60 protein-coding genes (2 of these 60 only partly in view) are annotated in these 55,806 nt (G+C 60.1%); 38 read left to right on the top strand and 22 right to left on the bottom strand.

All coding sequences use genetic code 11. The annotated features are described in order from the left end of the window. Positions 1-1,247 carry the 5' portion of an alkaline phosphatase D family protein gene (locus LQ220_RS12290; protein WP_230188576.1) on the bottom strand. It extends 394 nt beyond the left edge of the window, so only the first 1,247 of its 1,641 coding nucleotides appear in the window; the start codon lies at positions 1,245-1,247; its stop codon lies beyond the left edge, outside the window. Between the two features lie 186 nt (positions 1,248-1,433). On the opposite strand from LQ220_RS12290, the gene LQ220_RS12285 reads away from it, so the two are divergent. The 14 genes from LQ220_RS12285 to LQ220_RS12220 all read left to right on the top strand — a co-directional run bounded on the left by LQ220_RS12285 (position 1,434) and on the right by LQ220_RS12220 (position 13,251). Next, entirely contained in the window at positions 1,434-1,820 is a 387-nt protein-coding gene (locus LQ220_RS12285) for a RidA family protein (RefSeq protein ID WP_230188575.1), read from the top strand. Positions 1,821-1,839: 19 nt separating this feature from the next. Further along, the gene (locus LQ220_RS12280; RefSeq protein ID WP_230188574.1) at positions 1,840-2,187 is read left to right on the top strand and encodes an ArsC family reductase; all 348 of its coding nucleotides are present in this window, start codon (positions 1,840-1,842) and stop codon (positions 2,185-2,187) included. A 79-nt stretch (positions 2,188-2,266) separates the two neighbouring features. Continuing rightward, on the top strand, positions 2,267-3,253 hold the full coding sequence (locus tag LQ220_RS12275; protein ID WP_230188629.1) for a glycerophosphodiester phosphodiesterase: 987 nt from the start codon (positions 2,267-2,269) through the stop codon (positions 3,251-3,253). A gap of 66 nt (positions 3,254-3,319) precedes the next feature. Continuing rightward, positions 3,320-3,742 (top strand): Rrf2 family transcriptional regulator, encoded by a 423-nt coding sequence (locus LQ220_RS12270; RefSeq protein WP_230188573.1) that lies wholly within the window; start codon positions 3,320-3,322, stop codon positions 3,740-3,742. A 116-nt stretch (positions 3,743-3,858) separates the two neighbouring features. Beyond that, entirely contained in the window at positions 3,859-4,554 is a 696-nt protein-coding gene (locus LQ220_RS12265; protein ID WP_230188572.1) for an alpha/beta hydrolase, read from the top strand. Between the two features lie 86 nt (positions 4,555-4,640). After that, positions 4,641-4,850: a YezD family protein gene (locus LQ220_RS12260; RefSeq protein WP_230188571.1), complete on the top strand. Its 210-nt coding sequence runs from the start codon at positions 4,641-4,643 to the stop codon at positions 4,848-4,850. Positions 4,851-4,952: 102 nt separating this feature from the next. Further along, positions 4,953-7,370 carry a TonB-dependent receptor gene (locus tag LQ220_RS12255; RefSeq protein ID WP_230188570.1) on the top strand — a complete coding sequence of 806 codons (2,418 nt, stop codon included), beginning with the start codon at positions 4,953-4,955 and terminating at the stop codon, positions 7,368-7,370. A gap of 87 nt (positions 7,371-7,457) precedes the next feature. Then, positions 7,458-7,982, top strand: coding sequence for a hypothetical protein (locus tag LQ220_RS12250; RefSeq protein ID WP_230188569.1), 525 nt, complete (start codon positions 7,458-7,460; stop codon positions 7,980-7,982). 47 nt (positions 7,983-8,029) lie between these two features. Further along, on the top strand, positions 8,030-8,902 hold the full coding sequence (gene panB / locus LQ220_RS12245; RefSeq protein ID WP_230188568.1) for a 3-methyl-2-oxobutanoate hydroxymethyltransferase: 873 nt from the start codon (positions 8,030-8,032) through the stop codon (positions 8,900-8,902). A 75-nt stretch (positions 8,903-8,977) separates the two neighbouring features. Next, entirely contained in the window at positions 8,978-9,688 is a 711-nt protein-coding gene (locus LQ220_RS12240; RefSeq protein ID WP_230188628.1) for a tetratricopeptide repeat protein, read from the top strand. Continuing rightward, on the top strand, positions 9,678-11,006 hold the full coding sequence (locus tag LQ220_RS12235) for a PQQ-binding-like beta-propeller repeat protein (RefSeq protein ID WP_230188567.1): 1,329 nt from the start codon (positions 9,678-9,680) through the stop codon (positions 11,004-11,006). Before LQ220_RS12240 ends, LQ220_RS12235 begins: the two co-directional genes overlap by 11 nt. A 107-nt stretch (positions 11,007-11,113) precedes the next feature. After that, complete coding sequence (der, locus tag LQ220_RS12230; protein ID WP_230188566.1) at positions 11,114-12,484, top strand: ribosome biogenesis GTPase Der; 1,371 nt, start codon at positions 11,114-11,116, stop codon at positions 12,482-12,484. Between the two features lie 11 nt (positions 12,485-12,495). Continuing rightward, a complete protein-coding gene (locus LQ220_RS12225) occupies positions 12,496-12,720 on the top strand; it encodes a sulfurtransferase TusA family protein (protein WP_290369038.1) in 225 nt (74 codons plus the stop codon). Positions 12,721-12,816: 96 nt separating this feature from the next. Beyond that, the gene (locus tag LQ220_RS12220; protein WP_230188565.1) at positions 12,817-13,251 is read left to right on the top strand and encodes an Hpt domain-containing protein; all 435 of its coding nucleotides are present in this window, start codon (positions 12,817-12,819) and stop codon (positions 13,249-13,251) included. Positions 13,252-13,262: 11 nt separating this feature from the next. Here the strand turns inward: LQ220_RS12220 and bfr are convergent, their stop codons facing one another. The 4 genes from bfr to LQ220_RS12200 all read right to left on the bottom strand — a co-directional run bounded on the left by bfr (position 13,263) and on the right by LQ220_RS12200 (position 15,795). Next, the gene (gene bfr / locus LQ220_RS12215; RefSeq protein ID WP_230188564.1) at positions 13,263-13,742 is read right to left on the bottom strand and encodes a bacterioferritin; all 480 of its coding nucleotides are present in this window, start codon (positions 13,740-13,742) and stop codon (positions 13,263-13,265) included. Positions 13,743-13,845: 103 nt separating this feature from the next. After that, positions 13,846-14,016 (bottom strand): (2Fe-2S)-binding protein, encoded by a 171-nt coding sequence (locus LQ220_RS12210; protein ID WP_230188563.1) that lies wholly within the window; start codon positions 14,014-14,016, stop codon positions 13,846-13,848. 61 nt (positions 14,017-14,077) lie between these two features. After that, positions 14,078-15,319, bottom strand: a complete 1,242-nt coding sequence (locus tag LQ220_RS12205) for a DUF418 domain-containing protein (protein WP_230188562.1) — start codon at positions 15,317-15,319, stop codon at positions 14,078-14,080. A 65-nt stretch (positions 15,320-15,384) separates the two neighbouring features. Continuing rightward, positions 15,385-15,795, bottom strand: coding sequence for a hypothetical protein (locus tag LQ220_RS12200; protein WP_230188561.1), 411 nt, complete (start codon positions 15,793-15,795; stop codon positions 15,385-15,387). A gap of 88 nt (positions 15,796-15,883) precedes the next feature. Here LQ220_RS12200 and LQ220_RS12195 point away from each other — a divergent pair, with 88 nt between their 5' ends. Together LQ220_RS12195 and LQ220_RS12190 are read left to right on the top strand one after the other, a co-directional pair. Next, positions 15,884-16,648: a methyltransferase domain-containing protein gene (locus tag LQ220_RS12195; protein WP_230188560.1), complete on the top strand. Its 765-nt coding sequence runs from the start codon at positions 15,884-15,886 to the stop codon at positions 16,646-16,648. Positions 16,649-17,087: 439 nt separating this feature from the next. After that, positions 17,088-17,624: a hypothetical protein gene (locus LQ220_RS12190; RefSeq protein WP_230188559.1), complete on the top strand. Its 537-nt coding sequence runs from the start codon at positions 17,088-17,090 to the stop codon at positions 17,622-17,624. A gap of 9 nt (positions 17,625-17,633) precedes the next feature. Here LQ220_RS12190 and purL read toward each other — a convergent pair whose 3' ends face one another. Both purL and LQ220_RS12180 read right to left on the bottom strand, forming a co-directional pair. Continuing rightward, a complete protein-coding gene (gene purL, locus LQ220_RS12185; protein ID WP_230188558.1) occupies positions 17,634-19,826 on the bottom strand; it encodes a phosphoribosylformylglycinamidine synthase subunit PurL in 2,193 nt (730 codons plus the stop codon). Between the two features lie 126 nt (positions 19,827-19,952). Then, complete coding sequence (locus LQ220_RS12180) at positions 19,953-20,330, bottom strand: hypothetical protein (protein WP_230188557.1); 378 nt, start codon at positions 20,328-20,330, stop codon at positions 19,953-19,955. A 196-nt stretch (positions 20,331-20,526) separates the two neighbouring features. Here LQ220_RS12180 and LQ220_RS12175 point away from each other — a divergent pair, with 196 nt between their 5' ends. From LQ220_RS12175 to tgt, 7 genes are all read left to right on the top strand, one after another. Continuing rightward, positions 20,527-20,784 (top strand): exodeoxyribonuclease VII small subunit, encoded by a 258-nt coding sequence (locus tag LQ220_RS12175; RefSeq protein WP_230188556.1) that lies wholly within the window; start codon positions 20,527-20,529, stop codon positions 20,782-20,784. A 25-nt stretch (positions 20,785-20,809) separates the two neighbouring features. Further along, positions 20,810-21,718 (top strand): polyprenyl synthetase family protein, encoded by a 909-nt coding sequence (locus LQ220_RS12170; protein WP_230188555.1) that lies wholly within the window; start codon positions 20,810-20,812, stop codon positions 21,716-21,718. Then, positions 21,715-22,233 carry a pantetheine-phosphate adenylyltransferase gene (gene coaD / locus LQ220_RS12165; RefSeq protein ID WP_230188554.1) on the top strand — a complete coding sequence of 173 codons (519 nt, stop codon included), beginning with the start codon at positions 21,715-21,717 and terminating at the stop codon, positions 22,231-22,233. Before LQ220_RS12170 ends, coaD begins: the two co-directional genes overlap by 4 nt. 87 nt (positions 22,234-22,320) lie before the next feature. Further along, positions 22,321-23,073 (top strand): peptidylprolyl isomerase, encoded by a 753-nt coding sequence (locus tag LQ220_RS12160; RefSeq protein ID WP_230188553.1) that lies wholly within the window; start codon positions 22,321-22,323, stop codon positions 23,071-23,073. A 106-nt stretch (positions 23,074-23,179) separates the two neighbouring features. After that, positions 23,180-24,211 (top strand): tRNA preQ1(34) S-adenosylmethionine ribosyltransferase-isomerase QueA, encoded by a 1,032-nt coding sequence (gene queA, locus LQ220_RS12155; protein WP_230188552.1) that lies wholly within the window; start codon positions 23,180-23,182, stop codon positions 24,209-24,211. A gap of 215 nt (positions 24,212-24,426) precedes the next feature. After that, complete coding sequence (locus LQ220_RS12150) at positions 24,427-26,418, top strand: EAL domain-containing protein (protein ID WP_230188551.1); 1,992 nt, start codon at positions 24,427-24,429, stop codon at positions 26,416-26,418. Positions 26,419-26,450: 32 nt separating this feature from the next. After that, complete coding sequence (tgt, locus tag LQ220_RS12145; RefSeq protein ID WP_230188550.1) at positions 26,451-27,581, top strand: tRNA guanosine(34) transglycosylase Tgt; 1,131 nt, start codon at positions 26,451-26,453, stop codon at positions 27,579-27,581. A 4-nt stretch (positions 27,582-27,585) separates the two neighbouring features. On the opposite strand, the gene LQ220_RS12140 is transcribed toward tgt, so the two are convergent. Continuing rightward, entirely contained in the window at positions 27,586-28,731 is a 1,146-nt protein-coding gene (locus LQ220_RS12140; RefSeq protein WP_354957655.1) for a sensor histidine kinase, read from the bottom strand. A gap of 452 nt (positions 28,732-29,183) precedes the next feature. Continuing rightward, the gene (locus LQ220_RS12135; RefSeq protein WP_230188549.1) at positions 29,184-29,435 is read right to left on the bottom strand and encodes a NepR family anti-sigma factor; all 252 of its coding nucleotides are present in this window, start codon (positions 29,433-29,435) and stop codon (positions 29,184-29,186) included. A 354-nt stretch (positions 29,436-29,789) separates the two neighbouring features. On the opposite strand from LQ220_RS12135, the gene LQ220_RS12130 reads away from it, so the two are divergent. From LQ220_RS12130 to xth, 8 genes are all read left to right on the top strand, one after another. Then, entirely contained in the window at positions 29,790-30,584 is a 795-nt protein-coding gene (locus LQ220_RS12130) for a response regulator (protein WP_230188548.1), read from the top strand. A 95-nt stretch (positions 30,585-30,679) separates the two neighbouring features. Further along, a complete protein-coding gene (locus tag LQ220_RS24915; protein ID WP_290369041.1) occupies positions 30,680-30,808 on the top strand; it encodes a hypothetical protein in 129 nt (42 codons plus the stop codon). A gap of 107 nt (positions 30,809-30,915) precedes the next feature. Then, positions 30,916-31,578 carry a sigma-70 family RNA polymerase sigma factor gene (locus tag LQ220_RS12125; RefSeq protein WP_230188547.1) on the top strand — a complete coding sequence of 221 codons (663 nt, stop codon included), beginning with the start codon at positions 30,916-30,918 and terminating at the stop codon, positions 31,576-31,578. A gap of 315 nt (positions 31,579-31,893) precedes the next feature. Next, the gene (locus tag LQ220_RS12120) at positions 31,894-34,623 is read left to right on the top strand and encodes a bifunctional [glutamine synthetase] adenylyltransferase/[glutamine synthetase]-adenylyl-L-tyrosine phosphorylase (protein WP_230188546.1); all 2,730 of its coding nucleotides are present in this window, start codon (positions 31,894-31,896) and stop codon (positions 34,621-34,623) included. Continuing rightward, on the top strand, positions 34,623-35,081 hold the full coding sequence (gene bcp / locus LQ220_RS12115) for a thioredoxin-dependent thiol peroxidase (RefSeq protein ID WP_230188625.1): 459 nt from the start codon (positions 34,623-34,625) through the stop codon (positions 35,079-35,081). The genes LQ220_RS12120 and bcp overlap by 1 nt, the downstream gene beginning before the upstream one ends. A 394-nt stretch (positions 35,082-35,475) precedes the next feature. Further along, on the top strand, positions 35,476-36,135 hold the full coding sequence (locus tag LQ220_RS12110) for a M23 family metallopeptidase (protein ID WP_230188624.1): 660 nt from the start codon (positions 35,476-35,478) through the stop codon (positions 36,133-36,135). Positions 36,136-36,229: 94 nt separating this feature from the next. Next, the gene (gene erpA / locus LQ220_RS12105) at positions 36,230-36,556 is read left to right on the top strand and encodes an iron-sulfur cluster insertion protein ErpA (RefSeq protein ID WP_230188545.1); all 327 of its coding nucleotides are present in this window, start codon (positions 36,230-36,232) and stop codon (positions 36,554-36,556) included. Between the two features lie 36 nt (positions 36,557-36,592). Next, complete coding sequence (gene xth, locus LQ220_RS12100) at positions 36,593-37,363, top strand: exodeoxyribonuclease III (RefSeq protein WP_230188544.1); 771 nt, start codon at positions 36,593-36,595, stop codon at positions 37,361-37,363. Positions 37,364-37,532: 169 nt separating this feature from the next. Here xth and LQ220_RS12095 read toward each other — a convergent pair whose 3' ends face one another. Then, positions 37,533-38,690 (bottom strand): N-acetyltransferase, encoded by a 1,158-nt coding sequence (locus LQ220_RS12095; RefSeq protein WP_230188543.1) that lies wholly within the window; start codon positions 38,688-38,690, stop codon positions 37,533-37,535. Between the two features lie 175 nt (positions 38,691-38,865). On the opposite strand from LQ220_RS12095, the gene LQ220_RS12090 reads away from it, so the two are divergent. Further along, complete coding sequence (locus tag LQ220_RS12090; protein WP_230188542.1) at positions 38,866-39,945, top strand: fatty acid desaturase; 1,080 nt, start codon at positions 38,866-38,868, stop codon at positions 39,943-39,945. A gap of 3 nt (positions 39,946-39,948) precedes the next feature. Here the strand turns inward: LQ220_RS12090 and lptG are convergent, their stop codons facing one another. Together lptG and lptF are read right to left on the bottom strand one after the other, a co-directional pair. Further along, positions 39,949-41,049 carry an LPS export ABC transporter permease LptG gene (lptG, locus tag LQ220_RS12085; protein ID WP_230188541.1) on the bottom strand — a complete coding sequence of 367 codons (1,101 nt, stop codon included), beginning with the start codon at positions 41,047-41,049 and terminating at the stop codon, positions 39,949-39,951. Beyond that, positions 41,046-42,254 carry an LPS export ABC transporter permease LptF gene (lptF, locus tag LQ220_RS12080; protein ID WP_230188623.1) on the bottom strand — a complete coding sequence of 403 codons (1,209 nt, stop codon included), beginning with the start codon at positions 42,252-42,254 and terminating at the stop codon, positions 41,046-41,048. Before lptF ends, lptG begins: the two co-directional genes overlap by 4 nt. 134 nt (positions 42,255-42,388) lie before the next feature. Here lptF and LQ220_RS12075 point away from each other — a divergent pair, with 134 nt between their 5' ends. The 3 genes from LQ220_RS12075 to LQ220_RS12065 are packed head-to-tail and all read left to right on the top strand — an operon-like array spanning position 42,389 to position 44,865. After that, positions 42,389-42,934, top strand: coding sequence for a DUF2141 domain-containing protein (locus LQ220_RS12075; RefSeq protein ID WP_230188540.1), 546 nt, complete (start codon positions 42,389-42,391; stop codon positions 42,932-42,934). A gap of 19 nt (positions 42,935-42,953) precedes the next feature. After that, on the top strand, positions 42,954-43,922 hold the full coding sequence (locus LQ220_RS12070) for a diacylglycerol kinase family protein (protein ID WP_230188539.1): 969 nt from the start codon (positions 42,954-42,956) through the stop codon (positions 43,920-43,922). A gap of 46 nt (positions 43,923-43,968) precedes the next feature. Next, complete coding sequence (locus tag LQ220_RS12065; protein WP_230188538.1) at positions 43,969-44,865, top strand: hypothetical protein; 897 nt, start codon at positions 43,969-43,971, stop codon at positions 44,863-44,865. Here the strand turns inward: LQ220_RS12065 and LQ220_RS12060 are convergent. The 3 genes from LQ220_RS12060 to LQ220_RS12050 all read right to left on the bottom strand — a co-directional run bounded on the left by LQ220_RS12060 (position 44,822) and on the right by LQ220_RS12050 (position 48,485). Next, entirely contained in the window at positions 44,822-46,894 is a 2,073-nt protein-coding gene (locus tag LQ220_RS12060) for an ATP-binding protein (protein ID WP_230188537.1), read from the bottom strand. The two genes, LQ220_RS12065 and LQ220_RS12060, sit on opposite strands and share 44 nt — an antisense overlap. Positions 46,895-46,972: 78 nt before the next feature. Beyond that, positions 46,973-48,124, bottom strand: a complete 1,152-nt coding sequence (locus LQ220_RS12055; RefSeq protein WP_230188622.1) for an aminotransferase class I/II-fold pyridoxal phosphate-dependent enzyme — start codon at positions 48,122-48,124, stop codon at positions 46,973-46,975. 118 nt (positions 48,125-48,242) lie between these two features. After that, positions 48,243-48,485, bottom strand: coding sequence for an acyl carrier protein (locus tag LQ220_RS12050; protein WP_230188536.1), 243 nt, complete (start codon positions 48,483-48,485; stop codon positions 48,243-48,245). 156 nt (positions 48,486-48,641) lie between these two features. Here LQ220_RS12050 and LQ220_RS12045 point away from each other — a divergent pair, with 156 nt between their 5' ends. Continuing rightward, entirely contained in the window at positions 48,642-49,196 is a 555-nt protein-coding gene (locus LQ220_RS12045; RefSeq protein WP_230188535.1) for a Pycsar system effector family protein, read from the top strand. Here LQ220_RS12045 and LQ220_RS12040 read toward each other — a convergent pair. The 4 genes from LQ220_RS12040 to LQ220_RS12025 form a co-directional block, all read right to left on the bottom strand. Then, positions 49,193-50,110: an NAD(P)-dependent oxidoreductase gene (locus tag LQ220_RS12040; RefSeq protein WP_230188534.1), complete on the bottom strand. Its 918-nt coding sequence runs from the start codon at positions 50,108-50,110 to the stop codon at positions 49,193-49,195. The genes LQ220_RS12045 and LQ220_RS12040 overlap by 4 nt on opposite strands. After that, entirely contained in the window at positions 50,107-51,237 is a 1,131-nt protein-coding gene (gene proB, locus LQ220_RS12035) for a glutamate 5-kinase (protein WP_230188533.1), read from the bottom strand. The genes LQ220_RS12040 and proB overlap by 4 nt, the downstream gene beginning before the upstream one ends. A 41-nt stretch (positions 51,238-51,278) precedes the next feature. After that, the gene (gene obgE / locus LQ220_RS12030) at positions 51,279-52,349 is read right to left on the bottom strand and encodes a GTPase ObgE (RefSeq protein ID WP_230188532.1); all 1,071 of its coding nucleotides are present in this window, start codon (positions 52,347-52,349) and stop codon (positions 51,279-51,281) included. Between the two features lie 89 nt (positions 52,350-52,438). Next, positions 52,439-53,074: a TetR family transcriptional regulator gene (locus LQ220_RS12025; RefSeq protein ID WP_230188531.1), complete on the bottom strand. Its 636-nt coding sequence runs from the start codon at positions 53,072-53,074 to the stop codon at positions 52,439-52,441. A 58-nt stretch (positions 53,075-53,132) separates the two neighbouring features. Between LQ220_RS12025 and LQ220_RS12020 the strand changes: the two genes are divergently transcribed. Together LQ220_RS12020 and LQ220_RS12015 are read left to right on the top strand one after the other, a co-directional pair. Next, positions 53,133-54,014 carry a metal-dependent hydrolase gene (locus tag LQ220_RS12020; RefSeq protein WP_230188530.1) on the top strand — a complete coding sequence of 294 codons (882 nt, stop codon included), beginning with the start codon at positions 53,133-53,135 and terminating at the stop codon, positions 54,012-54,014. A 32-nt stretch (positions 54,015-54,046) separates the two neighbouring features. Further along, on the top strand, positions 54,047-54,577 hold the full coding sequence (locus LQ220_RS12015; RefSeq protein WP_230188529.1) for a GNAT family N-acetyltransferase: 531 nt from the start codon (positions 54,047-54,049) through the stop codon (positions 54,575-54,577). 27 nt (positions 54,578-54,604) lie between these two features. On the opposite strand, the gene LQ220_RS12010 is transcribed toward LQ220_RS12015, so the two are convergent. The 3 genes from LQ220_RS12010 to rplU form a co-directional block, all read right to left on the bottom strand. Continuing rightward, on the bottom strand, positions 54,605-55,186 hold the full coding sequence (locus LQ220_RS12010; RefSeq protein ID WP_230188528.1) for a GNAT family N-acetyltransferase: 582 nt from the start codon (positions 55,184-55,186) through the stop codon (positions 54,605-54,607). 302 nt (positions 55,187-55,488) lie between these two features. After that, entirely contained in the window at positions 55,489-55,758 is a 270-nt protein-coding gene (rpmA, locus tag LQ220_RS12005; protein WP_230188527.1) for a 50S ribosomal protein L27, read from the bottom strand. A gap of 30 nt (positions 55,759-55,788) precedes the next feature. Next, positions 55,789-55,806: the end of a 50S ribosomal protein L21 gene (rplU, locus tag LQ220_RS12000; protein ID WP_230188526.1), read on the bottom strand. It continues 348 nt past the right edge of the window; 18 of the gene's 366 nt are visible here — the last part of the coding sequence; the start codon falls outside the window, past its right edge; it ends in the stop codon at positions 55,789-55,791.

Raw genomic sequence — 55,806 nt, 5'->3', positions numbered from 1 at the left:
AGGCGCGTTCGGGCAGCGGGATAGCCGTCCCAGGCGTCGAGATTGAACGGCAGCCCGGCATGGGATGCAGCGACGCCCGCCATCGTTCTGGCACGTACATAATCGGGTGCCGTTGATGGAACCCAATTGGCCGCCTGCGCGGGGAAGCGACCGCTGCCCATTACAATTTGCTGCGCCAATATTTGCCAGCCGGTGCCTGCTTTAGTCGATGCGGCAAAGCCGTCGTACAGCCATTTTTCCTGACGCATGCCCATGACCGTGCGATCCTTGGCGCTCCACGGACCGTCACGGAATTCTGCAAGTGCCTTGGCGATGTCGCCACGCCCGGCAAGTGCCTCCGACAATTCAAGCTGCTTGTTTCGGCCAGTGATGCGCGTTTCCGGGCGGAACAGCGTTGCCAGCGTGCCGATCTGATAGGTGGAATAGGGCGCGTCCGACACGGGCATCCACTCGCGGTAAACGCGTTCTGCTATCGCCTTGCGGGTCGCCCAGTCACCTTCGCTTTCAGGCTGATGATTTTCCGCGCCATTTTCATACGCATCGTTGGCAAGTTCATGGTCGTCCCACTGCGCGATCATTGGGAACATTCGATGCAGGTCTTGCAGATCGGGATCGAGGCGATAGGAAGCATGGCGCAGGCGATAGTCAGCGAGCGTCACAATCTCATGGCTCGGCTGAATAAGACGGCCGGGCAAGGCTTCCTTGGCGGCAGGATAGGTCCCCACGGGATATTCGTAGATATAGTCGCCGCAATGCACCATCAGGTCCAGATCCTTGCGCTGCGCGGCATGGGCATAAGCGTTGAACCAGCCGAAGGGCAGGTTAGAGCATGAGAAAAGGCCGATGCCGAAGCGCGAGACATCGCCTTGCGGCAATGTCCGCGTGCGACCGATCTGGCTGATGCTGCCATCCGGTGCGATAAAGCGGTAAAAGTACCATTGCCCTGGTTGAAGGCCAGTCACCGTAAGCTTTGCGGTGTGATCGGCTTCCCCCTTGGCAATCACATCGCCGCCGCCCACGACTTTGGTAAAGCCGATGTCGCTCGCCACTTCGCAGCGTAGCTTGGTGTCATTGCCAGCCACGAATCGTGTCCACAACAGGACCGAATTGGCGGACGGTTCGCCGCTGGCGATGCCATGCGAAAAGCCCCGCGCCGCCAATATGGCCGCCGCCCCCGGAATGGAAAGCGCGCCCAGGCCAAGCACGCTGGCCTTGATAAGTAGACGGCGATCGATCGGAACTGTCATCTCGGAAATCCTCATGCATATGCTTTTCCGATGCACCGTCGCAATGACGCCCTCGCGACGCGCAGATTACGAAACGGAGACGAAATGAAGATCGCGCTGTCACACTGATCGGTGGACTGGACGGGGGTCGGAGTTGTCGGTTACGGCGCGGGGCTGTTCCATTTTTCTTTATGAAAGTGTCCTTCGATGACTCGCACACTGATTTCTTCCGGCTCTCCCTTTGAAGCGCAGGTCGGCTATTCACGCGCCGTGGTGCAGGGGGATTGGTGTTTCGTGGCCGGGACGACAGGTTACGATCCCGAAACGCGGGCGATGCCTGACGATGTTGCGGATCAGGCGCGCAATGCCTTGGCGGTCATCGGAAAAGCCCTGAGCGAAGGCGGCTTCAACTTCGGCGATGTCGTGCGCGCGACTTATTACATCAGCGACGCGGCGTATTGGGATGCGATTGGGCCAGTGCTGGGCGGCGTGTTCGGTTCTATCCGACCGGCAGCGACGTGCATCGTCTGCGGTCTGGTGAAACCGGAGATGAAGATCGAGATCCAAGTTACCGCGCTGCGCAACGCCGCTTAAGCGTGGTAGGAACAGAATCATGACGATCACGATGTATGGCATCAAGAATTGCGACACGATCAAGAAAGCCCGCACGTGGCTGGACAGCAACGGCATTGCCTTTGCGTTTCACGATTACAAGGCATCCGGGATCGACGCAGCGACCGTGCGCTGCTGGGTGGATGAGCATGGCTGGGAAGTAATCCTCAACCGGGCGGGTACGACGTATCGCGCTCTGCCCGATGCGGACAAGCAAGGCATCGATGCGGACAAGGCCGTGGCACTGATGGTCGCGAACCCCTCGATGATCAAACGCCCGGTGCTGGACCTGGGCGATCGGCGGCTCGTCGGGTTCAAGCCGGATGCTTATGCAGCGGCATTCGCATGACCGTCATGTCGACGTCATGCACATGCGATAAGCGCGCTTGATGTTGAAAACTCTGTTTGCCGCCGCGCTGCTGGCGGCTATGCCGATGGTCGCTATGGCCACCGATCCGATCATCATTGCCCACCGCGGCGCCAGTGGCGAGCGTCCCGAACACACGCTCGCAGGATATGAGCGTGCGATTGATCAGGGCGCTGACTTTATCGAGCCCGATCTGGTGCTGACCAAGGACGGCGTTCTGGTTGTGCGGCATGAGAATGAAATCGGCGGCACGACCGACGTTGCGTCCCATCCTGAATTTGCCGACCGCAAGGCGACTAAGACCATCGACGGCGAGCAGATTACGGGGTGGTTTACCGAGGACTTTACGCTCGCGGAGTTACGTACCTTGCGCGCGCGGGAACGGCTGCCGGAAGTGCGCACCGCGAACCGACGCTTTGACGGTCTGTATCAGGTGCCGACATTCGAGGAAGTGCTCAAGCTGATCGACGCGAAAAATGCCGAAACGCGGCGGCGCATCGGCGTGTATCCAGAGACCAAGCATCCCAGCTATTTCGCCTACATCGGTTTGCCGCATGAAGCGACGTTGCTCGCGCTGTTGGACCGCTACGGATATACTTCGCCCGACGATCCGGTATTCATCCAATCGTTCGAGGTGGACAACCTGAAAGCCTTGCGCGTGAAAACGCGCCTGCGTCTTGTTCAATTGGTCGATGCGCAAGGCAGTCCGGCCGACCATCCCGAAACATCCTATGCGGACATGCTGACCAGCGAAGGCATGAAGCAGATCGCGGGCTATGCCAATGCGATCGGTGCGAATGGCACGCTGATTGTTGCGCCTGACGGCCGCGATACTGGGTTCGTGGCGCGCGCGCATAATGCCGGAATTCAGGTGCATATGTGGACGTTGCGCGCAGAAAATATGTTCCTGCCGCCCGCGTTGCGACTCGGCGATGATCCTGCGGCACACGGAAATTTTGCGGCAGCGGTGCGGGCGCTGGTGGCAACAGGCGTGGATGGGTTTTTCACGGATTTTCCGGGGCTGGCCCGCGCATCTCTCGCACCCTAAAAACGAAGCTGACACTATCTCTTCCTGAACACTTGATATTCCCGGCATATCGGTGGAATGAGAGACATGCTGTCTCAAAAGACCCGTTATGCCATACGCGCTCTGCAACATCTGGCGGATCAATATGGGCAGGGACCAGTTCCGCTCACGGACATTGCCGAGACGCAGAAGATACCCGCCAAATTCCTGACGGTGATCCTGTCCGAACTGTCGCGTGAAGGGCTGGTCGATACGCAGCGCGGACGCGATGGCGGATATTGGCTGGCACTGTCGCCGATCGACATCAGCTATGGCGATATCGTTCGGTTGACGCGAGGATCGTTGGCACTGACCCCTTGTGCCAGCCGATTCGCGCACGAGACCTGCGCCAATTGCCTACCGGAATCGGAGTGCCGCTTGCATCGACTGATGTTGCGTGTCCGTGACGAGACGGCGCGCGTTCTGGATGGCATTAGCCTAGCAGAGCCTGTGCCGCTGGACGTGGAATAGCCCCACGCTACGATCCCGTTTCCGCCTGCCTAAAATTCGCCACATTTTGGCGCTGCTCTATTGTCTACTATAATAATAGAATTACCTGTTACGTGCAACAAGCAAGGAGCAGGACGATGGATCGATACGTGCGGTCGAGTTCACTGCAAGGTGGACGAACACAACAGCCCGTGGTGCTGACCGTCCCGGGCCTCAACAACAGTGGTCCGGGACATTGGCAAACCTTGTGGGAAGCGACGCGGGGTGACTGCCACCGGGTGGACCTTGGCAGTTGGGCGAGTCCCACCCGCAATAGCTGGGTAAACCGCCTGGACACGGCCATCCGGGAAACGGCACATGGATTTGGTGCGCCCATCATTCTTGCGGCACACAGTTTGGGTTGCCATGCGGTCGCTTGGTGGGGCGCGTTGCAAAGCCAGCCTTATGGGTGGCCGGTGGCAGGCGCTCTACTCGTCGCACCCCCTGATTGCGAGCGTATGGAAACGCCGGAAACCATCGGCGGATTTGCACCCGTTCCCCGCGCTGCCCTACCTTTCCCGTCAATCGTGGTGGCCAGTCGAAATGACCCCTATATTTTCTATGAGCGGGCGCACAGCATCGGCAAAAATTGGGGCAGTCAGATCGTCGACGCCGGACATAGCGGTCACATCAACGCAGAAAGCGGGTTGGGCGAATGGCGCTTTGGCCAGTCATTGCTCGACCATCTGATTGCGCTATCCGAAGATCAAAGCGCAGCATCACAATCTGCGCCGCCCAGGTTGTTCAGATCGGTATCTGGCGCAAACGGTTGCTCCCAAGGCATCCAGAGGTGAAAGGATAGTTTATCTTGCAATCCCCCGAGCATTGCTTTTTTGTCTATTGTGTAAGTTGAGATATGTATGACGGCAGGAGGTGAACGATGAGCAATGACGAGCCGGAACGCTTTATCCGACCTGCGCGCCCTGCGTCAGCGACTACGGGCGAAGCAGGCCGGATCAACATCGATGCAAGCATCGCGGCGATAAAAACGGCTTTGGAATCGTTGCGGTTCGGGTCGATCACTTTGACCGTGCATGATGCGCGTGTCGTGCAACTTGATGTGACGGAAAAGACGCGCTTTTCTGCCTGATAGAGACAGGCGCTTTTCCAAGCTCTGCTAAATACGGGCTTCGACCGGACCCCCGGAGACGCCGTTATGTCCAATCCGACAACGGAATGAAGAGGGGTTTCAATGAGCATTCGTTTTCTGTTGCTCGCCACGGCGGCGAGCGCACCAATAGCCGTGCCTGCAGCATATGCGCAGGAGGAAGCAGCGCCGGTCGATCAAGCCGCGACATCCGGCGATGCTAGCAACTCCGGGATCGTCGTTACGGCCCGTCGTCGTGTCGAAACGGCGCAGGAAGTGCCTTTGGCAATTTCGGTCATCAATGGAAACAGCATAGAGGCGACGGGCAATTTCAACATCCAGAAGCTTCAGCAACTTACGCCCACGCTACAAGTCTACTCGTCTAACCCGCGCAACACGGCCGTCAACATTCGTGGCCTCGGCGTGCCATTCGGCCTGACCAGCGACGGGTTTGAGCAGGGCGTCGGCATCTATGTCGATGACGTTTACAATGCGCGGGTCGCCGCTGCGGTGTTCGACTTCCTGGATGTGGCTCAGGTCGAAGTGTTGCGCGGTCCGCAAGGCACGCTCTACGGCAAGAATACCATGGCGGGTGCCATCAACATTACGACCAATCAGCCCACCTTCGATTTCGAAGGCAGAGCCGAAGTGACGTTCGGTAATCTGAATTTCAAACAAGCCAAAGCAGCCGTCTCTGGCCCGTTGTCGGACAAGGTGGCCGCCCGCATCGCTGCGTCGACCACCTCGCGCCGCGGCACTATCTACAACGTAACGTCGGATCGCTGGGTTAACGAGCAGGACAATCTGGGCGTGCGTGGCCAGTTGCTGTTCAAGCCGAACGAGGATTTGAGCATTACCCTTGCCGGCGATTACAGCAGGCAGGATCCTGAATGCTGCGGCACTGTGTTCGTGCGCGTCGGTCGGACACAGCGTGCGCTCGCACGACAGTATGATGCATTGGCGGCGGCAGAGAACTATACCGTGGTGAGCCGTAATCCGTTCGATCGCTTGACCGACGTCAATTCGCCGTTGAGCGCAGGAAACATAATCGGCGGTGCATCGCTGAAGGTCAAATGGGACGTTGGCCCCGGTACGCTGACATCGGTAACGGCGTGGCGGTTCTGGGACTGGAAGCCGGAAAATGACCGTGATTTCACAGGGCTAGATATCGTGTCTGCATCGAACAACCCATCGCAGCAGGATCAGTATTCCCAGGAGTTGCGGTACAATTATTCCGGGCAGAAGTTTGATTTCGTGCTGGGTGCGTTCGCGTTCAATCAGCGGATCGACACGCAAGGTTTCGAGCAGCAGGGATCGGCGTCCAGCAAATGGAACCTTACTGGAGCACTGGCCAACAACCCTGCCGTTCTGCAGGGCCTGACTGCACGCAATACACAAAACCTCAAGAGCACGAGCGTCGCTTTGTTCGGTCAGTTAAGCTGGAAACTTACCGACGCCTTGACGCTTCAGCCCGGTGTCCGTCTGAACTACGATAAGAAGTCGGGCTTCTATCAGCGCGTCGTTACAACCGGGGCGGGGGCCAACTCGACGTGCCCGCAACCGGCAGGGTCCATTGGCGCGGCTCAATGCGGCATTTTCTCTCCGCAGACCAGTGCACCATCAGATAGCGACTGGAACTTCACTTACGATTTTACTGCCAGCTACAAAGTTGCCTCCGACGTTCTGGCGTACGCGACATATGCCAAGAGCTTCAAAACCTTTGGTATCAATCAGAACGGGCTGCCGACCGACGCTGCCGGCAACCCGTTGCTGTCGGAAATCAAGCCGGAATCGGTCAATCATTTCGAGGCGGGTATCAAGACGCAGCTTTGGGATCGCAAAGCCACCTTCAACCTTGCGGCGTTCCGCACCGACATCAAAAATTATCAGGCAACTGTTACCAACGGCCAGCTTGGTGTTCTGCGCGGCTATCTGGCCAATGCGGGCAAGGTCCGGTCGCAAGGCATCGAGGCCGATTTCGCGATCCGTCCGAGCGAGCGTTTCACCGCCTATGTCAACGGTGCTTACACCGATGCGAAATATGTGAAGTTCGTAGATGCCCCTTGCCCGCCCGAGCTTTCGGGCGGAACGACAGTGGCGGCAGGGCAGACCGCCAGCGCGCCGGGTACTCCGGGTGGGCTAAGCCCAGCAAACTGCGACATTTCCGGTCAGCGCTTGCCCGGCGTTTCGAAGATATCGCTGTCCTATGGCGCGGAAGCCAATGTGCCCGTCACCTTGCTGGCCAGGGAAGGCCAGGTGTACCTTGGCGTAGATGGCAATTATCGTTCGCACTTCTCGTCCAACCCGTCACCGTCCGACTACACCTGGATCAAAGGCTACGCCGTGACCAATTTCCGGCTTGGCTTCCGTGGCGGCAATCTCGACGTGTTCGGTTGGGTGCGTAACGCATCCGACGTGAACTACTTCGAACTGCTTCAGACTGCGCCTGGCAATGTTGGCTTGGTGGCTGGTCAGCCCGGCGACCCGCGCACCTACGGTCTAACTATCAAAGGCAGTTTTTGATACCTTTTCGTAACGAAGCGGGAGCCGATTGGCGGCTCCCGCGTTTCCTTCCGCAGTCGATACGATAATCGTCAGTGGAGGTCCTACATGCAGCGTTACAAAGCTTTCTTTATCCTGTTGCCATTTGTCTTGGTAACGCCGGTCCATGCACAGAATCAAAGCAAGGTAGAGCGCGCCGTAACTCAACCGTTGCGCGATACGCGGATCAAGGATGACAAGATCCCGGAGATCTTGCAACTGGCCGCCAGTGCGCCTTATTCCACCCGAAATATGCGCACATGCAAACAGATCAGTGCGGAAGTATTGAAGCTGGGTACCGCACTTGGCCCCGACGCGGATGCGCCGGAGAAGAAAAAAGGTGAAGGATCGGCATTGGCTGCTACCGCTGCTGGCGAAGTCGTCAGGTCGATCTTGCCGGGACTCGGATTGGTGCGGGTCATTACTGGCGCAGACAAACAGCAGCGCCGCGTCGAAGCGGCAGTGTATGCCGGGTCTGTCCGCCGGGCATTTCTGAAAGGGATGGGCCTGAACAAAGGCTGTGCTTTCCCGGCAGCACCCAACAAGGCGGCTCAAGCGGAAGTTCCCGAACTCTTGCCTGACAAGGACGACTAATCCTTACTTGGTTTGCGCCTGCTTTGCGGCTGGGGTAGAGCGCAGCCATGTCCACGACTTTCACCATCGATACATCGACCAGCCGCGCCAACCCCACGCCTGCGCCAATGAAACGTCTCACCGTTCCGGCGATCCGTGCGCGAAAGGCGGATGGAGTGACCGCAGAGCCTATTGTGATGCTGACGGCGTACACCGCCCGCATGGCACAATTGCTTGATCCGCACTGCGATCTTCTGCTTGTTGGAGATTCGTTGGGTCAGGTAATCTACGGCTTGCCCTCGACGGTCCCGGTCAGCCTCGACATGATGTGCGCACACGGCGCCGCTGTTGTCCGTGGCAGCTATCACTCGGTCGTGATCGTCGATATGCCGTTTGGCAGTTACGAGGCGTCCCCGGTACAGGCGTTCGAAAGTGCCGCGCGAATCCTCAAAGAAACCGGCGCGGCTGGCGTAAAGCTGGAGGGCGGGGAAGCCATGGCGGAAACGATCGCCTTCTTGTTGGCGCGGGGCATTCCTGTGTGCGCGCATGTTGGCTTAACGCCTCAAGCGGTCAATGCGCTGGGCGGCTATGGCGCGCGGGGACGCAGCGACGCGGAAGCCGCCAAAATCCTGCGCGATGCCAAAGTGGTTGCGGAAGCGGGATGTTTCACCATGGTAGTCGAAGGCGTATTGGAAGATGTCGCCGATGCGATCACAGCCGCAGTGCCTTGTCCGGTCATCGGGATAGGCGCCTCAGCCAGGTGCGATGGGCAAGTTTTGGTGACCGAGGACATGCTTGGCATGTTCGACCGTGTACCGCGGTTTGTTAAACGCTATGAAGCAATGGGCGATATGATTGCTGGTGCGGCGACGCGCTACGCCAGCGATGTCCGCGACCGGAGCTTTCCCACTGACGAACAGGTGTATCGTCCGAAAAAGTAAGTTGCGCAAAGGCAACGGATCGCTAAGGTCCGCGGCCAATTCCCCCCTGTTTTGCTGTAGTACCGGAGAGCGATGTTGGCCATTACGCCACAACCCAATGAAGCCTTTATGCGCGAAGTCGATGACGCCGTCCGACAGGATCGGATGCTGCGCTTTTGGCAGAATTATGGCCGCTGGGTCGTTGGCGCGATCGTTGCGGGTTTGATCGCATTCGCCGGTTGGCTCTATTGGGAGCATCACAGCGCCCGCAAGTCCGGTGAGACCGCCGAGGAAATGGCGAAGGTGCTTGATGTGGTGGCTGCTGGCGGTGTGCCCGATGCGGCCAAGCTGGACGCTCTGAGCAAAGCGGACCAGTCGGGTTATCGCGCAGCCGCGCAATTGGCGAAGGCGGCAGTCGCTGCAGGTAAGGGCGATACTGGGGGCGCTTTGGCCATCTATAAGGCGATGGCAGCGGACACGAGCCTTGACCAGCCTTATCGCGATCTCGCGCTGGTGCGGCAGACGTCGATTGAGTTCGACAAGATGAAGCCTGCCGATATCGTCGCGCGGATGAAGCCATTGGCGGTCGCTGGCGATCCTTGGTTCGGCAGCGCAGGTGAAATGACGGCTATTGCCTACATGAAGATGAGCAAGCCCGATCTGGCAGGGCCTATTTTTGCAGCCATGGCCAAGGACAAAACTGTGCCGCAGACGATCCGTTCACGTGCGCGACAGATGGCGGGCTTATTGGGTATCGATGCAATCGAAGCGATTGAAAATGAGGATAGCGGCAACAATGCGCAGTAAATTGATCCGGAGCGGTGCTCTGCTGGCTGGCATCGCGTTGCTGGGCGGATGTGGCATAATCGGCGGAAAGAAGGGCGGGCCGAAGACGCCGGTCGTCGGTAAGCGCACCTCGATTCTGTCCACTGAGCAAGGCGTAGAGGTCGATCCCGCACTGGCCGAAGTTGCCATCACCCTTCCCGAAGCGGTGGCGAATGACGAGTGGTCCCAGCATGGCGGCAATCCGTCGAAGGCGATGGGGCATGTTGCTTTGGGTGCATCGCCTGCGCAAGCCTGGAGCGCGACAATCAGTGGTAGCACGCCACGCGCCCGACTGGGCGCATCGCCTGTGATATCCGGCGGCAAGCTGTTCGTGATGGATGCAGAAGCGCGGGTCATCGCTATGGACGCCGGGACCGGTGCCCGTCTCTGGCAGACCGCACTGCCTGCCGAGGGCAATGGCAGATCGCTGTTCGGTGGCGGCGTCAGCGTCGTGGGCGATCGCGTCTTCGCTTCCACCGGGGTAGGCGATGTCGTGGCTCTCAATGTTGCCGACGGTTCAATCGTCTGGAAAAAGCGTCCCGGCGGTCCATTGCGCGGCGCGCCGACGCTAGCCAACGGCCATGCTTATGTCATGAGCCAGGACAATCAGATTTTCGCTCTCAACCAGAGCGATGGCGAAACGCAATGGACTGAGTCCGCTACGCTGCAAGTGACCGCCGTGTTTGGCGTAGCCGCTCCGGCCGCGGCGCAAGGCACCGTGCTGGCCGGGTATAGCTCAGGCGAACTCAATGCCTACCGTTATGAAAATGGTCGGACGCTTTGGGGAGACGCATTGTCCCGGACCAGCATTTCGACGGCTGTTGCGACGCTGACCGATATCGACGCTGATCCAGTGATCGACCGCGGACGTGTCTTTGCCATCGGGCAGGGCGGACGCATGGCTTCCTACGAACTCACCAGCGGGCAGCGTTTGTGGGAAATCAACATTGCTGGCATTTCGACGCCATGGGTCGTCGGCGAATGGGTCTTCGTCGTCACCGATGACGCCAAGCTGCTTTGCGTGGCGCGCGCAACGGGCAACATTCGCTGGATCAGTCAGCTTGATCGTTGGCGCAAGGCCAAGAAGAAGACGGGCGCGATTCGGTGGACCGGCCCCGTGCTGGCGGGCAATCGATTGATCCTGGTATCTACGCAGGGCGACATGCTGTATGTCGATCCGACCACCGGCGCGGTCCAGAAGGCGGAAGACATGGATCACTCCATGTCATTGTCGCCCGTTGTCGCTAACAATACGCTGTATATTCTTGCGGATGACGGCAAGCTGACAGCATTGCGGTAACGCCCGCTCACGCCCTATAGTTGTGGCCGTTCGGTCAGCGCCCCATGGAAGATATTCCGGCAGGCGCCGACCGAGCGGCATTTGTTTTTTAAGGAATAGAAGCGGCCATGTTGCCCACAGTAGCCATTGTCGGGCGTCCCAATGTGGGCAAGTCCACCCTTTTCAACCGTCTCGTCGGCAAGCGACTGGCGCTGGTCGATGACCGTCCCGGCGTGACGCGCGACCGGCGTGAAGGGGATGCCACGCTGGTGGGTATGGATTTCCGCGTGGTCGACACCGCAGGCTATGAAGACGAAGATCCGCACACCCTTCCGGGCCGGATGCGCCAACAGACCGAGGCCGCGGTGGCAGAAGCCGACGTAGCACTGTTCATGTTCGATGCACGCGATGGCGTAAATCCGTTGGACGAGGAAATCGGACGCTGGCTGCGCGGCGGCAATACCCCGGTCGTGCTGGTCGCAAACAAGGCCGAAGGCAAAGCAGGCGATGTCGGCGTGATCGAAAGCTATGCGCTAGGCTTCGGTGCGCCCGTCGAACTGTCTGCCGAGCATGGCCAGGGTTTGGTGGAACTGTTCGAGGCGCTGCGTCCGCATTTGGAAAAAGACGAAACCAATACACCGGACAATCCTCCTGCATTCTACGAAGACGATGAGAGCGCGCCGCTCAAGCTGGCCATTGTGGGCCGTCCCAACGCAGGCAAGTCGACGCTGATCAACCGCATATTGGGTGAGGATCGGCTGATCACGGGACCGGAAGCGGGGATCACGCGCGACAGTATTGCGGTCGATTGGACATGGACGTCTCCGGAAGGCGAGGATCGGATCGTCCGCCTGATCGACACTGCCGGTATGCGCAAGCATGCAAAGGTGCAGGACAAACTGGAAAAGTTAGCGGTGGCCGATGGCATGAATGCTGTCAATTTTGCCGAAGTCGTTGTGCTGCTACTGGACGCCACTCTGGGTTTGGAATCCCAGGATCTAAGGATCGCCGATCGCGTTTTGCAAGAGGGTCGCGCCCTTGTCATCGCAATCAACAAATGGGACGTCGCCGAACATGGCTCGTCTTTATATCAGGGCATCAAGAAGGCGCTGGAGGACGGTCTGGCGCAGGTGCGCGGCGTACCGCTGATGACGGTGTCTGCTGTCACCGGCAAGGGCATTGACGATCTGATCAAGGTCGCATTCGAAACGCGCACGGCTTGGTCGCAGCGTGTGTCTACCGGCGCGCTCAACCGCTGGTTCGAAACGGCGCTGGAAAACAATCCACCGCCCGCGCCGGGCGGTAAGCGGATCAAGCTGCGGTATATTACGCAGATCAAGACGCGCCCACCAAGCTTCGTCATCTTCGGGACGCGACTCGAAATTCTGCCGGAAAGCTATCGTCGCTATCTGGTGAATGGTATCCGACGGGAACTGGGCTTCGGCGCGGTTCCTGTTCGCCTGACTCTGCGAAGCTCCAAGAACCCGTTCGATAACTGACGCCAGTTGTTGTGAGCGACGTGCCGATTATCGATGCGCGCGGCATGCGCTGTCCGTGGCCAGCACTTAGGGCGGCACGCGCCATGCGCGATGTCTCTGCGGTCATGGTTTTGGCGGACGATCCGATAGCGCCGACCGAACTGGCAGCGTTGGCAGAGCAACAAGGTTGGGAGATAGCGCGTATAGCCGATGATCGCGCTCCAGCTTTCAGGCTGGAGAGGCCAACACGCTCTTAAACGGCTCATTTATGGCGATTTAACGCTCCATTTACCCCTCTCATATTACACATCGATTCAAGTGGGCGCATGATTGCGCCTTTGGGAGCATCGAACGTGTCACATATGGACGCCAAGCTGATCGACTTTACGGACTTTGCACAAGCGCGCGCAGAGCTTGGTACCGATTTCGTTCGGATATTGGGATATTTCAAAGAAGACGGGACTAAATCGGTCGCCGCGATCGAGGAAGCTATGCGTGCGCGCAATGCCACTGCTTTGGTTCTGCCTGCTCATACGTTGAAGGGGGAATCGCGGCAGTTTGGCGCGGAACGTCTGGGCGACATGGCCGAAGAAATCGAAATGGTGGCGCGACGTTGCGTGGAATATCACGAAAGTCCCGAAGAACTGATCGAGATCGTCGTTGCGCTGCGTGGCTGTTTCGCGGAAACGATTGCTGCTCTTGAAGCCGATTCAAATCCACTTGTGACACGCCGCCCCGGCGGGTTCGGGCGTAGGCTCGAACCTACCCAGGGGCTGACGCGTCTCTAGGCTCACTCGCGTCAGTCTTCCGCAGCTTCCGACTGAAGCTGAATGTAGTTCTGAATTCCCATGCGTTCGATCATTTCGAACTGGGTTTCCAGCGTATCGATATGCTCTTCTTCGCTTTCAAGGATGTCGGCGAATAGATCGCGCGTCACATAATCCCGGATAGACTCGCAATAGGCGATACCGTCCTTGAGGGGCGGCAATGCTTCATATTCAAGTTCGAGATCGGACTTCAAAATCTCTTCGACATTTTCGCCGACTTTGAGCCGTCCGAGAAGCTGGAAATTGGGCAGGCCGTCCAGAAACAGGATGCGCTCAGCCAATTTGTCGGCGTGCTTCATCTCGTCGATCGATTCCTCATATTCAAACTTGGCGAGCTTCTTCACGCCCCAGTGATTGAGGATGCGGTAATGCAGGAAATATTGATTGATCGCGGTCAGCTCATTCTTGAGCACGTCGTTAAGATAGTCGATGACCTTGGGGTCGCCCTTCATGGGACATGCTCCAGCTTGTTTCGCGAGCAACGACCATAATGTTAAGTCTACAGAATGTAACCTAAAAAACGGCAGAAATGCGCCGTTTTCTTACATGCGAATGTTATGCAGTCGCACGCTCTGCAGCGATAATGGTTCGCGCGAACGGTACGCACTGCCCGCATTTTGGGCGCCGACCGAACCTGGCATAAGCGCTGCAAGGCGTATCGCATCCGTCACGCGCGGCTTCCCGCAGGTCTTTTTCGCGAATCGCATTGCAGATACAAACAACCATGTGCCATCTCCTGACACCGAAGTAGCCTTCCTGCTAATAGGTCGCAATAGTAAACTAGCGCCTAATTGCGAATTCGTCGCATTTTCTGCATCTCGCCCCGTGCCAGCGATCGCCAGAGCCATTCGAAGGGGCCGAAATGGAATCGAACCAGCCACGGCTTCGACCAGAGAAGCATGAGCGCCCAGGCGCCGAATACGAACAAATACAAATGCGCGCGGTCGACATGGCCGAACAGTCCGCCGCCCCATCCGTAGAATATCGCGGTCATTAGCAAGCTGGTGCCAAGGTAGTTGCTGAACGCCATGCGCCCGGCCGCAGCTATGCGCAGGATCAGAGGATTATCCGGTGCGCGCAATATCCACGTCATGAACAGCGCCGCGTAACCGACCGTCAGCGGTATGCGGAATGGAAAGGACCAGCTCAGGAATACGCCGAAGGCCACAAGCGGATCATAGCCGGACACAATAACCCAAATCGCCATTGCAGCGGTGGGGGGCAGGCCGATGAGAAAACAGTGGCGGGCGGTGCGGCTATACTGGTCGATGGGCCACTGCCCGTTGAGGAAGCCGCCCTTGAGCATCGCCATGCCAAGCAGCATGAAGCCGAGCGTGTCGAACGTGAAGTATATGAGCAGGGTTGTTTTGTCCGGCAGTGCTTTCAGGGAAGCGGCGAAGATCGTACCATAATCGGAGCGGTAGAGCGCGACCTCCTGCGCGATGGCTGGCGTTCGGGGTCTGCCGAAGCTGTCGATCATCTGGCCGAAGCCTTGCACAACCTGTGCGGATGCGCCCGGTTCTGCGGCGGCGTGGCCAAAGGCGTAGGCGCTGACGATGAACGTCACGAGGATCACGAAATGCACGAGAAACGCGCCAAATGCCCATTTGACGAGGCTCAGGGGTGGGCGTCCGATAAACAGCAGTGCGATCAGGCTGACGATCGCATAGATCATCAATATGTCGCCCCACCACAGCAGCAAATAATGCGCGAGGCCGAAAGCGAACAGCCACGCTGCACGCACAATATGGACGCGCCGCCCGTCGCGCCCGCTGATTTCGGCGCGTTCGATGATGAGGAGCATGGATGCGCCGAAAAGGAGCGAGAACAGCCCCCGCATCTTGCCGTCGAACAGCACGAAGGCGGTGAACCATGCCGCAATGTTGGGAAAGTCCGTGCCGCCCCAGACCGCCGGATTGATATAGGCGGCCTCAGGCATGGAAAAGCCGATGATGTTCAGCATCAATATGCCCATCACGGCAAAACCGCGCAGGGCATCGAGGGGGAGAATGCGGGTGTCGGGAAGCATGCGGCCGCTCTTATCCTTTTTCGGTGCTGGGTCCACCGTCACAAACTGGGCTACGGAAAGTGACCTTAGCGCTTATCCTTGCGGATCATGAGCTTGAGGCCCGACCATGTGGTATCGACGGCGCAAACCTTTACGTCAACGAGGTCTGTGTTAGGAAGGATGACCGCACGAATTATATCCTCTGTTATGTCGGTTGGCACCTTCGATGCCTTTTTGGGCCAACTGATCCATAGGAAGCCGGCGGGGGCGAGCAGGGGACGAAGAGTGGCAATGCGCGCTTCCATGGCCTGCCGTTCGGTCACGAAAATATGAGCGGCGTCGAGCGGCGCTTCCGGGACAGAGCACTCATGCAGGGTGAGGGCGGCATCGACAATTTCTGCACGCACACTCTCGGGCAGGGCATCGAACCAGACCCGCATGCCCGACTTGAGCGAAAGTTTCTTTGCCAGTGGCGTGCCGGAATATCCTGCCGTCATCTATGCCCCCCGATGCAATATGATCCGATACTCATAGCGAGAGCGCGAGACGGTGGAAATCCGCCGACGGTTCTGCAAGAGGGTAGGCATGGCGGATGAGCGGAAGGACAAGATAGCGGCAGCGTTCGGCGCAGCGGCGGCGGGCTATGACGACCATGCCGATGTGCAGCGGATCGCGGCAAGGACGGTGGCCGATTTGGCGTCCCTGCTTTCCCTGCCCGATGCGCCGCAGATCCTGGAGATTGGTTGCGGCACGGGTTTGCTGACGCGGGAGATTGGCGGGCGCTGGCCTAGCGCCAAGCTGGTCGCGACCGATCTGGCAGCGGACATGGTGGCGCGGGCGGCGGATGGGGCGATGATCGCGGGAACGTTCCTGCCGATGGACGGCGAGTCGCCATGGTTCGACGGCCCGCATTTCGACCTCATCCTGTCGAGCCTTGCCTTTCAGTGGTTCGACGATTTGCCGCTGGCCGTGGCGCGGCTGAATGGATTGCTGCGGCCGGGCGGAAGCCTGATCTTCTCCACCATGGGGGAGCAGAGCTTTGCGCGTTGGCGCGCTGCGCATGCGGCGTGCGGGGTTGCGGCTGGAGTGGCGGACTATCCGTCGCTGGCGGCGTTGCAGTCCATGCTGGCGGCGTATCCCGATGCCTTTGCGTTCGACGAGGAGTATCCCGTTGAATGGGACAGCGCGCGGGGGTTGATGACGCACCTTAAGGGCATCGGTGCGAGCGTGCCGACGCCGGGCCGCGCGCCGCTGGGCGCGCGGGCTTTGCGGCGCGTGATGGCGATATTCGACGCAGAGGGCGCGCGCGACGATTATCATGTGCTGTTCGCGCGGGTGACGCGGATTTAATCCGTAACTTCTCTAACATCGCGCGTGTGGGGGATGGGAGGGGACGTTAAAAACGCCGGGGTTTCAAAGAGCCGACGCGAATGTAGCAGCGGGGCGGGGATGTAGGACAGGGCAAAATGCGCCGTTCGCTTGATCTGTAAGCAAAAGAGATAATTGACAATTTGTCGCTATATCACTGTGCCGAGCTAAGAAGCGAAACGATAGGTTAATGGCGGGATGGTTGCTAAATTGATCGGACAATCATTCGCGCCACGCCGCCGTGCCCTTTTGCAAGGCGGTTGCCTGCTTCTATTGCCATTTCTGTCAAACTGTTCGATCCTCGAACGAGAAGATTGCATCCGTTACCGCATCACATTGTACATCGAAACGCCGCAAGGCCTAGTGTCCGGATCATCGGTATGGGAAGCGCGTTTGCGGGATGCTTGGCTGTCTTCCGCTCATGGAACGGTTCGATGGGGATATTCGGGGGGAGGCCGTTGCCATTGACCTGCCGGGCGGTACGCTTTTCGCGCTCATGGAAACGCTCAACTCTGGTGAGTTGCCATTCTTCATCATGCGCAATCGCTTGATTACTGAATATGGTCAGCATTCGAGTTGGCATGAAACATGGAAGCTGGCGTGGCCGACGTGGAAGAGAGAGAAGTTACATTTCGAACTGCCTGAAGACGACTATCCGTTGCTTGTGCGTTTTCGAGACATTCGTAATCCCGACACCGTTGAAAGCGTCGATCCATACGATCTAGCCGCCAGCTTCGGTCGCGGCGTAACGCTCAAACGTATCACCATTCAGATTACCGACGATCCGATTGCGACGGGTATATGGCGTCGTTTCCCTTGGTGGCAAAATTATCGTGAGCGTAATCTCGATGGTAGCGATTCAAGTGTGACCGACATGGTGACCAAGGATATTTCAGCCCGCCTGTCCTGGGGTTCGTTCAGCACCGAGTTCAGAAAAATGCACCCGGATAAGTCTTAATCAATCTGTTCAGCCGTCCATCAGGGCGGGGAAGAAGCCTTCATGCGCATCCCGCAGGTCGGCGATGGCGATGCTCTTGCCGTGGAGCACGAGGGCGTCGCCGCCGGTGGTGCCGATGCGGGTCATGGGGATGCCTGCGGCCTGGATGCTGTCCGCCACGCTGCTGGTGACGACATAGCGCGCCTGATCTTCGCCGAATGCCGTGAAGTGGTCGCCGATTTCTTCCAGTGTCGCGCCGATGTTGCCGGCCATCGCCATTTCGGCCACGGCAACGAGCAGGCCGCCGTCGGACACGTCATGCACGGCGCTGACCTTGCCATCCGCGACGAGGGTGCGGATGAATGCGGCGTGGGCCTTTTCCTTGGCGAGATCGACGGGCGGGGGCGGGCCGTCTTCGCGGCCATGCACTTCGCGCAGCCAGAGCGACTGGCCAAGATGGCCGTTATTGTCGCCGATGACGAAGATCGCTTCGCCTTCCGCCTTGAACGCTACGGTCGCCATCGTGTCGATGTCTTCCAGCACGCCGACGCCGCCAATGGCGGGGGTCGGCAGGATCGCGCTGCCGCCGCCGGTGGCCTTGCTTTCGTTGTAGAGCGAGACGTTGCCGCTCACGACCGGGAAGTCGAGCGCGCGGCAGGCTTCGCCCATGCCGTCAAGGCAGCCCACGAGTTGGCCCATGATTTCGGGGCGCTGCGGGTTGGCGAAGTTGAGGCAGTTGGTGACTGCGAGCGGCAGCGCGCCGACCGCGCTGATGTTGCGGTAGCATTCGGCAATCGCCTGCTTGCCGCCCTCGAATGGGTCGGCGTAGCAATAGCGCGGGGTGCAATCGGTGCTGATCGCCAGCGCGCGATTGGTGCCGTGGATGCGGACGACGGCGGCGTCGCCACCGGGGCGCTGCAGGGTATCCGCACCGACCATGTGGTCATATTGTTCCCAGATCCAGCGGCGGCTGGCGATGTCGGGGCTGCCCATCAGGGTGACGAGGTCCGCAGCGATGTCGGTGCTGGCGGGAATGTCGGTCAGCGGTGCGCGCTTGGGCGTCGGCACATGCGGGCGGTCGTACAGCGGCGCGTCGTCGGCCAGCGGGGCGAGCGGGATGTCGCACACGGTTTCGCCATGATGGGTGAGGACCATGCGACCCGTGTCGGTGACTTCGCCGATGACCGCGAAATCCAGTTCCCATTTGTGGAAGATCGCTTCGGCAAAGGCTTCCTTGCCGGGTTTCAGGACCATGAGCATCCGTTCCTGCGATTCGGACAGCATCATTTCATAAGCCGACATGCCGGTTTCGCGCTGCGGCACCATGTCCATGTTGAGGAGGAGGCCGACGCCGCCCTTGCTTGCCATTTCGACCGAGGAGGAGGTGAGGCCCGCGGCGCCCATATCCTGAATGGCGACGATGGCGTCCGACGCCATGAGTTCGAGGCAGGCTTCGATCAGCAGCTTTTCCGTGAAGGGATCGCCGACCTGCACAGTGGGGCGCTTTGCGTCCGAGTCTTCGCCGAAGTCGGCGCTGGCCATGGTTGCACCGTGGATACCGTCGCGGCCGGTCTTTGAGCCGACATAGACGATGGGATTGCCGACGCCGGAGGCCGCGGAATAGAAAATCTTGTCCTGCTCGGCGATGCCGACGGTCATCGCGTTGACCAGGATATTGCCGTCATAGGCCGCATGGAAATTGACTTCGCCGCCCACGGTCGGAACGCCGACGCAATTGCCATAGCCGCCGATGCCGCGCACCACGCCGCTGATGAGGTGGCGCATCCGGGGATGATCCGGGCGACCGAAGCGCAGCGCGTTCATGTTCGCGACCGGGCGCGCGCCCATGGTGAACACGTCGCGCAGGATGCCGCCTACGCCTGTTGCCGCGCCCTGATAGGGTTCGATGTAGGACGGGTGATTGTGGCTCTCCATCTTGAAGATGGCGGCGAGTTTCGTGCCGTTCGGCCCTGCGCCGATGTCGATGACGCCTGCATTCTCGCCGGGACCGCAGATGACCCAGGGGGCAGTCGTTGGCAGATTCTTCAGGTGGATGCGGCTGGATTTATAGCTGCAATGTTCCGACCACATGACCGAGAATATGCCGAGTTCGGTAATGTTCGGCTCCCGCCCCAGAGCGTTCAGGACGCGGGCATATTCCTCTTCGTTGAAGCCATGCTCGGCGACGATTTCGGGGGTGATGGCGGGTGCGGTGCTGGACATGTGCGCGCGTTTAGCGGGGCGTGGGGATTTGGGCAACCTTCACGGCAGGCGCCATGATTGTCGCGCAAAGAAAAAGGCCGGAGGCTTTCGCGTCCGGCCCTGATGGGTTGAGAAGGAGGAAGGGACTTAGCCCTTGCAGCTTTGTGCGCTCTTGCCGGGAACGGTGATCGTTACAGGGCTTCCCAGACCGCTGACTTCATAGCCATCGGCCTTCAGAGCGCCACCGGCTTCGGCAGCCGTCAGCTTGGTGGGCGTGCCGTTCTTTTCGGTGCGCAGGTTGGCCGTCTTGTCGTCGGACAGGAAGTCGACGAAAATCAGGCTGTTGTCCTTGCAACGATACTGCTTGCTGGCCTTCACGGCAGGCGGCAATTCGACAGGCGCAGCGTTGGCGATCTGTTCAGCCATCGGGTCGGCGGGGCCGCCCACGACTTCAGGTTCGGACTTGCTGCACGCGGAAAGCGAGATCAGGGCAGCGACGGCGAGGAGGGGGATATGATGTTTCATGACGGAACCTCGTATGTGCGGTTGCAGCATAGTGCGTCAACGGAAAAATGGTATTTTTGACCTTATCTATATTGCGGCGCGGCTTGACCTTTTCGTTACACTTGGGTGGCGTATCTCGATCATTCGTCATGACGGCTGTCTGCGCGATTAACGGGCGGGGTTGACCATAGGCTCGGCCCCCGCCAATGCTTCTGTCATGGAGACCAACACCATAGAGAGCGAAGGCGTTGCCGCCTTGTCCTTCGAAGATGCGTTGCGCGAGCTGGAAGGCATCGTACGCAAGCTGGAAAGCGGTGACGCGCCGCTGGAGGAATCGATCACGCTCTATACGCGGGGCGAAGCGTTGAGGGCCCAGTGCACCAGGCGGCTGGCCGATGCCGAGGCGAAGATTCAGAAGCTGACGCTCAATCCGGCAGGCGACGCGATCGGGGCGCAGCCCTTCGACGCCAATTGAACGCTGAGTTTTGGGGGAAGTCGGCATGAGCGCATCTGTGGCAAAGAGCGATCTGCTGAACGCTGCGGTGCGGGAAGTCGGCATCGCCATCGACAAGGCGTTCGATTCCCTGCTGCCGGTGCCCGACGATGCGCGTGCGCGCCTGTATGAAGCGATGCGCCATGCGGCCATTGGCGGCGGCAAGCGGATGCGGCCGATGCTGGTTAAGGCGACAGCAGACCTGTTCAACGTGGCGGCCGAATCGGCGGTGCGTGTGGGCTTGGCGGTCGAGTGCATCCACGTCTATTCGCTGGTGCACGACGATCTGCCGGCGATGGACAATGACGATCTGCGCCGCGGCAAGCCGACCGTCCACAAGGCATTCGACGAGGCGACGGCGATCCTGGCCGGGGATTGCCTGCACGATCTAGCGTTCGAAGTGCTGATCGATCCGCGCACCCATGCCGATCCGTTCGTGCGGTGCGAACTGGTTCGGGCGCTGGCGGTGTCCAGCGGTCCGGCCGGAATGGCGGGCGGTCAGATGATGGATCTGGAGGCGGAGAAATCCGGCTTCGATCTGCCGACGGTCACGCGGTTACAACAACTAAAGACTGGTGCGCTCATCGGCTTTTGTGTCGAGGCGGGGGCAATTCTGGGCCGGATCCCGCCAGAGGGTCGCACGAGCCTGCATGGCTATGCGCGCGATATCGGGCTGGCGTTCCAGATTGCGGACGACCTTCTGGACGTGGAAGGCGATGCCCATCTGGCGGGCAAGGCATTGGGCAAGGATGCGGCAGCGGGCAAGGAAACCTTCGTCTCGCTGCTGGGTGTCGAGCGTGCGCGCGAACAGGCGCGGATGCTGGTGGATCAGGCGAAGGCGCATTTGCATGGGTTCGGCGCGGAAGCCGACCTGTTGCGTGCGATTGCGGACTATGTAGTGGAGCGTGACCGATGAGCGAGAGACTGAAACCGCGCGTGGGCGTCTATCCCGGCACGTTCGATCCCGTGACGCTGGGGCATATGGATATCATCCGGCGTGGCGCGAAGCTAGTCGACCGGCTGGTGATCGGCGTGACGACCAATCCGAGCAAATCTCCGATGTTCACGCTGGATGAGCGGATGCAGATGGTGAAGCGTGAATGCGCCGACATCGACACCGAAATCCATGTGGTGGCGTTCGACGCGCTGTTAATGACCTTTGCCGAGCGGGAAGGGGCCAGCATGATCATTCGCGGCCTGCGCGCGGTCGCGGATTTCGAATATGAGTATCAGATGGCGGGCATGAACCAGCAGATCAATGCCGGCATCGAGACCGTATTCCTGATGGCCGACGTGTCGCTGCAGCCGATTGCAAGCCGTCTGGTCAAAGAAATCGCGCTGTTCGGCGGACCCATCCACAAATTCGTAAGTCCCAAGGTTTGCGAGGAAGTGGCAGAGCGCGTAGAGCGCATCGGGCGAAAGGGCACATGAGGCGACCGCTCATGGTCCATTCATAGTATTTTTCTTATCCGCACGATGGTGCGGACCACCTATTCCTCCGCTGGAGACAGGACGAACATGGCGTTGTTAAAGGGTTTCAGGACGGCGTGCATAACAGGCACGTTCATGCTTGCGGCGATCGCGGCGGCACCGGCTATGGCGCAGGGCGGCGGCGGGCGGGCCGACGAGCTCAAGAAGGCTGAGTCTGCGGCCATCGCGGCTGAAAACGCCAAGAAGCTGGGCGAAGAGGGCGCGGCGAAAGTGCCTGCAGCCGTCGTGCCCGTCGAACCCGACAATGTATGGGACCTGGATCTGTCGACAGGCGGCCGGGTGCGCATCCAGCTACGCCCCGACATCGCGCCGAACCATGTCGAGCGGATCAAGACGCTGACGCGGCAGGGCTTTTACAATGGCCTGAAGTTCCATCGCGTGATTCCCGGCTTCATGGCGCAGGGTGGCGATCCCAAGGGGGACGGCACCGGCGGATCGCCGCTGCCGGACCTGAAGGCGGAGTTCAACTTGATGCCGCATCTGCGCGGCACGGTGTCGATGGCGCGTGCGGCGAGCGAGGACAGCGCGAACAGCCAGTTCTTCATCCTGTTCCTGCCCCGGATGCAACTTGACAAGAAATATACGGTGGTTGGCCGGGTGATCGAAGGGATGCAATATATCGATCCCATCGCCGTGGGCGAGCCGCCCGCCGATCCGTCGGTGATCGTGCAGGCCTCGATCGAGAGCGACGGAAAGGCTGTCCCCGCTAATCTGAACGTCGCCCCTGCACCCGCCAAGGTGCCTAGCGCTGCGGATCTGAGCGCGCCGATCAAGCCGTAAAGAAAGCCGCTTTTCCTAGCGGATGGGAACGGCATAATATTGGGTGTCGATGTGATACCCCCTCTCCTCGATCCTCTCCCCTGAAGGGGAAAGGGGGATTTGGTCGATGCGCGTAGATTTGTTCGATTTCGATTTGCCGCCGGAGCGGATCGCGTTGCGCCCTGCGGTGCCGCGCGATTCTGCGCGGTTGATGGTGCTGGACGGGACAGCGGGCATGGCGGATCGGATCGTGTCCGATCTGCCGTCGCTGTTACGCGCGGGCGATTGCCTGGTGTTCAACGATACGCGCGTCATTCCTGCGCAGCTTGAGGGGATGCGAGGCGAAGCGCGGATCGGCGCGACGCTGCACAAGCGACTAGGCTTGCGTAGCTGGCAAGCATTCGTCCGCAACGCCAAGCGCGTTCGCGAAGGCGACCGCATCGATTTCGGCGAAGGCGTGACGGCGATTGCTGGCGCGAAGGACGATGAAGGCGCAATCACGCTGAATTTCGAAGGCGATGCGCCGGTCGAAATTCTACTTGAGCGGGCCGGGCGGATGCCCTTGCCCCCCTATATCGCAGCCAAGCGCCCCACCGACGCGCAGGATCGCGAAGATTATCAGACGATGTTCGCACGGGAAGATGGCGCGGTTGCCGCGCCCACGGCCGCGCTGCATTTCACGCCGGAGCTGATGGCGGCGCTGGAAGCACGCGGCGTGCTTGCGCAGACGCTGACCTTGCATGTAGGCGCAGGTACCTTCCTGCCGGTCAAAGCCGACGATACCGCCGACCATAATATGCATGCCGAATGGGGGCGGATCGATGCGGCTGCGGCGGATCGGTTGAATGCGGTTCGCGCCGCGGGCGGTCGGGTCATCGCTGTCGGTACCACCAGTTTGCGGCTGCTGGAAAGCGCCACCGGCGAGGACGGCATCGTTCGGCCCTTCGCCGACGAGACGCGTATCTTCATTACGCCGGGGTATCGGTTTCGCGCTGTCGACGGCCTTATGACCAATTTTCACTTGCCCAAATCGACCCTGTTCATGCTGGTTAGCGCGTTGATGGGCCGGCAGCGGACGCAGGAAGCGTACGCCTATGCCATCGCACAGGGATATCGGTTCTATTCCTATGGCGACTCGAGCCTGCTGCTTCCCGGCTAACGATCAGAATGGGTACTGACCCGATCAGGCCCGAGAGCCGACGGTAAAGGGAAAGCGTTTTTTATCGAGAAGAAGGGGCACTTTCCCTCCGTTCACCGCGTTTTCACCTATCGCCTCTAGGAACCACGCGCCGGAATTTAGCGACGCCAATTCAGAAGTTTACCAAAAGGGAACACATTGTGCGGCAAGGGTGGGGCGAGAGACGGAGTGTGTAGTTGACGGATAAGGCAAAGCAGTGGAGCATTCATGCTCGACGCGACGCGGGAGTGGATGCTCACGCGCAGCAATTGCTTGCCGAATCGCTTTATGCGTCTCCCCTTGCGCTTATAATCGGCTGTGCCATTGCCCCCGGCATCGGCATCATCGTCGCGTTGAAATTACAAGATCGAATCATATTGGCGTTGACGATTGGTTTGGCGATTGCCGGTCTTGCGCGGCTTGCCTGTGCGTGGATTGCCGATCGGATCACGGTCGAGCGGGGCTTTGGCAGCCGACGCGCTTGGGCAATAGGTTTCGAAGCTGCGAGCTGGATCCACGGCGGTCTGCTGGGGGGGATGTCGTGCCTGGCGCTCCTGCGTTCAACCGATCCCGTCGTGCACATGCTCGTCGCCACGCTTGCGGCCAGTTATGGCGCGGCGATTTCCGGCAGAAATGCAGGGCGCGTGCGTATAGCGGTAGGGCAAAGCTCGCTCATGATATTGCCCACGGCTGCAGGATTGTGGTTGCAGGGCGATTTCATCTACCGCATTCTGGCCGTAATGATGGTCTTGATGCTGGTGGGCATCGCCGAAATCAGCGTCAAGACTCACCGCATCGTTATTGACGCGCTGCAGGGCGAACGCGAGAAATCGCAGCTAGCCGTGAAATACGAAAGACTCGCCAGGTTCGATAGCCTGACCGGCGTAGAAAACCGGATGGCGATGCAGATACGCCTGCGCGAAATTTTCGACAAAAACCGCCGCACGAACGATGCCGTCGCCATTTTGTGGCTGGATTTGGACCGATTCAAGGAAATCAACGACTCGCTTGGGCACATGATCGGCGATCATCTGTTATGCGCGGTTGTCGAAAAATTGGCTGAGGCACTGGACGGGCGCGGCCATGTGGCGCGTTTCGGAGGCGATGAGTTCATACTGATCTGCCCCAATGTCAATCGTGCTGAGGCGCAGGCAATTGCTGCCGATGTCATTGATTATTTCCGCCACAGTTTCGAAATCGCCGGGCATACGCTGGCCATCACGGCATCGCTGGGCATAGCGGTGGCACCACAGGATGGGCGCGATGTCGATGAGTTGATGCAGCATGCCGATATGGCGCTGTATCAGGCTAAAGGCACTGGACGTAATCGCGCCGTCAGCTTTACCTGGTCTATGAAGGAACGGTTCAACCGTCTTCACGACATGGAAACCGGGTTGCGGCGTGCGATCCCGGACAATCAGCTTTCGTTGCATTTTCAGCCCATGTTCGATTTGCGCAGCGGCAAGCTCGTCGGCTGCGAAGCCTTGGTCCGCTGGTCGCACCCCGTGCTTGGGTCCATAGCGCCAACCGAGTTCATTCCCGTGGCCGAGAACATCGGGATCATCACCGAGATCAGCGACTGGGTGCTGGCGGAAGCATGCAGTGCTGCCTCGGAATGGCCGGAGCATATCCGCCTCGCAGTCAATATGTCGCCGGCACTGTTTCAGGCGGCGGACCTGCCGCGGATGGTCATCGGGCATCTGATGGCCAGCGGCCTGTCTGCCAAGCGGCTTGAACTGGAAGTGACCGAAAGCGTGTTTCTGGACGATCAGCCACGCACCAGTGCGATGTTGTTGGAATTGCGCAAGATCGGGCTGCGGCTGGCGCTGGACGATTTTGGCACGGGCTATTCCTCGCTCAGCTATTTGAGCGCCTATGCGTTCGATACGATCAAGGTCGATCAGAGTTTCATGCACAATGTGCAGAATAGCCCGGAAAATCAGGCGGTTGTCCGCGCAATCGCTTTCCTTGCCGCAGAACTTGGCATGGATACGGTCGCGGAAGGTATCGAGAGCGAGGATCAGGAAACATACGCTCGCGAAGCAGGCTTCACCTATGCGCAGGGTTTTCTGCTCTGTCAGCCCAAGACCCGGGCGGAGATAAAGCGATTGCTGGCGAACGACATCGTTATAGATACGCAGCGCGCCTTGCGCCCGGTAAGACAGCGGCGCAAACGCGCCGAGGGCTGACAAAGGCTGCCAAAAGCGCCTATGGGCGCAGGATGACCCGACCCCGCTTCGCCTTCGACATAGCCGCCACCGATGGAAAGGCGCGCACCGGCACGCTTTCAATGCGCCGGGGGGATATTCGAACGCCAGCCTTCATGCCGGTCGGCACCGCCGCCACGGTGAAGGCGATGCGCCCCGATGAAGTGCGTGCAGCGGGCGCCGACATCATTCTGGGCAATACTTATCATCTGATGCTGCGTCCGGGTGCGGAACGCATGGCGCGGCTGGGCGGGCTGCATCGGTTCATGGCGTGGGACAGGCCGATCCTGACGGACAGCGGTGGCTATCAAGTGATGAGCCTTTCCGCTCTGACCAAGCTGACCGAACAGGGTGTTGCCTTTTCCAGCCATATTGACGGATCGAAGCATATGCTGACGCCCGAGCGATCGATGGAGATCCAGCGGCTGCTAGGCAGCGATGTCGTGATGGCGTTCGACGAATGCACGAAGAACGGCGCGACGCGGGATGAAGCCGCGCTATCGATGGAGCGGTCCATGCGGTGGGCCCGCCGGTCGCGCGAAGGGTTCGATGCAGGTGTCGAGCACGCGGAGCGGTCTGCCTTGTTCGGGATACAGCAGGGCGCTCTCGATCAGGATTTGCGGCTGCGCTCTGCCCAGCAGCTTATCGAGATAGGTTTCGATGGATATGCAGTGGGCGGTCTGGCCGTGGGGGAGGGACAGGACGCGATGTTCGCGACGCTCGATTTCGCGCCCGACCAGTTGCCCGTGGATCGTCCCCGATACCTGATGGGCGTGGGCAAGCCGGACGATATCGTCGGCGCGGTCGAGCGCGGCATCGACATGTTCGACTGCGTGCTACCGACGCGATCGGGGCGGAATGGGCAGGCATTCACCTGGGGCGGTCCGATCAACATCCGCAACGCGCGCCATGCCGAGGACGAAGCGCCGATCGACGCACGCTGCGGCTGTCCGGTGTGCGTCACGTGGAGCCGTGCCTATCTGCATCATCTGGTAAAGGCGGGGGAAATGCTGGGCGCCATGCTGATGACGCAGCACAACATCCACTTCTATCAGGATTTGATGCAGGGGATACGCGATGCGATCACCGAAGGTCGGTTCGGCTCATTTGCCGCGTCGGTCCGCGAAAGCTATCTGAAGAAATAGGGTCTCAGTCCATGATCGGAATGTCGATGCAGAAGATGCCTTCCTCTTCATCGCGGCGCAGGGGCGCGCGTAGTTGACGCGATAGCCCGGTCAGGACACGGTCGAAGCGGCCTTCCAGACGGGATTGAAGAACCGGAGTGGTGCTGAGCGCGAGCGACGCAACGCTGATCTGGGCGCGACCCGGTTCGTCGTCTTTCAGGTGCACCGTGATACGGATGGTCGCCGCAGGATCGCATAGCATCGCCAGCTCCACCAGTTCGGTCACCAAAAATGCCACCGGGACAGCAATGTCCTGACTGACGTGCAAATCTGCACTGTCGATCTGAATCGCCAGGCGCGCGCCACCATCGGTGCCGGACGCACGTAGGCCCGCCGCCAGTTCGCTCACCAACGCCCGGATGCCGACACCGCGATTTTCCTCCATCTCCGCGAAGTGATTGCGATGCACCACGGACAATGCATCGACGCGACGTTGGATGGAGGCATAGGCATCGGCGGCATCGGGCGTCACCGCGGATCGGCTGTGCAAGTTGATGAGGCTGGCAATAATCTGGAGGTTGTTCTTCACGCGATGATGGACTTCGCGAGTCAGCTTGCGCTGTCGGACCAGACTTTCCGACATTTCGACTTCGTGCGTTGCCACGTCCTCGCTGATGGCCCGGAATGTCTCGCCCAGATCGGTGATTTCCTGCGCGGGGGTGCGGACTTTTTCCAGCGGTTTCAGGGGGACGCCCGGCTGATAGGCAGCTACCGCCCGGCGCAGCAGCACCAGCGGACGGATCAACAGCCGGTTAACGACAAACCATCCAATCGCGGCGGCGGAGAACCACATGAGCAGGGGCAGAAACAGCGAGAGCGTTCGCGCCCAGGTTTTTGGCGGATTATACGCGGTCAAGGTCAGCAGAATATCGGACGGCCCGACAGGGGCGGATACCTTTTCGAGATTTCCGACCGCCTGACGCGCGGCGCTGCCCGAGACGGACAACCGTTTTTCGCCCTGCGTCAGAACATATTGATGCCTGACCGTGGACGAGGAAGGCGATATGATCCGGTTCAGATAGTTCCGACCGTAGAATATCAATGCCACAAGACTCCCATCGGCACTGGTGGTGCGCGCCACCAATGTGTCTTTTTCCGGCAGTAACGACATGGGTCGCGAATCCGGTCGATTCGGTATGGAAAATCGATCGAGCGATGCACCGGCGGTTGCGCAAAGACGTCTTCCGGCTGTGTTGTATATAGCGAATATAGTGTCGGAAGATGTTCTTGATCGAATGAACATGGAGATGCGTTCGCATTGCTGCGGATCGACCCTTCCCCTGGTAGAGCCGCTGATGCCAATGCGGAGGGCTGTCCGATCGAGGGAAGTCTCGGACGAAAGTGTGCGAGCGCTTTGGACAACGGAAATTTTGAGAAGGGAGACCCGTTCCATGTCTGCCGTGCGGATGGCTTGAAGCGAGGCGAACAAGGCGACAAGCCCCAGCGGTAGCAGCGCCAAAGTCAAGATAAGGAACATCTTGACCCCAGTGGAGCGGAAAGGCGCAAATACTATGGAGCGCTCCTGCGGGGCGGCATCGGAAACGTCAGCCACATTCTAACCGTTCAATCCAACTTATTGAGAAGGTCGAGCATCTCGGCAGGAATGTCTTCCTGAACAGCGGTCTGATATACCGAACGCAATACATCGCCAACCTGATGGTCGGCCCCTTTGCTTCCCGAAACAGGCTTTTGACGTAGCTTTTTCTTTGCGGACGACGGCGAGGCGGCCGGGAGTGACCCTGTAGCAACATCCACGGTAGCAACCGGCGCGTCATGTGGTGCGATGGCATCCGGTCGCATGTCAGAAGAACCCAAAACTCGCCCCTTTGTGCCTATACTTTAAAGGTGAAAACGCTACCGACATTTGCTGCATCTCCCCCTAACGTCAATCCTTGCCGTCCGTAGAAACGACATGTGCCTGAGAAAAAAAGCGATCGGAACAAAAAACCGAACGCCTGTGAAACAAATTACGATGTGGTTGGTTCCGACGTTGCAATATTTTTCATTGGCATTGTGAAATGCGGCGGTGTCGCGGCGCAATGGCTTTGGAAAAACACGCAGTTCCGGGGGCGGGGGGTTGCAAAGCGGCAACCGGCATTCCATCCTTACACATTGATCAAACGGTTTGGCATTATGCCGCCGATTGTTCTCAGGGAGACAGTTTTCATTATGTCGCTTGGCCAGCAATTACATCCGCATCTGCCTTTTCTTCGCCGTTATGGCCGCGCGCTCACGGGCAGTCAGTCGCATGGCGATGCGTATGTCCGGGCCACTTTGGAAGCCATCGTCGCCGCTCCGGAAGAGTTCCCCCGCGATGTCGATCCTCGACTGGGCCTGTATCGCACGTTCCACGCAATCTGGTCATCGTCGCATATTGACGACAATGCCGCAGCAACAGCGAGCGGCGCGCATGAAGCCATCGCATCGGCACGATTGGCGCGTATTACGCCGCTGTCGCGCCAGGCGCTGCTGCTGACCGCGATGGAGGGCTTTACGACCGACGATGCGGCCTATCTTATCGATGTGGCGCCCGCCGATGTTGACACGCTCGTTGCCGAAGCGCTGCAGGAAATCGAGACGCAGACCCGTGCACGTGTTCTGATCATCGAGGACGAGCCGATCATCGCAATGGACATTGAAACCATCGTGCGCGATCTGGGGCATGATGTCACCGCCATTGCGGTGACCCGCGACGAAGCTGTCCGCGAAGCGATGGCCGACCGCCCTGGACTGGTGCTGGCCGACATTCAGCTTGCGGACGATTCCAGCGGTATCGATGCCGTAAAGGACATTCTGGCGGAATTCGCGGTTCCGGTAATCTTTATCACCGCGTTTCCCGAGCGCTTGCTGACGGGAGAGCGCCCGGAGCCAACCTTCCTTATTACGAAGCCTTTTCAAAGGTCTACCGTCAAGGCGGCAATTGCCCAAGCGCTCTTTTTCGATGAGGCCACGGCGCCAGCCTGATCGATTCCAACTGCGGAATTATTACGCTTCGTTACGTAATCGGGAACATCGTCCGGACAGAGGTGTTATTGATGCGTAACGAACGGGAGAGCATTATGCAGGACGAAGAGCACATCGGCACGGATGAAGCCCGTGGCGGATCGACGCCACATATCGTGCGCTATGTGCTGGTGATCTCGCTAGTGCTTGCGGTCCTCGGCATGGCGCTGCTGCTTTTGCTGTGAATGGTTCCTTGGCGCATATTCGGGCCATGTAACGTACAATCGGGAAAGTCCGTTTTGAACAACACCTCTAAGACGTTTGTGGGAGCGCATTCTATTGGGTCGACCATATGATGGTTGCTGCCAATAAGACGACCGCGCCCGACGCAGTCACCGAAGACGTTGACGTCATTGCCTTGCCCGAGGATCGGGAGGCATTATCCGATGTCGATTTCAAGAAAGAGCTCGGCGCCGTCATTCCGCATCTTCGTGCGTTCGGCAGATCCTTGTCGGGCAATCGCGATCTGGCTGACGATCTCGTGCAGGAGACCTTGCTGAAGGCATGGGCTGCGCGCTCGCGCTTTCAGGCCGGCACCAACATGCGGGCTTGGACGTTCATCATCCTGCGCAATCATTATCTCTCGCAAATGCGCCGTTCGCGCTTTCGTGGCGAGTGGGATGACTTGACGGCGGACAGATTGCTTGCGGCGCCTGCCGGCCAGGACAAGCATATCGAACTGGCCGACATGCAACGTGCTTTGCTCCAACTTCCGCAGCCTCAGCGAGAGGCGCTCATTCTGGTGGGCGCAGGCGGTTTCGCCTATGAGGAAGCGGCTGAAATCTGCGGCGTTGCTGTCGGTACGATCAAGAGCCGAGTAGCACGGGGGCGCGCTGCCTTGGAAGAAATGATGAACAGTGGCGACATGCCTACACGTCGCGGCCAGATTACTGGTCCCACGGGTGTGCTGAACGAAATAATGGCGGACGTGGACAAGCTTAGCCAGGGGCGGTAATATTTATGCAGAGTAGGTCTGCGGGCAACTGCCCCACTTACTTGTCGAGCATGGATAGCAATAAGAGCATGTCATCTGGCACTGCATTGCGTTCTGCCGGATAGACCGAACGTAAAGCCCCTGTTACCCCATCCCGCGCGGACGGAGCGGGGACCACCATATAGCATCCTGCGGCCGTAGCTGCTTTATTCACGCGCAATGTTTCGTTTTGCCAAGTCATGTTCTATTGAACGGCCTTGAGAGCCAAAGGTTGCTGTATTCATTCATTTAAGTGAATGGATGCGCTCAACGGAGGCAAGGGAGGGCGAAAGCGCAGTGGTTCGGGGTGCAGAGCAGAGCGAAAGTGCGACGGCACCCGTCGATTATGTGAGCGCTCTATCACGGGCCCAACAGCATGCGCCATTTCTGGCGCAGCAGATGTGCCGCTTTCCCGACATTACCGATTCACTCGCCTTGGGCGATCTTGACCATGCGCGGTCACTGGCATTGTCGGCGGGAGCGGGCGCTGAGACAGTGATGCAGGCGCTGCGCCGGGAGCGAGGTGCGCTTGCGCTGGTAACCGCTATCGCCGATCTGTCTGGAGCGTGGGATTTTGAGCAAGTCACCACCGCCCTCTCGGACTTTGCAGATGCCGCGCTGGACAAGGCCATTGCCGCTGCGTTCGAAGAACGCCATCCTGGCGAAACGCCGCGGGGCTTTGCCGTCATCGCGCTAGGCAAGCATGGCAGCCGTGAGCTAAATTATAGCTCCGACATCGATCCGATCCTTATCTTCGATCCGGACACCTTGCCGCATCGCGAGCGGGAGGAGCCGATTGACGCTGCCGTCCGCCTCGGCAAACGGATCGTGGAGATATTGAGCGCGCGCGATGGTGAGGGCTATGTGTTTCGCGTCGACCTTCGCCTGCGCCCATCGCCCGAAGCCACCCCCATTGCGTTGCCGGTCGAAGCGGCCATCGGCTATTATGAGTCCGTGGCGATGGGGTGGGAGCAGGCCGCTTTCATCCGTTCGCGGGTAGCGGCTGGGGACAGGGCGCTGGGCGATTATTTTCTGCGCGCCATCCGTCCCTTCGTATGGCGGCGCTCGCTCGATTTCGGTGCCATCGATGCGATCACCGACATCTCCCGCCGCATCCGCGACCATTATGCGCAGGGGCAGGCATTCGGACCCGGTTATGACCTGAAGCGCGGACGCGGGGGCATTCGCGAAGTCGAGTTTTTCGCGCAAGTGCATCAGTTGATCCACGGCGGTCGCAACAACGCGCTGCGCTCCGGCGCGACGCGCGAAGCTGTGCGGGCGCTGGCGGCGGCGGGAATAATCGAGGAGGATATCGCCCAGCGGCTGGATGCGGGCTATGTGCTGTTTCGCACCATAGAGCATCGGTTGCAGATGGTCGACGACCTGCAGACGCACGATCTGCCCGCTAAGCCGGATAATCTCGACAATGTCGCGCGGCTGCATGGATTGTCGGACGGATCGGCTTTGCTTGCCTTGCTGCAACCGCACGTGACTTGGGTCGGCAACAACTATGACCGGTTGATCCAGGAGGATGCCATCGATCAATTGTCGCATGATCCCGAAGGGTTGAAGGCGCAACTGGTTGGCATGGGCTTTGCCGAAACGCAGGTGCCGCTGGCGCGTATCGCGCACTGGCGCGAAGGCTCGGTACGCGCGTTGCGAAGCGGCGCGGCGCGCAATGCGCTGGAGGAATTGCTGCCCGCCTTAATGGCGGCTCTGGCGACAGCGCCGGATGCTGGGACGGCGCTCAACAGGCTGGACGACATGATCGAGCGGCTGCCCAGTGCGATCAATTTCTTCAAGCTGTTGGCTGCCCGTCCGGCCTTGGTTCAGTTGCTGGCGGAGATACTGAGCCACGCACCGACATTGGCGGATGCATTGGCGCAGCGTGCCGAATTGCTGGACGGGTTGATAGATGCCAGCGCATTCGATCCGCCTCCTTCGGTGGCTGGGCTGTCTGCGCAGCTTGGGCTGCTGGAGCCGGGAGACGATTACCAGATGCTGCTCGACCGCGTACGGCAGAGGGTGGGGGACAAGCGTTTCGCCCTTGGTGCGCAGATCGTGCGCGGGGGTGCCGATCCGCTGGATGTCGCGGCGGGCTATTCGCGTGTTGCCGAAGCGGCTATAGAAACGCTCGCGCAAGGTACCATTGCGGAATTCGAGACCGCGCATGGCAAAGTGCCGGGAGGCGCATTGGCGATACTGGCTTTGGGGCGGCTGGGCGGCGGGGCGCTGACCCATGCTTCTGACCTCGACCTCATCTACTTGTTTACTGGCGATTTCGCGGCGGAGTCCGATGGCGCCAAGTCTCTGGGCGCGACGCAATATTTCAACCGGCTGGCGCAGCGGATCACCAATGCCCTTTCGGTGCAGACAGCGTCCGGGCCATTGTATGAAGTCGATACCCGCTTGCGACCGTCCGGCGCGCAAGGGTTGCTGGCGGTCAGTTTCGACAGCTTCGCGCGCTATCAGCGCGAGGCGGCGTGGGCATGGGAGCATCTGGCGCTGACGCGGGCGCGTCCGGTGTTCGGTTCGGCGCAGACGCGCGCAGCATTGCAGGCGATCATAGACGAGACGTTGGCGACGCCGCGCGATGGAGACGCTCTTGCCGCAGCGGCAGTGAAAATGCGCGGCGACATCGCCACGCACAAACCGCCCGCCGGGCCGCTGGATGCCAAGCTTGTGCCGGGCGGTCTCGTCGATCTGGAATTTCTGGTCCATGTGACGCAGTTTTTGACGCGTAGTGCGTTCACGCCAGACCTGCGCGCGGCGCTCACGCAGCTTGTCGATGCGGGGCATTTGCCTGCCTCCTTGCTGGCGGCGCATGACCTGATCACGCGCTTCCTGCTGGTTTCGCGGCTGGTATCGCCAAAGTCCACGGAGCCGCCCGAAGCGACTAGGCCATTGGTCGCGCGGGCCTGCGCTGTTGAAGATTGGGATGCGCTGCTTGCCAGCTACGCCGCCGCGCGGCAGGATATTTCAGAACAATGGGGCGCAATCGTCGCGCGGCATGCAGGGGGTCAATGATGGTGAACGAAGGCGACAAGGTACCCGGTGCGGCCCTTGAGAACAGTGCGGGCGAAAGTTTCACCCTGGCCGACTATGCGGGCAAGCGACTGGTCGTGTATTTCTATCCGAAGGCGGATACGCCGGGGTGTACCAGCGAAGCGCAGGATTTTACGGCGCTGGCGGATGATTTCGCTGCGGCTGGTGTGACGGTCATCGGCGTGTCGAAGGACAAGCCCGCAAAGCTTAAGAAGTTCGCCGAGAAATATGGGCTGAAGGTGCTGCTCGCGTCCGACGAAAAAGGCGGATTTTGCGAGGCATTCGGCACCTGGGTCGAAAAGTCGATGTACGGACGCACCTATATGGGGATCGAGCGAAAGACATTTCTGGTCGACGGCGACGGTACGGTGCTGAGGGTTTGGCCCAAGGTGAAGGTCAAGGGCCATGCAGCCGAGGTCCTGACGGCGGCAAGGGCGTAGTGCCCATGTCCGTACCGAATCAAGACAGGTTCAAACGAGCAGGTTAAGACGAGTTGCGGCATGATATCGACGAGTTGCATCCGTCGCAGTGACGCAAATCACTAACAAATCCTTAGTTTTCGGCCTTTTTTGCCTAACGTTAATCTGCCGTTCAACGACTCGACGCATCGGCAACCCGGTTGGACGCGCGAAATCACTGCGATACTTGCTTAATAATTCTGCATCGGCAGACATGCTGAACGGGGGCAGGTAGCACTGCTTAAAAAATTAGGGTCCACGTCTCGCAGCCACCCGGCAGTGCGGCGGCAAAATCGGGGTTCGCATGTCGCATCGTCAAGTAAGCAACGATAAGAATAGCCTTTTGTTCCAACGGATTTCTCTCTCTTCCATTAAAATGGGTTTTGCTGCCGCCGCTGCCATTCTGGCTTGCGCTGCTGCTCCGGCAAATGCCACCGAAGAAGATGGTCCCTACGCTGATGTAACTGCAGCGGACGTCGCCCCACAGGCGCCCAATGATGCGGGTTTCACTTCGCTCTTCTCGAGCTGGAAGAAGATGGACAGCGTGACGCAGTCCGCGGTCTACATCCCCTCGGGACGCCCAGTCGCAAAGCTCAGCCTGACCAGTAATTTCGGTGTTCGCTCCGATCCGTTCAACGGTTCGGCGCGGATGCACAAGGGCATCGACATTCCCGGTCCGGTCGGCACGCCGATCTACGCGACCGCCGATGGCATCGTTTCTCGCGCAGGCTGGGCCAGCGGTTACGGCAACCTCGTCGAAATCTCGCACGGCAACGGCATGGAAACGCGCTACGGCCACATGTCGAAGCTGATCGTCGCCCCCAACAGCCGCGTGCATCGCGGCCAGTTGATCGGTCTGATGGGCTCGACCGGCCGTTCGACCGGCAGCCATCTGCATTATGAAGTGCGCGTTGCCGGCAATGCGATCAACCCGCTGCCCTTCGTGGCTGGTGCGGACTATCTCGTTGCGCTGAACACCAAGCCGCCTGTCGCAATGGGTGGCCCGACGCCACGCCAGGAAAAAGACGCGGACTGAATTCACAGGAATATCGACGATCCTTTCGTCGATAAGCAAAAGGCCCGGTCAGCGAATGCTTGCCGGGCCTTTTGCTTATCCCTATCTATAGCGCATGACAGACATTGACCTCACGCCATCCGCCGCTTCCCGCGTTGCCGCCATTGCGCTGCGCCAGGGCAAGGCCGCGATCCTGCGACTGGCCGTTGAGGGTGGGGGCTGTTCGGGTTTTCAGTATCGCTTCGGCCTTGCCGATGCCGTCGATGCGGAGGACGTCTCGGTAGAACGCGATGGCGTGACTTTGGTGGTCGATCCGATGAGCCTTGACCTCGTCCGCGGCGCGGCGGTGGACTATGTCGAGGATCTGGGCGGCGCAGCGTTCAAGGTAACGAACCCCAATGCGACCGCTGGGTGCGGCTGCGGATCCAGCTTTTCGGTCTGACCGCGCTTACGCGAGTATCGGGGGACAGTTAAGCCAATGCGTATCGCAACGTTCAATATCAACGGCATCAAGGCGCGGCTGCCGCGTCTGATCGAATGGCTCGATGAGACCCGGCCCGATGTCGCGTGCCTGCAGGAAATCAAGACGTCGGACGAGACCTTCCCGGCGAAGGATATCGAAGCGGCGGGCTATGGCGTCATTTGGCATGGGCAGAAGGGCTTCAACGGCGTCGCCATCCTCGCGCGCGGGCAAGTGCCGGTCGAGGTGCAGCGCGGCTTGGCCGGTGAGCCGGAGGACGAGCATAGCCGCTATCTGGAGGCGGAGGTTGACGGCGTTCGGATCGCCAGCATCTACCTGCCCAACGGCAATCCGCAGCCCGGACCGAAATTCGATTACAAGCTGCGCTGGATGGATCGCCTGCGCAAGCGCGCGGCGGAAATATGGGCGGAGGAAATTCCAGCGGTGTTGGCGGGGGATTACAATGTGATCCCGCGTGACAAGGATACCTATTCCGTGCCCGCGATGGCCGACGATGCGCTGATGCAGCCTGAAAGCCGGGCCGCCTATCGCCGGTTACTGGGCGATGGCTGGACCGATGCGTTGCTCAGCCGTCAGCCGCAGGGCGGCGTGTGGACATTCTGGGACTATCAGATGAACGCCTGGCCGCGCGACGCGGGTTTCCGCATCGATCACTTGCTTCTCAGTCCTGCTGCGGCTGACCGGCTGCACGATGCGCAGGTCGACAAGGACTTTCGCGGCCGGGAAAAAGCCAGCGACCACGCGCCTGTCTGGGTGGAGTTGCGGTAGGGCGCTTTTATGGCTCAATGCAGCCATAACCTTCATTGTCATGCCAGCGACGGCTGGCATCTCAGGCTAAGGCGCACGGGGGTGGAATTTGTGTGGGGACTAAACACATCCCGCCACCGCCTGAGACCCCAGCTTTCGCTGGGGTGACGAAGAAAGAAGGTCCGCCCCCTTAAAGCCCCTTCTCGTAAATCTGGTAACTTTTGTTCGTGAAGGCATCGATGGCCTTGGTAATGGCAACCATTCCCTGATTGTCTTCCAGGATCCAGCCCATCTCGCCACGTGTCGCGCCATATTTGGCCACGGCGTCCCGGCGGATCAGTTCAATCATCATGAAGGCAAGCTGGCTGGCCATGCGGGAGGACTGAAGCTTCTGGACCACGCCCATCAACGGCACGCGCATCGTCCGCACCTGAGGCTTGCGCAGCCACAGCAGCAGCTTTGCCCAGCCGAACGGTAGAAGCGAACCGTTGAGCGGTTTGATCGCTTCGTTGAGGTCGGGCAGCGTCATCATGAAGGCAACGGGTTCGCCATCGACTTCGGCAATGCGGATCAGGTCTTCGTACACAATCGGGCGGAGCTTCTTGCCGGTGAACGCGATTTCGCTGTCAGTGATCGGTACGAAGCCCCAGTTCTTGCCCCACGCATCGTTGAGGATGTTGAGGATTATTGCGGCTTCCTTGTCGAAATCCTTCTTGTTTACATGCCGGATGCGAATGCGCGGGTTTTTCTCACCGGACTCCACGATCCGCTGGACCAGAGGGGAAAAGCCCTTCTTGATGTTGATTTCGTAACAATTGAGTTTCTTGGCGGGGGTGTATCCCGCGCTTTCGATCCACGCTTCATAGGCCGGGCTGTTGTGGCCCATCATGACCGTCGGCGGATGATCGTGACCGTGGACGAGCAAGCCAGGCTCTTCCCAGATCGACAGCGATATCGGACCCAGAACTCGGGTCATTCCCTTGCCACGCAGCCATTCTTCAGCGGCCGCGATCAGCGCGTGGGCGGCTTCTTCATCCGTCGCTTCGAACAGGCCGAAATTGCCCGTGCCCGGTCCCATGCCCTGTTCGACGGGCATTTCCAGCGCAAGCCGATCGAAATGGGCGGAGATGCGCCCGGTGACCTGCCCGTCACGGTGCGCGAGGAAAAACTGCGCTTCGGCATGTTCGAAAAACGGGTTCTTGCCAGGGGTTATCAGATCATGGGCTTCGCCCTTAAGCGGCGGAACCCAGGCGGGATCGTTGGCGTAGATGGCCCAGGGTAGCTCGACAAAAGCCTTGCGGTCAGCCTTGTTGCTGACGGGGGAGATCACTAAATCAGATGAGGCCATGATGCTGTCTTTGCTTAGAGGTCGTCGACAGCAGTGCGTGGCAGCCTCACATTTTGTCAAGTCGGCCAGATATTTTGAGTCGGGCACGTATTTTGATTCCGGACAGCGTGGCGCAATGTTGAATATGCCATGTTGCTGCCATGAACTGTGCGCATTTGCCCGATAGGAGAATTGCATGACTGCTCATACAACGATAGCCGTGCCTTCTCCCCTTCCTGCCGAGCGGCGTCGTGCGCCCATTGCCGACGATGCAGCGATGTTGCGTTTGGCAGCGGAGCTGAACCGTGAATTTTCGGTTGCGAACCCGGCGATCTACTGGCCGGATTTCCTGATTTCGACGGCCATCGGCTATGCTGGTCTGGCCGGTGCCATCCTGTTGGATAGCGTGCCGTTGGCTTTGGCGTGCGGCGTCGTTGCGATGCTGACGCTGTATCGTGCGGCGAGTTTCATCCATGAACTGACGCATATCCGCAAAGGCGCGCTGCCGGGGTTCCGCTTTGCGTGGAACCTGCTGATCGGCGTGCCGCTGATGATTCCCTCGTTCATGTATGAAGGGGTGCATACGCTGCACCACGCCCGCACCCGCTATGGTACGGCGAACGATCCGGAATATCTGCCGCTGGCGCTGATGAAGCCGTGGTCTTTGCCGTTGTTCGTGATTGTGGCGATGCTGGCGCCGGTGGGCCTCATTTTCCGCTTCGGTGTGCTGACCCCGCTCAGCGTGATCGTGCCGCCGCTGCGTCGCGCGGTTGAGGCGCAATATTCTGCGCTGTCGATCAATCCCGCCTTTCGCCGTCGTCCGCCCGAAGGGGAATTCAAGCGCCAGTGGTACTGGCAGGAGGCAGGGGCTTGCCTGTTCGCTCTGGCGCTTATCGCCAGCGTCTTCGCATTCGGATGGCGGCCGTTGCTGACTTATATGGCGGTCCATTCGGCGATGACCGTCATCAACCAGTTGCGCACATTGGTCGCACATCTGTGGGAGAATGAAGGCGAAGCGATGACCGTGACAGCGCAATATCTGGACTCGGTCAATGTGCCACCGCCGGGCGTGCTGCCTGAGATATGGGCGCCGGTTGGGCTGCGCTATCATGCGCTGCATCACTTGCTGCCAAGCGTGCCCTATCACGCACTGGGCCGGGCCCATGTCCGCATGATCGCTACGATGGACGCGCAGTCATCTTATGCTGGCGGCAATTATCGCGGGATGCTGCCTCTGGTCGGGAAGATCGCGCGGAGCACGATGCTGCGTGGGTAACGCCTATTCCTCGGTGCGGACCAGTACTGTCTCGCCGACCAGCAGGAACAGCAGGAAGGGCGCCCACGCTGCCATCAGCGGCGGATAGGCACCCAGATTACCCATTGCCAGCGCGAAGTTATCGGCCACGAAATAGGTGAAGCCGAGCGACATGCCAATGACCGCGCGCACGAAGAGCTTGCCCGAACGTGCCAGTCCGAACGCAGCAACAGCCCCCAGCAAGGGCATCAGCAGCGCAGATAGCGGCCCGGAGGTCTTGTGCCACAAAGCACCCTCCAGCGCGGCGGTGGGACGTCCGGCATCCTTCAGATCGGCAATGGCCGAACTCAGCGCGCCGATAGACAGGCCATTGGCATCCACCTTCGCCAGTGTGAACTGATCGGGGCGGATATCGCGCCCGAACCGCACGGTGCCAAGCATGGTCGATGTACCACGCACGACATCGAATGATCGTGCATTTTCCAGAATCCACCCGCTGCCCTGCGCATCGTAACGGCCACGCGGTGCCTGAATGATCGTCGTCAGGCTGTTATTGGAGCGGTTGAAGATCTCGACGTTGCGCAGCAATGTTCCTTTACCGCGTCCGCCAACCAGACCGGCGGTGACCAGATCGTCTCCGTCACGGACCCAGATATTGGACTTGATGCCGCTGTCCTTGGGGCGCGGGCCATAGTCGACCGCTTGCCAGGCATCGAGCGAGGCCGAGGCGCGAGCCACGATCCGCTCATTGAAAACAAAGCTGAATGCGGAAATGCCGAAAGCGACGATGATGAGCGGGGCCAGTATCTGATGCGCGGAAAGCCCTGCAGCCTTCATCGCGATGATTTCGCTGTTCTGGTTGAGCGTAGCCAGCGTCACCAAAGTGCCCAGCAACACCGAAAATGGCAGAAAGCGCGCAATGATCTGGGGCGCGCGCAACAGGACGTAGTTCCACAATTGCACGTTGCCATTGCCAGGATAGGCTAGGACGTCCCCCGATTCGCCCAGCAGATCGAGCGTTTGCAGCACCATCACCAAAAGCGCGAGCACGGCGATGGTGCGGACAAGGAACAGCCGCCCCATATACAGCGCCACGCGCTTCGAAGGGAAAAACTGCAGCATCATGCGGGCGTACCCTTAACCTTGCGACTCCGCAGAAAGCGGAAGCGACGGCCGATCCATTTGCCCAGTTTGGCAAAGCCGATTTCCAGTGCACCGATCGGCTGGCCGCCGGGGCGATGCGCGACGACATGATACATCCATAGAATCAAAGCCGCGACGCCCATGAATGGCACCCACAGGGCAATGACCGGGTCCACCTTGCCCAGCGCGCCGACGCTTTCGCCATATTCGTTGATCTTGTGATAGGTCACGATGAAGACGATAGAGAGAAACACCCCCAAGGCGGAGGTGGAGCGCTTGGGCGGGATGGCAAAGGCCAGCGCCGCCAATGGCAACAGCATCATCATCGCAACTTCGACCATCCGGAAATGGAAATTGGCGCGCACCTGATTGCGAAGCTCGCCGTCGTCAGTCTGTTTCCCTACCCGGACCAGTTCGGGCAACGTCAATTCCTGATCGGCATTGCCGCGACCGCGAAAACGCTCGATCTGCGGCAAGTCGATGGGCAGATCGTGGCTGGAAAAGCTCAGGATGCGCGGCGAGGTGTATTTCGGACCGTTGTTCACCAGAACCCCGTCACGCAGCCGGAAGATGATGACATCGGGATCGTCGGTGGCGAGGAATGTACCGCTGGCCGCAGTCACGGCCAATGTCTGGCCATTCTTCCCCAATACCCGCATGAAGATGCCGTGAAGGTCGGTGCCACTCTTGCGGCTTTCCTCGATACGCAAGGTCATGCGCTTGCCCAGAGTCGTGAACTCGCCGACCTTGATGGAGGCACCCAGTGCACCTGATCGCAATTCGAAACGCAACCCCTCATAGGCGTAGCGGGCATAAGGCTGCACGAATCCGACGATGGCCAGATTAATCAGGGCAAGGCCGATTGCGTACATATAAGGCACGCGCAGCAACCGGCCATAGCTCATGCCGACGCCGCGGAACACGTCCAGTTCCGATGACAATGCCAGTTGCCGGAACGCGAGCAACACGCCCAGCATCAGCCCTATGGGGATGCCCAGCGACAAATATTCCGGGATCATATTGGCCAGCATCCGCCAGACGACGCTGACCGGCCCGCCTTCTGCCGCGACGAAATCGAACAGGCGCAGCATCTTGTCGAGGACCAGCAACATCGCCGCAATGACGAGGGTGCTGAGCAACGGAACGGCGATCAGTCGGGCGATATATCGATCAGTGGCTGTCAGCATTTTCAATATGTGGTCGTTCCATCACCATGTTTTGGCCGCAAACCGCGCCCATATCACCCTGAGGGGCGAACAGGGTCTGTGCAGGTCCGGGCGTAAGCCAGACAGGCGCTATAGCTTCCAGGAGAGTGTTGGTCATGTTGAAAGTGTTGTCTTCGATCAGGTTCCAGACAGTGAAGCGGCCATTGGTCGCGTCCCTGATGGCGCTGGGCATCGCGGCGACTCCGGCAACGGCACAGGCGATAGGTCCGCAGGCTGCCGCTTGCGACCGTAACGGTTCCGCCGTGCTGGTGCATGTCGAAGGGATAAAGGCGCGCACCGGCATGTTGCGGGTGCAGTTGTACGAAGCCAATCCACGGACGTTTCTGGAAAAGAAAAAGTATCTCGAGCGGGTGGAACTGCCCGTGCCGCGCTCCGGTCCGTTGAGCGTGTGCGTCGCGGTGCCGAAACCGGGCAGCTATGCGCTGTATGTCCGCCACGATGCTAATAACAACGGAAAGAGCGACAAGTCTTCGGACGGTGGCGGTTTTTCCGGCAACCCGCATGTCAGCCTTTTGGATCTCGCCTTCAAGCGGAAGCCCGATCTCGACAAGGCGAAATTTGCGGTCGGTTCCTCCACGCGCGAGATTCGCGTCATCCTCAATTACGTCCAGGGCTTGAGCTTCAAGCCTCTGGGCGCCTGACGAAAGGTTTCGGCCCCCAATGGTTTGCGTCGCGCTGCTGTCCAACCCCCAATCCACGGGGAATAGACAGACTCTTCCGCGCGTGCGCACCTATTGCGCAGGCAACCCGGATATTTTCCATTACGAAGTCGAACATGCCGACCAGATCGGTCGCGCGTTGCAGACGATTGCGAGGGTGAACCCGGCGGTCATCGTCATCAATGGCGGCGACGGCACGGTGCAGGCGGCATTGACCGAATTATATCAGGGCGAACATTTCAAGGGTAAGGTGCCGCCGGTGGCGGTGCTGCCCAATGGAAAGACCAATCTGATCGCGCTTGACCTTGGCATTCATGGCGACCCCATCAAGGCACTGGAACGGATCGTCGAGATCGCGAAGAACGGCCTGACCGATCATGTCGTGGTCCGCGAACTTATTGCTCTGTCGGATGGCAAGGACGGCAGTCGCCCGGTCTTGGGAATGTTCTTGGGCGGCGCAGGCCTTGCCGATTACATCCTGTATTGCCGCAACAAGATCTATCCGCTGGGCCTGCCCAACGGTCTCAGTCATGCACTGACGGCGCTGGCCGTCGTGTTTTCGGTGATCTTCGGGGTCAAAGGCAAGTTCATGCCGCCGATTGCACGCCCTGTCTCCATTTCGCTCATCCGCGATGGACAGCTTGCCGGGCGTTTTGCGGTGTTGATCGTGACGACGCTCGAACGTCTTCTGCTGGGCGCGCAGCCGGGCGAATCGGGTCGCGGTTCGCTGAAGTTGATGGCGGTGGATCAAAACGGTCCGGCAGTCCTGCGTATGCTCGGGGCTGCGCTGATCGGCCGCTTCGGCACGCGCAAGATGCAGGGCATCCATCTGGAACAGGGCGACACGATCCGCATCGAAGGCGATCGTAGCAGCGTCATTCTGGACGGAGAAATTTTCGAAGCGAATACAGGCAACCCCATCGTGCTGCGCTCGACTGCACCCGTGCCGTTTCTGCGGCTGGCGGCGTGATGTTCTGAGTTGCGCTGTTCGCCCCGTGCGGACACCGTGAATCCTGATGTCGCACTCTCTCTCCGCCCTCGTCACCGAAGAGCTGTCGCAGCCTGCCGATCCGCGCGCCGTTGCCATGGCGGCGGCATTGGCGAGCCTGTATCCCGGCGCAGCGCGCGCGGTGCTGTTCTACGGATCCTGCTTGCGGGAAGCCAATCTCGACGGGCTGATGCTCGATTTCTATCTGATCGTATCGGACTATGAAGCGGCTTATGGCAAAGGCTGGCTGGCCCGCGCTAACCGGCTGATCCCGCCTAATGTATTCCCATTCGAACATCAGGGCCTGATCGCCAAATATGCGGTGCTGAGCGAACCGGATTTCGACCGGCTGTGCGGACGGGATGCGGACAATGTGTCGGTCTGGGCGCGTTTCGCGCAACCGTCCCGCCTGTTGTGGGCGGCAGACGAAGTCGCGCGCATTCGCGCCATTGTCTCGGTGTCCCGCGCTGCGCCCACATTGCTCGATCTCGCCGCGCCTGCCGCGCAAGCGGACGGCCCGGGCGACGGGCTGCATCTGTGGCGCACAGGATTCGCGTTGACCTATGGCGCGGAATTGCGGGCGGAGCGGACCGATCGTTCCGGCTCTATCGTCGACAGCGACCCGGACCGCTATGCCCGCTTTGCCGCCGCCTATCCCCAGCGACGCGCCGATCCTTTCACATCAGCAGAGATTGCCGACAATGCCCGCCGCTGGCGTGCGCTGCAGAGTCGAGGAAAGCGCCTGACGGCCATGCGATTGGCAAAGGCCAGTTTCACCTTCGCAGGGGGGATCGATTATCTGGCGTGGAAGATCAATCGCCACGCCGGGACACAGATTGCCATCAAACCGTGGCAGCGGCGCTGGCCCCTGCTGGGTGCAGTTACTCTGCTGCCTCGGCTGTTTCGGTCGGGGGCGATTCGCTGAGAGGCTTTTTCTTCGGGGCCGATTTGCCCGGTTTGAGTGCCGCCTCGGCTGCCTTGGGCTTGCTGTCTTTTCCATTCGCCTGAATGATCGTATCGGATATCGTGCGGGAAAGAGTGGCCAGGGTATAGGGCTTGCGCAAAACCTGATGGCCTTCGAACATCATCGCATCGTCGATGTCACCGGCATATCCTGTTACGAACAATACGGGGATGTCGCGGAATTTCGAAGACAGGCTAGCGATCATCTCGGGCCCCGTCATTCCGGGCATCAGGACGTCGCTCATGATCAGGCCGATATCGCCATATCGCTCCAGCATCGTCGCCGCTTCGTCCGGATGCGGACACGCGACGGGCAGATGCCCCAGTTCCGCAATGGCATCCATGGATTGCGACAGGACGCGCGGATCGTCCTCCACCACCAATATGCGGGTGGGGGGATGATCGGTCGTGTCGATACTGGCGGGCGACTTTACCATTTCCGCCACCTGCGCCGCCGTCATTGCCTTGCGCGGCAGGAACATTTCGACTTGCGTGCCTTCACCGGGCCGGGACTGAATGCGGATTTCGCCAGAGCATTGCCGCACGAAACCGAAAATCTGGCTGAGACCAAGTCCCGTGCCTTGGCCCACGGGCTTCGTCGTGAAGAACGGCTCGAACACCCGCTGCAGCACGTCTGCATCCATGCCGCAACCGCTGTCACTGACGGCGAGCCTTATATAGTCACCGCCTTCGCACTCACCGATTTCACGGGGCGCGAGTGTCGCCTGCGCTGTTGTGATCGTAAGCGTGCCGCGACCGTCCATGGCATCCCGCGCGTTAACGCAAAGGTTGAGGATGGCGTTTTCAAGCTGATGCCGATCGACGAAAATGGCCCAGCCGGATGCGCCGGGTTCCAGCGTAACGACGATCTGATCGCCAATGGTGCGGTCGATGAGGTCGATCATGTTGCGAATCAGCGCATCGGGATCGACTGCGGCAGGCAGCAACGGTTCGGCGCGGGCGAACGCCAAAAGCCGACGGGTCAACGCCGATGCCCGGTTGGCGCCTTCCATTGCATTGTCGATATGTCTCTCGGCATTTTCCGGGTCTTCGCGCAGTTTCCGCCTTGCAAGTTCGAGCCCCCCGGACACGACGGCCAGCATATTGTTGAAATCATGCGCGATGCCGCCGGTAAGTTGCCCCACGGCTTCCATCTTCTGCATCTGGCGCAGGCTCTCTTCCGCTGCAGCGCGCTCGGCGGCCTCTTGCTGAAGGCGGACATTGGCTTCCTGCAACTGCGTGGTGCGAATCGTAACGGCGGCCTCCATGCGGTCCGCCCGGATCATTTCCGCGTCCGCCAGCCGACGCGCATTGCGACGGTCCGCCCAAGCTGACATCGCTGCCCATGCCGCGCAGAGCGCCCCGACGAGAATGATGAGCCCGACCAGCAGATAGGTGCGATTGGCCAGCGCGCTGCGATCGCCTGCAAGATTCACGGCAGTGCTACGCTCGGTAAGCCGGGCGTTTTCCGCTTCGATGATAGCGTTCAGCCGATCGTTGATCAGCTTCAGATTGGTGGACTTCCCTGCCTGATGAAATTGCGACAGAGCGCCTAATTTCTGATCGTAGGTCGTACGCAGGCCGATTTCGTTCAGCGTCTTGCCGCGATCCAGATAGGCTTCGCGCAGGCCCTGAACCGCCGTTTTTTGCCAGGGGCTCTTGCGCGTAGAAAACGCCAGTGCATCGAGTTCGGCCCCGGCCCGTCGCCACTGCGACTGAAACAGGCGCCCAGTGTCGGGGTCCATGCCGATCACATAGCGGGCGAGCGTCGCTTCGGATTTGGCAATCGATGCGTCCAGCCGCGTCGCCAGGTTAATGACTTCAAAGCTGTGGCGTTGCTCGTCCAGCGCCATGTCCCGGTCGCTGCTCGCCATACTGGCAAAGTACAGCAGGGCACCGAGCGCGATCATCAGCGGAATGCCAATGGCAGCACCGACCACGCGGCGGATGACCCGGCGCGTCTTAGGCAGCTCCTCGTCGATATAACTCATCGCGCCGTCCATGTTCCAAGCTCATAGAGCAGAACATGAATCGGGGGAAGTATCGTTACGTACCCATCGTAAATTGGTTCAGGCTATCGCGCCGGTCGCCTTTCCGGCTTCCTCGAACATCCCCAGAATCTGCGTGACCTGATCGCTGCTATGTTCCGCGCATAGCGAGCAGCGCAGCAGGAACGTGCCGGTTGGCGTTGCAGGCGGGCGGGCCATGTTGACGTAGAGACCCAGTTCCAGCAGCGCCTGCCAGATCGCGACGGCCTGCGCCTGATCGTTGAGGATAACGGCGATGATCGCGGATTGCGGCGTATCGGTGCCGAGCTTGAAGCCCATTGCCTTTAGGCCACCGTGCAACCGACGGCTGTTTTCCCACAGATGCGCGCGCTTGTCCTGCGCGTGCATGAGCTTGCGGATCGACGTCGCAGCGGTGGCGACGACGCTGGGCGGCAGCGACGCGGTGAACACATAGGGGCGGCAGACGAGACGCATCACGTCAAACTTGGGATGGTTCGAAACGCAGAAACCGCCGACCGTGCCGACCGATTTGGAGAAAGTACCGACTACGAAGTCAATGTCCTTCTCGACGCCCTGTTCCTCGTACACGCCGCGACCGTTGGGACCGAAAAAGCCCATGCCATGCGCTTCGTCGACCAGAATCATGCAATTCTTGTGCTTGCGGATGGCCGCGACCATTTCCGGCAGTGGCGCGATGTCGCCCAGCATCGAATAGACGCCTTCGAGCACGACCAGCTTCTGCGCATCGACGGGCAAGCGACCCAGCCGCTTGTCCAGATCCTCGACGCTGTTGTGGCGGAAGCGGACGATTTCGGCATTGCCCAGGAAACAGCCGTCATAGATCGACGCATGGCTGTCCGCGTCCAGAATGACGTAGTCGCCTTTGCCCGCCAGCGTGGAAATAACCCCCAGGTTCGCCTGATAACCCGTTGAAAATACCATGGCATGATCGGTACCGTAAAATTCCTTGAGCGCGTCCTCGACTTCCTTGTGGCCCTGATAGGTGCCGTTCAGAACCCGGCTGCCGGTCGTGCCTGCGCCGAATTCGTCGAGCGCTTTCTTGCCCGCCGCGATCACATCCGGGTCGAACGTCATGCCCATATAGTTGTAGGTGCCCAGCAGGATCGTTTCCTTGCCTTTGATCACCGCAAGGGTCGGCGACTTCACTTCGTCCATCACGATGGCGAACGGATCGCGCACGCCCGTCGCCATCAGCGCTTCGCGCTCGGCGATCAGGGGATCGAATTTGGAAAACAGGTCGGTCGCGCCGGATGTTTCGTCCGGAGTCTGCGTGTCGGCGGCGGTGGCTGCAGCTTGGCTCATGGCGCGTTCAACCCTTCAGCTTGGTGACGGCGTCGACAAGCTGGCCGACATTCTCGATTTCCGCCTGCATGTTCATGGTGATGAGGATGTCGAATTCATCCTCGACCGCGGCAACGAAATCCATGACGGTCAGGCTGTCCCATTCCAGATCCCCGGCAAAGGTCGTGGCTTCGGTCAGCGCGACGCCTTTTTTATTGAAAGGCGCGATCTGTTCGGCGACTTGCGCGAAGATGGTTTGGCGATCCGTCATGCTATTCGTCTTTCTGGACTTATTTCAGGCGTTGAAGGCGCGGTTTTTGCGCCGTATCGGCTTCCTTTGGCAAGGGAATAAGGCGTCAATCGGGCGTGAACTTGCCGCAATGTGCGCAAGATGCGATGTTCCGGGAAAGTTTGGGGAATAAAAACGATGGCCGACTATGCCAAGGTGGAGGAACGGACCGCGGTAAAGCGGCCGCTGGTGCCCAATGCGATCCATCTTGTCCGCACGTCGCTCGCCGCCAATCTGCAGCTAAGCCAGATGGCGGACCAGAAAGCGAATATGCTGATGGGTGCCTCTTTCGTAGTCTTCACGCTGGCGGTGGGGCAATTGCGGACAGGGCGGATGGTCGTACCGATTGCTATCCTCGCGACAGGGGCATTTCTGGCCGCGACGTTTGCGATCCTGTCTGTCCTGCCCAAAGTCACCAATATTAAGGGGCCAGTGGGGGACGATGCCAACATCCTGTTCTTCGGCATATTCACCAGCGTGAGCGAAAGTGAATTTGCCGACCGGATCGTGGCGAAGCTGGACGACGACGAAGCGCTGTATCGGGTGATGCTGCGGGACATCTATCAGAATGGGCAAGTGCTGCAGCACAAGAAATACAAATATCTGGGCTATGCCTATCGGATATTTCTGACGGGGCTGGTGCTCAGCTTTGCAGCATTTGCGGTAGAGCTCGTGCTGGGGCGGCTAATCTAAAGCCAGCCCTTTGCGCGATAGGCCGCGACCGTCGATTTCAGCCCGTCCATGGTCGCCACCTGCGGTTGCCAGAGTTCGGCGGGCGGTGCCATTTCGGGGCGGGATACCCAGTCAGGATGGCAGTAATAGCCTACGCGATCCTGCGTCAGTCTTGCCTTGCGTCCGCGGATCATGCGGTCGCTGACGGCGGAGACATTCATCAACCAGCGTGGTGTGGCGATGGTGCGGACGGCGCGGCCCACACTCATACCGATGGCGCGACCGAAATCGGCATGGCTCCATCCGCCCGGCGTCTGGTCATCGACTTCATAAATTTGCGCGAGACTGTCGCCGCGATCCTCGATGAGTGTCAGAAGGAGGCGTGCCAAGTCACTGACTTCAATAACCGACAAGCGCCCGCCGGGCGGGAGCATCACGACCCCCTTGGACGCCATTCGAAACAGGTCGAGTATGTCCTTGTCACCGGGACCATAGATCGCCGGAGGGCGCACGATAGTCCAGTCGAGCGCGCTGGCCATGACATGCCGCTCGGCCAGTTCCTTCGACCAGCCATAGCTTGAAAGCTGCGGCTCGCGGGCCGCCAGCGACGACACATGCACGATGCGGCGAACGCCCGTGCGGCGCATGGCGTCAACGACGTTCATCGTGCCGGTCGCGTTGCCTTCGGCAAAACCCTTGCGGTCGGGCGCGTTCACCACGCCGGCGATATGCAGCACCGCGTCGGCATCCGCCATCAGCCGCTCCAGACTGTCACGGTCGCTCAGCGCGCCGGGGGTCCAGGTCACGCCCTTGCGCGGGAACTGCGGCGAACGAGTGAGCGCGTTGATCTTCATCTTTGCGCCCAGCGCAAGGTCGAGGGTTGCTGCGCCAAGGAAACCCGTGGCGCCGGTTACGGCCAGCCGAAAAGGGGTCATGGGTTCAGCAGCACCATGTGATCGCGATGGATCAGGACGGAGCGGGGGACATCGCCCAATATGGCGGCGATATCCTCGCTGCGTCGGCCCGCGATCTTCACGGCGTCGCCGCTGTCATATTCGGCGAGGCCGCGCGCCAGCACCCGACCGTCTTCAGCGACGATGTCCACCACATCGCCGCGCGCGAAAGTGCCGGTCACGGTTCGCACGCCGATGGGGAGGAGGCTGTTGCCATTCGCCAGCGCCCGCTCGGCCCCGGCGTCGATGGCGATATGGCCGCGCGTCGTCAGCCGTCCGGCCAGCCAGCTTTTGCGCGCCCGCTTTGCATCGGCAGCGTGGAAGATGGAGCCTCGCCCACCGTTGCTCCAGTTTTGTAACGGCGAATCGACATGCCCCGATATGATCGCAAGGTGCGCTCCGGCGCCCGTCGCGATCTTGGCCGCTTCGATCTTGGAGCGCATGCCCCCCGATCCCATGCCCGAACCCGATCCACCGTCGGCCATAGCCATGATCTTCGCGTCGATTGTCTTTATGTTTTCCACCAGCATAGCCGTCGCATCGACGTGCGGGTTCGCGGTGTAAAGCCCGTCCACGTCAGACAGCAGCACAACTGCGTCGGCCCGAGCGGCTTGCCCGATCCGGGCCGCCAGCCGGTCATTGTCGCCAAATCGGATTTCGGCTGTCGCCACGCTGTCATTTTCGTTCACGACGGGGACTACGCCCAGCGACAACAACCGTTCCAGCGTCGCCGATGCATTAAGATATCGGCGGCGGTTTTCCAGATCGTCGAGCGTCACGAGAATCTGCGCAGCGGTAATGCCTTGTTCGGCCAACAGCATGGCCCATGCCTGCGACAGGGCGATTTGCCCGACGGCGGCGGCAGCCTGCGCGTCTTCAAGGCTGCCCCGGCCACCCTTGGCCAGATTAAGTCGACGCGCGCCAAGGGCTATCGCGCCTGACGATACGATGACGATCTGTTGCCCCTCAACGCGCCGCGCAACGATTTCGGCCACGAGCGTGCGCAACCATGCTTCGCGCGGATTGCCCGTAGGATCGACCAGCAGCGCGGAGCCGATCTTGATGACGATCCGGCGACAGAGGGCAGGGGGGAAACCGGCGAGAGTCACTGAACTCCCCTCTCTTTCAGGGAGAGCAGAAGTGTGACGGATTACAGCGGCGACCACGGTTCCGCTTCCTTGTCCTCGTTCTCCGGGTCGATATCCATGCGGTAGCTGCTGGCGGTGCGCTGTTCCGGGCCAAGTTCGGGGATCACACGGTCCAGCAGTTCGCTGACGCCTGCGCCGGTGCCGCCCGAGATAATGAAGATTTCCTCCGCACCGGCTTGCCGGAACTGGTCGGCGATGTCGTCCATCAATTCCTGACCGAGCAGATCGCCCTTGTTCAGCGCCAGCAATTGCGGTTTTTCATCAAGGCCCGCGCCATAAGCTGACAGCTCATCCTGCACGATGCGCCATGCGTCGAGTGGATCGTCGAGGGTCGCGTCGACCAGATGCAGCAGCACGCGGCACCGCTCGATATGGCCCAGGAAGCGGTCGCCAATGCCCGCGCCTTCGGCTGCGCCTTCGATCAGGCCGGGAATGTCGGCCAGCACGAATTCGCGGCCCTTGTGGCTGACGACGCCAAGCTGCGGCTTGGTCGTCGTGAACGGATAATCGCCGACCTTCGCCTTGGCGTTGCTCACCTGATTGATAAAGGTCGATTTGCCTGCATTGGGAAGGCCGACAAGGCCGACGTCGGCCAGCAGTTTGAGCCGCAGCCAGACCCACATTTCCTCACCCGGCCAACCCGTGCCATGCTGACGCGGGGCGCGGTTGGTGCTGGATTTGAAGGACATGTTGCCACGGCCGCCATCGCCACCGCGCAGGAACACGACGCGCTCGCCGGGGATGGTGAAGTCGGCCAGGATGGTGCCTTCATCATCGTCCGCGATCACCTGTGTTCCGATCGGTACCTTGATGATCAGGTCGTCGCCGCCTGCGCCATAGCGGTTCTTGCCCATGCCGGGGATGCCGCGCTGCGCCTTGAAATGCTGGGTATAGCGAAAGTCGATGAGGGTGTTGAGGCCTTCGATCGCTTCGAAAATGATGTCGCCGCCCTTGCCGCCGTTACCGCCGTCGGGGCCGCCATATTCAACGTACATCTCCCGGCGGAAGCTGACGGCACCGGGGCCGCCCGCGCCGGAGCGGAGATAGATTTTTGCTTGATCAAGAAAATGCATGGGCCGCCCTTAGCGGTATTCCTCCGGAAATTAAACCTTTGCGCCATTATGCGAAAATAAGTCGACACGTGAAAACCTAAATCGGCATTTTATTTCGGCGCGTTGGCGGCCATCCAGTTCACCAGGGCCGTGTTCATTTCAGGGGACTCCGCCAGCGCCATCGAGGCGAACAAGGTGCGGGTCGCCAGATCGCGCGCCATCGTGCGCGGCAGGCCCAGCGCCTTGGCCATTGGCGCGCCCATCATCGAATCGCCCAGAGCGCTCAGCACCAGTGCGAGCGTATGCTCGGCAATATAGGGGCGGTTGGGTTCGCTGGCCGACAGTTCGTCCACCAGCCGATGAATAGCCTCCACCACCGGGTCGAGCGCATCTTCATTGCCCGATGCCATCATCCATGACGCCAGCGCCCCGGCGCCTTCCTTGTCGAAGGCATCGAAGGTGAGATCGACGATGGTCCGCGGCTCCACCTCGCCGCGGCGCGCTTTCTTGACGGCGTCACCGATGGTCACGGTGATCATATCCGCCAGATAGCCTGCCAGTGCCTTCTGCAAGCCCGAAGCCGAGCCGAAATGGTGGAGCAGATTGGCGTGGGTCCGCTGAATCCGGCCGGCCACGGCCTTTAGCGTAACGGCCTGCGGACCTGCTTCGAGGAGCAGTTCGCGCGCGGCTTCCAGAGCGGCGGTTCGGCTTTCGAGGGGGCTAAGGCGACGGCGCGCTATTGACATTAGTGTAAGTAACCTTTATTTGCACGAGTGTAAGTTAGACGTGCTGATGGAAGAGACCATGCCACAGAAATTGCTTTCGCGTACCCCTCATGATCTTTCGATTACGCCGCGTGATCGGCGCTTCGGCCGGGCGCAGGCGGACGAGACCGTTCAGAAACGCTGGTGGCTGGGCGGCGATCCGATCGGCACAGCGTTCTACAATGCGCTGTCCGTGACGTTCCCGCGCGGCGAAGCCTTCTTCGTCGATAGCGTGCGCGCCTTTCGTGAAGGCACGCCCCCGCGCTTGCAGCAGGAAATCAACGCTTTCATCAAACAGGAAGTGATCCACAGCCGCGAGCATGTCGCATTCAACCGCCGGGTGGTGGATGCCGGATATGACGTATCGCTGCTGGAGCAGGACGTCATCGATTCGCTGGACGAGATCAAGGGCCGTCCCAAGATCGTCGATCTTGCCGCGACGATGGCGCTGGAGCATTTCACCGCGATCCTTGCGCATCAATTGCTCGCCAACCCCCGGCATCTGGATGAAGCCGATGCTGAATCGCGCGGGCTATGGCAATGGCACGCGCTGGAGGAAATCGAGCATAAGGGCGTTGCCTACGACACATGGCTGCATGCGACCCGCGACTGGTCCCGGTTCAAGCGGTGGAAGGTCAAATCGATGCTGATGTTGCTCGTTACGCAGCGATTCTTTCATCACCGGACACGCGGCATTCTGGAACTGTTGCGGCAGGATGGCCTGACCGGACCGCGGGTCTGGGCGCAGATGGCGTGGTTCGCCTTCGGTCGTCCGGGCATGGTGCGCAAGATCATGGGCGCGTGGATCGGCTATTTTCTTCCCGGTTTCCATCCGTGGAACCATGACGACCGCGCGCTGATCGCACGGGCATCGAGCGATTATGCCGATGCCGTACTGCCGGAGCGCATTGCCACGGCTTGACCGATGGCGAGGAGCGCCGCCATTGTTGCGCAATGACTGACGCTCCTACGCTCCATACCGAACGATTGACCCTCCGCGCGCATCGGCTTTCCGATCTCGATGACAGCGTTGCGCTGTGGCAAGACCCCGTCACCGTGAAGTTCATCACAGGCGGGCAGATTCAGGACGAGCAAGCGGTGTGGTTCCGCATCCTGCGCCATGCAGGACTATGGTCGCTGTTCGGCTATGGTTCCTGGGTGGTCGCGGACCGGAAGACAGGTGCCTATGTCGGCAGCGCGGGGCTGCTCGAATCGCGCCGGGGCATCCCTGAACTGGAAGGATGTCCCGAAATCGGATGGGCCGTGCGGTCGCAACTGGCGGGGCAGGGACTGGCAACCGAAGCGGTGGCCGCTACGCTTGCCTGGGCAGATGTGCATGTCGATGCGCCGGCGACGCGCTGCATCGTCGATCCCGATAACAGGCCGTCGATCAAGGTTGCAGAGAAATGCGGTTTCCGCGAGACGGCGCGGGTGCGAAACGGTGAGATCCCGCTGATCCTGTTCGAACGGAATCGCGGCGGTTAACCCCCCGCCAAAGCGAGGGGTCAATCGTCATGCCGCAAGCGGCTGGCTTTCCTCGCCATAGAGTTCGATCGCCAAGTCACTTCGCGGCATGTCCACTTCATCGGACATTTCGTACAGTGCGTACGGGGCTGTTTTCTGCCGCGCGCAGCAGAAACGCGGCGCGATGTGGCCGGTTGCGCGAAAGCCGATCTTGCGCAGGACATTGCCGGAAGCCGGGTTGTCGATGAAATGCCCTGCAGTCAGATTTTGGATACCCGTCGCGCGGGCGATCTCGACCACGGCGCGCGCTGCCTCTGTAGCGAAACCCAGCCCCCAATAGCGGCGCGCGATCCAATAGCCCAGTTCAGGCTGGCCGTCTTCTGCGGGCAAACCGATGCCGCAGCCGCCGACCAGTCGCGGCGCGCCGCGCGTCCGTGAGAAGATCAGGAAATCGGGCAAGCGCATATCGCGCTGCATACCCAGAAAGGTCCGTGCATCGTCTTCGGCATAGGGCCATGGCGCGCGCGCCAGATTGCGCACGATGCTCTCCTCGCCAATGGCTTGGGCCAATGCGGGGGCATCCTCCATCCAGCCGGGCCGAAGCAGCAAACGGTTCGTGCGGGCAAACATTGGGCATTCCTCTCTTATTCTTGTCATCCGCCCCAATGCAGATGCCGCTACCGGCATTGCGTTACGACTTCGCGACAGCTCTTTCTTGGAAAAGCTTGCCCGTGCGACGCATGAGACGAGCTGTTGTTCCAAGAAAAACGACGAGGGAAAAGAAAAGGATAGGACCCGAAATGCACCAGACACGGAAACGGGGCGCTACCCTTTCGGGGCGCCCCGTTTTCCCTCAACCCGACGGTATTTCCATTACGGAAAAACTGTCTTTCGGGGCGCCCAATGGACGACCCCGAATGGGAGGTCGTCCGTTATTCTGCGGCCTGTGCCATCATATCGACGGACACATATTTACGGCCTTGCTTGCCATCGTGGAATACCACGCGGCCTTCGATAAGCGCGAACAGCGTGTGGTCCTTGCCGATGCCGACGTTGCGACCCGGATAGACGCGCGTGCCGCGCTGACGAATGATAATGTTGCCGCCGATGACTTCCTGGCCACCGAACTTCTTCACGCCAAGGCGACGGCCAGCGGAGTCGCGACCGTTGCGCGAAGAACCGCCTGCTTTCTTATGTGCCATTGTCTATACTCCTCGAATGCTCTGGAACGCTCAGGCTTCTGCAGCCGC

This window comes from Sphingobium sp. CECT 9361 (assembly GCF_918741285.1).
Classification (GTDB): Bacteria; Pseudomonadota; Alphaproteobacteria; order Sphingomonadales; family Sphingomonadaceae; genus Sphingobium.
The sequence above is the reverse complement of the archived record's forward strand: the minus strand, read 5'-3'. Positions and strand labels throughout refer to the sequence as shown.

Coding starts and splice junctions, on each gene's coding strand:
- LQ220_RS12285 (WP_230188575.1), top strand. CDS start 1,434: ATGACTCGCACACTGATTTCTTCCGGCTCTCCCTTTGAAGCGCAGGTC.
- LQ220_RS12280 (WP_230188574.1), top strand. CDS start 1,840: ATGACGATCACGATGTATGGCATCAAGAATTGCGACACGATCAAGAAA.
- LQ220_RS12275 (WP_230188629.1), top strand. CDS start 2,267: ATGCCGATGGTCGCTATGGCCACCGATCCGATCATCATTGCCCACCGC.
- LQ220_RS12270 (WP_230188573.1), top strand. CDS start 3,320: ATGCTGTCTCAAAAGACCCGTTATGCCATACGCGCTCTGCAACATCTG.
- LQ220_RS12265 (WP_230188572.1), top strand. CDS start 3,859: ATGGATCGATACGTGCGGTCGAGTTCACTGCAAGGTGGACGAACACAA.
- LQ220_RS12260 (WP_230188571.1), top strand. CDS start 4,641: ATGAGCAATGACGAGCCGGAACGCTTTATCCGACCTGCGCGCCCTGCG.
- LQ220_RS12255 (WP_230188570.1), top strand. CDS start 4,953: ATGAGCATTCGTTTTCTGTTGCTCGCCACGGCGGCGAGCGCACCAATA.
- LQ220_RS12250 (WP_230188569.1), top strand. CDS start 7,458: ATGCAGCGTTACAAAGCTTTCTTTATCCTGTTGCCATTTGTCTTGGTA.
- panB (WP_230188568.1), top strand. CDS start 8,030: ATGTCCACGACTTTCACCATCGATACATCGACCAGCCGCGCCAACCCC.
- LQ220_RS12235 (WP_230188567.1), top strand. CDS start 9,678: ATGCGCAGTAAATTGATCCGGAGCGGTGCTCTGCTGGCTGGCATCGCG.
- der (WP_230188566.1), top strand. CDS start 11,114: ATGTTGCCCACAGTAGCCATTGTCGGGCGTCCCAATGTGGGCAAGTCC.
- bfr (WP_230188564.1), bottom strand. CDS start 13,742: ATGAAGGGCGACCCCAAGGTCATCGACTATCTTAACGACGTGCTCAAG.
- LQ220_RS12210 (WP_230188563.1), bottom strand. CDS start 14,016: ATGGTTGTTTGTATCTGCAATGCGATTCGCGAAAAAGACCTGCGGGAA.
- LQ220_RS12205 (WP_230188562.1), bottom strand. CDS start 15,319: ATGCTTCCCGACACCCGCATTCTCCCCCTCGATGCCCTGCGCGGTTTT.
- LQ220_RS12200 (WP_230188561.1), bottom strand. CDS start 15,795: ATGACGGCAGGATATTCCGGCACGCCACTGGCAAAGAAACTTTCGCTC.
- LQ220_RS12195 (WP_230188560.1), top strand. CDS start 15,884: ATGGCGGATGAGCGGAAGGACAAGATAGCGGCAGCGTTCGGCGCAGCG.
- LQ220_RS12190 (WP_230188559.1), top strand. CDS start 17,088: ATGGAACGGTTCGATGGGGATATTCGGGGGGAGGCCGTTGCCATTGAC.
- purL (WP_230188558.1), bottom strand. CDS start 19,826: ATGTCCAGCACCGCACCCGCCATCACCCCCGAAATCGTCGCCGAGCAT.
- LQ220_RS12180 (WP_230188557.1), bottom strand. CDS start 20,330: ATGAAACATCATATCCCCCTCCTCGCCGTCGCTGCCCTGATCTCGCTT.
- LQ220_RS12175 (WP_230188556.1), top strand. CDS start 20,527: ATGGAGACCAACACCATAGAGAGCGAAGGCGTTGCCGCCTTGTCCTTC.
- LQ220_RS12170 (WP_230188555.1), top strand. CDS start 20,810: ATGAGCGCATCTGTGGCAAAGAGCGATCTGCTGAACGCTGCGGTGCGG.
- coaD (WP_230188554.1), top strand. CDS start 21,715: ATGAGCGAGAGACTGAAACCGCGCGTGGGCGTCTATCCCGGCACGTTC.
- LQ220_RS12160 (WP_230188553.1), top strand. CDS start 22,321: ATGGCGTTGTTAAAGGGTTTCAGGACGGCGTGCATAACAGGCACGTTC.
- queA (WP_230188552.1), top strand. CDS start 23,180: ATGCGCGTAGATTTGTTCGATTTCGATTTGCCGCCGGAGCGGATCGCG.
- tgt (WP_230188550.1), top strand. CDS start 26,451: ATGACCCGACCCCGCTTCGCCTTCGACATAGCCGCCACCGATGGAAAG.
- LQ220_RS12140 (WP_354957655.1), bottom strand. CDS start 28,731: ATGTCGTTACTGCCGGAAAAAGACACATTGGTGGCGCGCACCACCAGT.
- LQ220_RS12130 (WP_230188548.1), top strand. CDS start 29,790: ATGTCGCTTGGCCAGCAATTACATCCGCATCTGCCTTTTCTTCGCCGT.
- LQ220_RS24915 (WP_290369041.1), top strand. CDS start 30,680: ATGCAGGACGAAGAGCACATCGGCACGGATGAAGCCCGTGGCGGATCG.
- LQ220_RS12125 (WP_230188547.1), top strand. CDS start 30,916: ATGATGGTTGCTGCCAATAAGACGACCGCGCCCGACGCAGTCACCGAA.
- bcp (WP_230188625.1), top strand. CDS start 34,623: ATGGTGAACGAAGGCGACAAGGTACCCGGTGCGGCCCTTGAGAACAGT.
- LQ220_RS12110 (WP_230188624.1), top strand. CDS start 35,476: ATGGGTTTTGCTGCCGCCGCTGCCATTCTGGCTTGCGCTGCTGCTCCG.
- erpA (WP_230188545.1), top strand. CDS start 36,230: ATGACAGACATTGACCTCACGCCATCCGCCGCTTCCCGCGTTGCCGCC.
- xth (WP_230188544.1), top strand. CDS start 36,593: ATGCGTATCGCAACGTTCAATATCAACGGCATCAAGGCGCGGCTGCCG.
- LQ220_RS12095 (WP_230188543.1), bottom strand. CDS start 38,690: ATGGCCTCATCTGATTTAGTGATCTCCCCCGTCAGCAACAAGGCTGAC.
- LQ220_RS12090 (WP_230188542.1), top strand. CDS start 38,866: ATGACTGCTCATACAACGATAGCCGTGCCTTCTCCCCTTCCTGCCGAG.
- lptG (WP_230188541.1), bottom strand. CDS start 41,049: ATGATGCTGCAGTTTTTCCCTTCGAAGCGCGTGGCGCTGTATATGGGG.
- lptF (WP_230188623.1), bottom strand. CDS start 42,254: ATGCTGACAGCCACTGATCGATATATCGCCCGACTGATCGCCGTTCCG.
- LQ220_RS12075 (WP_230188540.1), top strand. CDS start 42,389: ATGTTGAAAGTGTTGTCTTCGATCAGGTTCCAGACAGTGAAGCGGCCA.
- LQ220_RS12070 (WP_230188539.1), top strand. CDS start 42,954: ATGGTTTGCGTCGCGCTGCTGTCCAACCCCCAATCCACGGGGAATAGA.
- LQ220_RS12065 (WP_230188538.1), top strand. CDS start 43,969: ATGTCGCACTCTCTCTCCGCCCTCGTCACCGAAGAGCTGTCGCAGCCT.
- LQ220_RS12060 (WP_230188537.1), bottom strand. CDS start 46,894: ATGAGTTATATCGACGAGGAGCTGCCTAAGACGCGCCGGGTCATCCGC.
- LQ220_RS12055 (WP_230188622.1), bottom strand. CDS start 48,124: ATGGCGACGGGCGTGCGCGATCCGTTCGCCATCGTGATGGACGAAGTG.
- LQ220_RS12050 (WP_230188536.1), bottom strand. CDS start 48,485: ATGACGGATCGCCAAACCATCTTCGCGCAAGTCGCCGAACAGATCGCG.
- LQ220_RS12045 (WP_230188535.1), top strand. CDS start 48,642: ATGGCCGACTATGCCAAGGTGGAGGAACGGACCGCGGTAAAGCGGCCG.
- LQ220_RS12040 (WP_230188534.1), bottom strand. CDS start 50,110: ATGACCCCTTTTCGGCTGGCCGTAACCGGCGCCACGGGTTTCCTTGGC.
- obgE (WP_230188532.1), bottom strand. CDS start 52,349: ATGCATTTTCTTGATCAAGCAAAAATCTATCTCCGCTCCGGCGCGGGC.
- LQ220_RS12025 (WP_230188531.1), bottom strand. CDS start 53,074: ATGTCAATAGCGCGCCGTCGCCTTAGCCCCCTCGAAAGCCGAACCGCC.
- LQ220_RS12020 (WP_230188530.1), top strand. CDS start 53,133: ATGCCACAGAAATTGCTTTCGCGTACCCCTCATGATCTTTCGATTACG.
- LQ220_RS12015 (WP_230188529.1), top strand. CDS start 54,047: ATGACTGACGCTCCTACGCTCCATACCGAACGATTGACCCTCCGCGCG.
- LQ220_RS12010 (WP_230188528.1), bottom strand. CDS start 55,186: ATGTTTGCCCGCACGAACCGTTTGCTGCTTCGGCCCGGCTGGATGGAG.
- rpmA (WP_230188527.1), bottom strand. CDS start 55,758: ATGGCACATAAGAAAGCAGGCGGTTCTTCGCGCAACGGTCGCGACTCC.